Origin of the sequence: Phyllobacterium sophorae, from assembly GCF_003010965.1 — a bacterium.
In the GTDB taxonomy this organism is placed as follows: Bacteria; Pseudomonadota; Alphaproteobacteria; order Rhizobiales; family Rhizobiaceae; genus Phyllobacterium; species Phyllobacterium sophorae.
Window position 1 is genome coordinate 1 of the sequence record NZ_PGGM01000020.1, and the last position, 57,671, is coordinate 57,671.

Consider the following 57,671-nt stretch of genomic DNA (forward strand, 5'->3'; position numbering starts at 1 on the left):
AGCACACCGTCTCCTTCGATGCCCTGGTTGCCGAAATGGTGGAAGCCGATCTTCGAACAATCATGCGCGAGGAGGGCCGAAATGATTTCTATGGCTGAAAGGGACGATCACCACTTCGATCTGCGCGGAAAGCGGATTTGGATCGCCGGTCACTCAGGCATGGTGGGTTCCGCATTGACGCGCCGCCTTCGGCGCGAGGACTGTCAACTGCTTGAAGTTTCCCATGACGAACTCGACCTCACGCGCCAGCAGGAAACCGAGGAGTGGATGGCGAACGCCCGGCCGGACGCCATATTCATCGCTGCGGCCAAGGTCGGGGGTATCGTCGCCAATTCAACTTACCCGGCTGACTTCCTTTATGACAATGCCATGATTGCCATGAACATCATGCACACGGCGAACAGGCTTGGTGTGCAGAAATTGTTGTGGCTGGGTTCGAGCTGCGTCTATCCGAAATATGCTGAGCAGCCGATTCGCGAAGACTCGCTGCTGACAGGAGCGCTGGAACCAACAAATGAAGCTTACGCAGTCGCAAAGATTGCCGGGCTCAAGCTCGCCGAAGCTTATGCACGTCAATATGGAAGGCGGTTCATCACAGCGATGCCGACCAATCTTTACGGTCCCAATGACAATTTCGACCTGCAGAACGCGCATGTCCTTCCCGCCCTGATCAGGAAAATGCATGAAGCGAAGGTCGCGAGAAGTCCCAGCGTTGTGGTCTGGGGTACCGGAACACCAAAACGCGAGTTTTTGCATGTCGATGACCTCGCGGACGCCTGTGTGTTCGTGATGAAGAGGCACTCCGATCCGGAAATCGTCAATATCGGTTCGGGCAAGGAGATCTCTATTCACGATGCGGCGATCCTCATTGCCAGAATAGTCGGCTATCAAGGATCCATTGTGTTCGACACATCCAAACCGGATGGTACACCGCGCAAGCTGGTCGATCCCATGCGCCTGCAGGCAATGGGCTGGAAGCCGAGCATTGGGCTCGAAGCGGGAATAAGCGATCTCTACATGCGCTGGCAGCAATCAAGCACCTTGCCAAACGACGGATCGCTGGCGGTTTCGGCCGCCGGCTGACACCGTAAAAACCGCCGGCGCTCACTGCGCCGGCGGTTTTTTGTTGGCCTGGATTTGAATGTTCTCCGCTCTGGAAAAGCAAAGCCCGCCGGGCCTGTCGACGCCCGGCGGGAGAGCTGATTTCACGCAATCAGTTTACTTTTGCGGTAACCTCTTTCGGCAGCGTCAATTGTGCGCGGAGGATATCGCCGGCCTTGATCTGATCGTGTTCGGAAAGTTCCGTCTCGTGGTATTCCCCATTGACGTCGCGAACGACTGTGAACACCAGTTTGACCGTCTCTTCGCGGGTATTTGCCCGCTGTGCACTAGCGCCGATCTCGGCCATGGTTTGAACGATGAACGTCAATCGCTTGCGCAGCCGCATAATGTCGAGTTCGATGTCTCGCAATTCCTTGGCTGCATCATTCGATCGCTGATCGTACAGGGCCTGCAAGCTCTGCTCGATCGCGTTTTCGTTCTGCTTGGCACGAGCAAGAAATGATCCGAATTCCAGTGCATCGCGCCGCATTGCCGAGAGCTGACGTTGTGTATCACGCAATGTCGATTGAGCGGTGAGACCCTGCGCGACGAGCTTTTCCGAAGCGCCCACGTTCTGCTCCAGGAGCGAAATTTCTTCGTTGCGCAGCTTTGTGCTTTCCTCGAGCGTCTGGATTTCTTCCGAATAGTTCTGCCTCTGCGCCTTGAGTGCTTTCTCCTGGCTGGCCAGCGCAGCAAGCCGCAGTTCAAACAGTTTGCGCTCGGACTCGATCACACCCTGACGGGCAGGAAGATCATCGGTCCCGGTATCCTTGGCCAATACATATTCGAAGGTTTTGTTGTTCAGCTCGGCTTCCAGCCGCGCCCGCTTTACATCCTGCGCGAACAACTGGAGTGACGTATCGGAGTAGTCCTGACGCGCGGCCACCAGCTGGGTGCCGGCGACATCGAGCTTGTCGGTAGCCTGCTTCAAGCCGCCACTCAGGGCAAAGAGCTCTAGCGCGATCATGCCCGGACGGTATTCATATTTACCCGGTTTCTGAACGTCGCCGATGACGAATACAGGTGCATACTCCTTGACCGCAACCGAAACCGACAGACCCGGAATATGTTGAAGCAGCGCCTGGCTGATCGTGCTGCTGATTTCCGATATGCTGTGGTCAGCAACCTGAATATTGCCGAGAATGGGATATCCGATTGTTCCGCCCACACTCACAGGGAACGTGCCCGACAGCCCCGCGTCGCCATAAACCGTGATTTGCAGGACGTCGCCGGATCCGATCTTGTAGGGTTCTTCTGCCCATGCCGGCGAGATAGTTGACGATAACAGGAGCAGTGACGAGAAAGTCCAGGTCGTCACCATTCTGTTGATTCTGAAGCCCGTTCCGGGGCGCTTGTTTTTCTGTTTGATCAACATTGTCGACCTCATGCCTTTGCCGTGAATGAGCGTGATTTGACGTGCCCGGCGATCTTCTTGACCATTTTTTGTGGTGCAAGCTGCATCGGCAGGAAAGGTGTATCGTTTTTGGCCACTTTGCCGCGCCGGCGATCGCCATTGAGGACGATGCCGCCGATTTTGCGGCCGTCGGCCCGTAGCCTGGTGATGGCGGCGACAACCTGATCGGCGCGGGCTGTATCGCGCCGAACGACAACGACTGTCGTATCCACCAATGCTGATACACGGATTGCGTCGGCGCCACTGCTCACAGCAGGAGTATCGATAAGCACGATATCGTACTGGCGTTTGAGCTGGGCGATCATTTTCGAGAATTGTTCGTGGCCCAGAAGATATTCGGCTGGAACCTCACTGCTTTGCGTTGCCACGAAATCGATGGACGACGCAATATCGTGCTGTACGGCCGCTTCCAATGTCTGCCTGCCGCGGATCACTTCCTCGAGATATGGGCCGAACTGATCGCCAAACTCTTTTGCGACCATGGGGTTCTGGAAATTGGCGTCAACGACGACAGTCCGGATTCCGGTAGCAGACAAGGATCGCGCGAGACCTGCAACGATCAGCGTCTTGCCTTCTTGATCTCCGGCCGACGTTATCGCAATCGCCCTCGAGATTTTCGGTGATGCCGACAGCAGCAAGTGGGCCTGAAGGTCGGCGACAGCTCGTCCGAAGCTGGACTGGTTGTCGCTGATCATATGGGCCGCATCCTTTCGCTCACGGTTTGAGAGCATCGGGATCCTTCCGATAATGGGCAGTCTGGTCAACGCTTCGAGCGCTTCAGGCGAACGGATCGACCGGTCGAAAAATTCGAGAAGGAGTGCTGCAATGACGCCGAGGGCAGTGCCGGCGATTATGCCCAGCATCAGCCAGGTTTTCAGGCGCGGGCTGGACTTCGACATTGCCGGCACGGCACGCGATATCATACGTGCATCCGCCGATGCGATGCCGTCCTGTTCGATCGTCTGCTTGTATCTGGTGAGATAGCTTTCGTAGATTGCGCGGTTGGCTGCAGCCTCGCGATCCAGCTGGTCGGCGTGAACGAGCGCCTGGTTCGCCGTTGACATGCTATCTTGAATTTCTTTCAGATTAGCTTCGACAGCGGCTTGTTGCCGATGCGTTACGTTGATCTCGTTCCTTAAACTATCGATGATCTGCTGCACTTCCTCATCGACCTGAATTTTCAATGAATTGAGCTGAGACCTCAATTGTGGAAGCTGTGCGCTCTGAGTGGCTCCGCTCTGCTGTATTTCCAGAATCGAGCGCTCGATACGGGATTGTTCCGTCCGTAACTGCAGGATCGCGGGCGAACTCAGAACTTCGGTCAATGAAACGCCCGACTTGCTCTCGGCCGCCTCTATCGCCGTGGAAAGGCGAGCTTCGGTTCCGGCGAGCTTTGCGCGAAGATTTGCAAGTTCGGCATTCAGGGCAGCAATCTGCTGCGACTGAAGTGTCATACCGTTAGCCTTTACAAGGCCCGACTTTTCGCGAAAATCGGCGGCTGCCCGTTCCGATTGTTCGAGGGTCGTACGCAGACTGACGAGTTTGCCGCCGAGCCAGTCGCTCACGCGCCGGGTAGCCGAGGTCTGGACGTCGATCTGGTAGTCCAGATATGCTTCGCCAAAGGCATTGGCGGCGGCGGCAGAGTATTTCGGGTTATCTGCCTGGTAACTGATGTAGATCGTGTAGGAACGGCCGTCGTTGGCGACGTTCACGTTCGAAAGCAACTTGTCAATACGTGCGCGATTGTTGTCTTCCAAGCTGGCGGCGTCGCCGCTTGCCGGGGCTGCTGTCCCAGCTTTGGTCCGTTCGGTTGGTGCTGAGACCATGTTGCCATTTGCGTCAAACCCTTCGCGATCCAGCCGCAACAGCACTTTCTCGGCCATCATGCGCGAGGTAATGATGTCGAGTTCCGTCCGCAGGACCGGGCTTTCCTGCGGTAGCGGCGAAACCACCGATTCCGTCGGCAGCGCTTGAAGCTTGCGCACGTTGAGCGCAAGGATGGCCTCAGAACTATATTGCGCCGGAGAGAACATATAGCCGATCACCGACAGGCCAACCCCGATGGTGACGGTTGACAGAACGACGAGTTTTCTTCGCCAGAGTAGCGACACCAGTCGCGGAAATACCATTCCACCCTGTGCGGGCACGACTTCAGAAACGATCATGATTTGACCCCTTGCATAATCAGATTTCAGTTAGCTGACCGTTGTCTGGTCAGAATCTGGATTCGTGCGGAATCATGTCGCTAATTTTGTAGGCAACTTCGGTCCGGTTGGTCGCACCCAGTTTTTTCATAATGTTGCGGATGTGGACTTTTACCGTGCTCTCGCAAAGATTGAGCTCGTAGGCGATAATCTTGTTCGCCTTGCCGCGTCGCAGACCTTCCGCTACCGCTGACTGGCGTGCCGTGAACGACGTCGCAATGTGACGAAATTCATCGCTGCGACCGCCGACCAGCTTGCGCAGCGCAAGCACACTGCTCGCTGGAACAAACTTTCCGCCGGCGATGGCCAACTCGATTGCCTGCATGCAGATCTCGATGCCAACCGTTGTCGGAATATATCCCCTGACACCGAGCTCCAAAGCCTTCAGGACAAATGTCAGGTCGTCATTATCAGCGACAACAACAACAGCTGCGGTTTCGAAAGTTGCGACAAGTTCGCTTATTTCTGCGGTCAGCTCGGCGTCGTCCAGGCTCCTGTTGCCGGTGTTGATCAGGACAGCACGCAAGTTCGACAGTTCCTTCTTGGATGCCTGCCATTCCTCAAGGCTTCCGAAAGTAAATACCTTCAGGCCAATGTGATGATTAAGCAGCGCTTGCGCCAGACATTCGCGCTCCAAGGCCCGCTTGTCTACGATTGCTAGATAATCATCTGGACGATACTTTTGAAATTGGCGATCATTGTTGTATTTTTCGTTAAGTTGGTGATTATTATTTACAACGATGTCGCGATTATAAGACGTTACTTCACTTTTCCCCAAGTGAGATGGATGAGTATTCTCCATTTTAGTTCCCCAATTTTTATCATTTGTTGCGAATTGATATATTGAACGCGTCCAACCACGTTCAGCCGCACTTCTTTTCACGGTTTTTAATCTACGCTCTTTATTTGTTAGTGTCTTTAATCCTCTCATAATTCCTTCGATGTGGGAAAAATGCCCGGTGTAGGCAGCAGTAACTCGACACCATAGACTGGATTAATTCGTGCAGCCCCGCCGTTAGTTAGGAATCTGCAGATGTGCCTCGGAACGAGGCACATAAAGACAAGTTTATACTTGAATGTAGTTGTGATTTCGATCGCGAATGGAGCACTCAGAGGGGGCGCGCGAAGCTTGTCTTCCCGGTGATTCGCCTTGCCCGTGTCAGCGTTTGCGGGCAGCTGTCGGATATCAGCCGATTGCCAGCGTGAGCTTCCGGCTAGTGAATGCTTCAGCAAAGCGCTCAGCGGCGCGGCACTCCATGCCGCGCAAACGGGCAAGTCCCTTGAACGTCAGTTCGTCAAACCAGTCCTTCGATCGCTGCGTACCGAAATGTTCGAGCAGAAGCTGGACTTTGCGGTCCATGACGGCAGCTGTGAGCGGCACATAGGTGTTGTGCTGGGTCAAATCTCCATCCCACTTGGGGATCTCATATTCCAGCACAAGGTGGTTGCGGAAGATATTGGTTGTCAGCCGGTTGACTTCCCGATGGTCCTGATGCGCGTCGTCGCGGGCATGTGTGAAGATTACGCCGGGCGAAATGCGATCGCGCAAGGCGGTCAGCCATTGTTTGATTTCGCGGGTCTGGCTGGGAAAGTAACTGTCTTCGAATTCCGCAAGCTCAATCTTGCAGGACGCAGCCCCTTCAAGGAATGCCATAGCTGACTCATTCGCCTCCCGTGCACGCACGCCAGGCGCACTGAGTACGCACCAGTGGACATCAAGCAGGACGCCCTCGGCAATAAGACTGAGGATGGTCCCTCCCGCGCCAATCTCGATATCATCCGAATGAGCGCCGAGGCAAAGGACGGAGAGACGTTCCCCTCGTCTTGCCAAAGGCAACTGTCTCATAGCGCCTTGACCAAGCGGATGTTGGCTGTATCTTTCGCAGCGCCATGGATCGTCCAGGGCATTTCACCCCTTTCGACCATCTCTTGAAGTGCCTGCCAATCGCGCAATGTGTCCATTGAGCGCCAGAATCCTTCGTGCTTGTAAGCCATGAGCATGTCATCTGCGATCAGCCGGCTGAACGGCTCGAGCACGAGCTCTTCGGATTCCCTCATGTAATCGAAGATCTCGCCGCGGAACAGGAAATAGCCGCCATTGATCCAGATGTCGGAGCGGTCAGAAGACCGGAACTCGCGAACGCGGCCGTCTTCCGCAATATCGGCGAGGTGGTAGGTGAGCGGCGGACGGACCGCCAGAAAGCATGCAATCTTGCCGCTCGCTTCGAACTTTTCGATCATGTCGTCAAGGTCGACATTGCTCAGGCCATCACTGTAGTTGGCGAGAAAGATCTTTTCATTCCTTACCTGGTCGCGTACGGCCCAGAGCCGTTCACCGATGTTACGCCATATGCCGGTGTCGATCAGCGAGATGCGCCAATCTTTCTGGGATTCCCCCAGTACTTCTACGTTGCCATCGCCCGTCACCACACAATCCGAGAATGTCTGGGGTCTGCAATTCAAGAAGAAGTCCTTGACGACGTTTGCCTTGTAGCCAAGGCAAAGAATGAAATCATCGTGTCCGTAATCGGCATAATATTGCATGACATGCCGCAGGATCGGCTGTGAGCCGAGCGGGATCATCGGTTTTGGAACGTTCTCCGAATATTCGCGGATGCGCGTGCCCATTCCACCGCAGAACAAAACGACTTTCATGGCTTGAGTTCCTTCGGGTCGATGATGCTGACACCCGGAATGGGAACGACGAATTTTGCGCCCCATTCCTGGACATGCCGCATCTGTGCAACGATCTCGTCCTTGAGATTCCAGGGCAGGATCAGGATGTAGTCGGGTTTCAACAGGTCGATGGCTTCGACGGGTTCGATCGGAATATGCATTCCCGGCGTATAGCGGCCGTGCTTGTAGGGATTTCTGTCCACGGTGAAATCGAGAAAGTCGGTGCCAATGCCGCAATAGTTGAGCAGGGTATTGCCCTTGCCCGGCGCTCCGTAGCCGCAGATTGTCTTGCCGGCTTCCTTTGCTGCGATCAGGAACGAAAGCAGTTCGCGCTTCACCTTGCGGGCACGCTCGACGAACGAGGTGTAGACGGCGATCTTGTCGAGACCCGCCTTGATCTCATTGTTCAGCACGCCCGCAACGCTGGGTTGAGTTGGCCGCGCGCTGGTCTGATGCGCAAGATGAACGCGCAGAGATCCGCCATGCGTGACCAATTCCTCTACGTCAATGACTTTCAAGCCATGTTTCTTGGCCATGTGCTCAATCGTCAGAAGTGAGAAGTAAGAGAAGTGCTCGTGATAGATCGTGTCGAACTGGTTCTCGGCGATCAGCTTCTCGATATGCGGAAACTCGAGTGTGATCACGCCTTCCGGCTTCAACAGGAGCTTCATGCCTGCGACAAAATCATTGAGATCCGGAACCTGCGCAAGGACATTGTTGCCGACGATCAGGTCCGCGCGCAGCCCTTCGTTGATGAGGTCCCGCGCATATTTTTCACCGAAGAATTCAACCCTGGTGGGAACGCCTTTTTCAATCGCGACCTTTGCCACGTTGGCGGCGGGCTCGATCCCGAGCACAGGTACATTGAGCGGAATGAAATGCTGGAGCAAATATCCGTCATTGCTGGCCAGTTCAACAACGAGACTGTTGCGGTTAAGCTCGAGCTGCCGTGCCATTTGATGACAGTATTTTCGCGCATGCGCGACCCAGCTGGTCGAATAGGAGGAGAAGTAGGCATACTCCTCGAAGATGGCCTGCGGGCTCACATACTCCTTCAGTTGGACCAGAAGGCATTCGTCGCAAACGAATACGTGGAGCGGATAGTACGGCTCCATGGAATCGATCTGTTCGCGCGGAACAAAGCTTTCGCAAGGCGGGGACATTCCAAGATCAATGAAAGTGTGTTTCAAACCGGTACCGCACAGGCGACAATGATGAATTTTATCGCTTGGGCGGTTTGCCAATAAGAGAGTACTGGTTTGGATATTCATACCTTGGCTCCTGATCCACTGAACGAGATCACCGCACCCGAAACAAACTCCCTGGGTGCCGGGATCATCATCCTCATGGCAACGAAGGTACGGCCTCCGCGCCTCATGGGCGATATGACTATGCGATCAGGTGGCTCATCCGAACGGTGGAACGTGTCCATCCCGCGTCCGTCAAACGGAGTGCGCAGACGCCGCCGCGCGGGCGTTTCCGCAGACACCACGGGATTGCCGCCGCTGGAATTCACCCGTGCGGCCTACCCCTTATTGTGAGTTTCCCTGCGACAAGGAGTTTGACAAAATCGGACCCTCCACGCACCACTGGCAAGGGTTCGAACACGAGGCGAAACAGGATGAGATTTACTGAAACGGAACTGAACGGCGCCTGGCTGGTCGAGGCACTTCCAATGTCCGACGAGCGCGGCTCCTTTGCCCGGACCTTCTGCGTCAATGAGTTCCAGCAGCACGGACTGGAAACCAAGTTCGTGCAGCACAGCGTCTCGCATTCGGTGACAAAGCACACACTGCGCGGAATGCACCTTCAAACAGCACCGCATGCGGAGGTGAAAGTCGTCTCCTGCATACGGGGCGCCATAATGGATGTCATCATAGACCTGCGGCCACATTCCCCGAACTACCGGCGCTGGGCTGCCTATGAACTATCGGATTGTAACAACCGTCAGCTTTATATCCCCAAGGGATTTGCCCATGGGTTTCAGACGCTCAGAGATGACGCCGTGGTTTCCTACCTCATTTCGGAATTCTATAATCCCCAGGCATCGACGGGTGTCCGGTGGGACGATCCGGCATTCGCCATCGATTGGCCGGCAGAGCCGACTGTTTTGTCGGACAAGGATCGTGCCTGGCCATTGCTGGATACGGCATCGGCCTGATCTTACGATACGGCTTCAGCAAGGAGGCCATTTGCGCGCAGCAATTGGGCGGCGCGGGCAATGTCGCGGAAGGACATGCCGGACCGCTGCGCAATATCGAGCAAAGAGTGACTGCCGTCCGCCAGATTGAGAACCCACAAATAACCCATTGCGGTCTCCCCGGCGGCCTTGTCGCCGCCGAGCGCCGAGTAGAGGCCGCGCCGGCCGAGTTGAGGTTCACCTTTCGGGAAAAGGTTGACGGGTGTCCAGTTCATCTCGAGGATATCGATCACTTCCATGATCATTCCATAAGATGAGGCCAGATTTTCCGGAGAGATGAAATCCAGGTTGTCTGCTGAAGTATGGTATTGCGGAAAGGTACCGAACGCGCTGCGCTGGAAAAGCCCGACAGGAAGGTTGAAGCCGGGCGAACAATATTGCCGTTCGTCGTAGCCATAGGGACTGAAATCCTGGATGATTCCTCGCCGGCCCTCCGAGCTCAGGACATATTGCATTGCCTGATCGATGACGGCATTGCCGCGGCGGCTCCGCTTGTAATTCGGCCCCCCGCCATCGCCGACGCAGGAAACGATCAGCCCATGGTCGATGCGCGAAATATTGTCCTCGTTGGAGGCAAGCCAGGTTAGCGCGCCGATCGTTCCCGGCGCAAAAAGAAACCGGTAATTGTAGCGGGTCTTTCGCGACCGCAAGGCCGCGGCGAGACAGGCGAGCAAGGCCAGACCGGAACAATTGTCATTGGCGAGCGATGGGTGGCAGATATGTGCGGACAGCAGCACGTCCCTGTCGGACTGACCACTGTGGAAATATTCCCCATAAGTGAGGTGTCCGTCGGTCTTGTCCGCATCGATAAAGACTTCGTATTCGCCATCTTCAAGCTGAGCAAGCTCGTTGTGCGCCATGCAGAAACCCCACTGCTCGCTGTAATACGATGTCCGGTAGGGAATGAGATCCGGCTGTTCGGGAAGGGTGTAGACATGGGATTTAAGCTCGCTGAGCGGCATCGTTTCATGCACGGCCTTGCTGTAACCAAGCACATGCAAATTGTGATCGGCAAAATCGACGATTTTTCGCCCCGACGCGTTCTTGATGTAGGCGTCGCGGATGTTCCATTCCTGGGGTACGGTCCAGTCGAGCACCTGGGTGCCGGTGGGCACCTCATGCTGCGTAATATCGATATGCTGGCCGAGAACACGCAGCGTTTCGCGTACGCCGCCTCCTGTTATGCTTCGGCAAATCGGGAAGAGACGGGCGGCCAGTGCGTAGATGCGGATACCCACATCCACCTGCGCGTCGGCCGCCGATCTGATTGTATCGAACGAGACCATAAAGCTGTTCATGGCAAATGCTTCGCCATCATATGACTGCGTCTGCCAGAGCCGGGTGCCGTGTCGATGACGGAACACGACGCAGGCTATTGTTGAGTGTGCCTTCGTCGAGGGATTTTCGGATATGGCTTATGCGCTGGTAGCGCGGCCCTTCGAATTCCTGCAATGTCAGGCCAGCGCTGACATAGGCCGCATGAAGCTGCTCAGCTCCAGCCTTTGCATCCCAGGCCGGCTTGAAGGCCGGGAGTACCCGCGCAATCTTTTCGAAACTGACGCGATACGATCGGGTGTCAGGTCCTGCGTCCTCGGCAAACTCGAGGCGGCAGCCCGGGACGACCTGGGCCACGATCTCGGCGATTTCGCGGATGCGGTAATTATGTGCGGATTGACCGACATTGAACGCCTCGTTGTGCACCTTGTCCTTTGGCGCTTCCATGGCGGCCAGGAATGCGCGCGAGATATCTTCGATATGAACAATCGGACGCCACGGTGAACCATCCGACTTGAGCATGATGACACCTTCGGTGACGGCCCAGGCCACGAGATTATTCAAGACGATATCGAACCGCAGCATTGGCGACAGACCATAGGCTGTAGCGGGCCTCAGGTAAGTTGGCGTGAAACTGTCATCGGCCAGCTCAGCAATATCCCGCTCGGCGAGAACTTTTGAACATCCATAGGCCGTTACCGGATTAAGCTCGCCAGTTTCATCGATCATGCCCTCACCGGACTTGCCATAATTGCTGCAGGACGAGGCGAAGAGGAAGCGAGGAACACCGGCGGCCTTGGCCGTCCTGGCAAAGTTGACGCTGCCCCGATGGTTGATCTCGTAGGTTATGTCCGGGTTGAGGTTGCTCAATGGATCGTTCGACAACGCTGCCAGGTGGATGACGGCATCGAAGCCCTTGAGATCATTGATCTCCACATCGCGCACATCCTTGCAAACGCCAGGGATGTCCTTGATAGAGCCGCCGGGCGCATAGGAGCAGCTGCGATAAAGCTCCGCGTCGTAACCGTGAACGTCATGCCCTGCTTTCATGAGGAAGGGCACCATGACCGATCCAATATAACCACGATGTCCTGTCACGAGTACTTTCATTGCATCCTGTCCTTCTACGGATTTGTAATTGATTTTTCAGAACGGTACTTCCAGGTGCGGTAGACGGCGAGAGAGGAGTTAGGAGGATCGGGACGGCAATATGGACTAAACTTTTGGCAGGTGTGCTACGCCTTTTGCCCGATCTGACCAAACCTTGCTCTAGCTTCCACTCCCCAAAACCAGGACCCAATCGTCGAAACCTCCGGAATTGCGCGGTTCAGGCGTTTCAAACGTAACGATGCCCCGCCTTACGGATCCAGCCTCGGACGCCTCGGTGTACTTGCCGGAAGCGGGATCGTACCATCGCGCACGCCTAACGGATGGAGCCAGCGCGCTTGTATCGATCGCGATGCTGTTTCTTCCGGAGACGTAGAGGACGGCTGCTTTGCCCTCCTTCGTCATTGCTCCCAAAGCAAGGCCCTTGTCGGATTGGTCAGGTTTTGCCAGAAGCCTCCCGCGTTCCGGCTCGAGTTCCCACCAGGGTAATGAATCGAAGAATTGTTTCAGGTAGCTGACGCTTTGCGAGCCACGGCTTCCCAATGCATCCTCCCAGGTGCCCGGCGCATCGTAGAGGCCAGGTCCGGCAAAATGCCAAAGGGGATTGTTACCGAATATCTGACCGCAGGCGCCTGCCAGAATTGTACCGTACGCATTGAGCCGAAGAGATTGTTCGTCCGATCCACGCTCATTCTCGTAGGGACCCTCTATGAAGAAAAACGGGAGTGCCGGCCCAGCACGCTGGCGTTGGAGCGCGCGGTCGATGATCTCGTCATAAGCATAGAGAGTGTCCAGGGTGAACCACGGGGCTCCTGCCCAATCCCCGCTGCCGACGGTGTTCGCCCCGCGATGAACGGTCTGGAGCGCAGCCGGATTGGCATCGGATATGCCGCGCGCAAGTTCGTCTACCAGCCTTTTGTCGGGCGTATCATAGTCGCCGCCCTGGACCCAGATGATATTCGGATAGTCGCGATAACGCTTGCCGAGGTAGCGTCCGTAGCTTCGCATTGCTTTGGCACCCGCTGCCTTGATTTCCCGGAACCACCCTTCGGTGCCTCCATCGGAGCCGAGGTATGACGGAACGAGCAGAACGAGAAATCCGCGTTCCCGTGCGCGATTGAGAATCCAGTCTGCGTCGCCGAAATAGGCTTCGTTGGGTTTGGTGAAATCACCGTCCACCAGAAAGGGTGCGTGCTTGTAGAAATTGCGCGGGCTATTCCGGCTGAACCGGTGCTCGATGAGGGAAACGAGAATCGTATTGAAACCACGGCGCTGGCGATCGGCGAGATATTTGTCCGCATCCTCGCGGGAGAGGTCGCCGATCAGGGACCATGCGCTATCGCCCGTGATCAGAAACGGCCGGCCGGCCGCATCTTCCAGATACCGGTGATTGTCTGCAACCCGTAGCGGAAAGACAGTCTCCTGGGCGGCAGCGGCGAAGGAGCAGACAATCAGCAATCCGGCAAAAAGGCAGCGAAAGCATTGCTGGATAACATCAGCCATGCGCCGCCAGTTCCCGTTCGCGCACGGCCGCGGGTTTTGTGTTGAAACGGCGGAAGACCACTTCCGACGGACGGCCGACAAGATAGTTTTCAACACCGTTTTCGAGGGCTTTCTTGTAGATTGTGAGCGCACCGTCGACGGCTTCGATCGTCTTGGCGACATCCTCGTTGCTGTGGGTGTAGCTGACGACGAGCGATGGCATCAGCACGCCACGCTTGATCGTTTCCTGCAGGAACAGTGTCCGGAACGCCTGCGAAGGCTCGCGGTCCTGGTCGAGTGTCGCATAGGTGAGACAGCATGCCCGGCCGGTCACCTTCACAAAGGCGCCGAGACCGTGGCGGGTGACAGCCTGGGCGATTCCAACCCTCAGGGCCTGACCCTGAGCGTAGAGGTGCTCGATGACCGGTTCGTTCTGGTAAATGCGCATCGTTGCTATTGCCCCGGCCAAGGCGTGCGTTTCCGCCCCATGCGTCGTTGACAAGAGGAACACCCGCGGACTCTCCGTTTGTTCGAGCCCGCCCAGTTCCATGTACTTGCGTTTGCCGGCAAGTGCCGAGATCGAGAAACCATTGCCAAGCGCCTTGCCGAAGCAGGAAAGGTCAGGCTCAATACGATAGAATTGCTGAGCTCCACCACGATGCCAGCGGAAACCGGTGATCATTTCGTCGATGATGAAGAGGGCACCGTTGCGATGGCAAATATTGCGGGCCTCGTGGAGGAAATTATTCTCGGGATCGTCGCCGCGCGACGCCTCGAGGATCAAACAAGCAATCTTGCCCGGATACCGTTCGAACAGGCTGCTGACACTCTCGATATTGTTATACTGAAAACCAAGCGTCAGTTCCTGCACAGCGCGCGGGATGCCGGCGTTCATTTCCGTCGTCCCGATGAACCAATCATCGGTTGAGAAGAATGGATGGTCGCTGCAGCGGGCGATGTAATCACGGCCCGTCGCTGCGCGTGCAAGGCGGACGGCACCGGATGTCGCGTCGGAGCCATCCTTGCAGAACTTGACCATATCAGCGCTGGCGACCGTCTCCAGAAACGTCTCCGCGCATTCCACTTCCACGTCGGCAGGTCGCGTGAAGTTGCAGCCGAGTTGCAGCTGGCGGGTCACGGCCTCGAGAACCGGCGGATAGGCATGTCCGAGGCCCACCGCCCGGTTTCCCATACCGTATTCGATGTATTCATTGCCATCAGCGTCCCAGACATGGCTGCCCAGGCCCCTCGCAATGAACCCAGGCGACAAGACCGGATATTGATCATCTCCCTTGGCATAGGTATGGGACCCGCCAGGGATAAGGTCATGAGCCAGCCCACGCAGCTGGTTCGACTTTTCAAAATTGCTGATCAATGCGGACATGTGCCAATACCCCAATTATCGAACCTCTTGACCGCAATGCCTCCCGGGCACGTTGGACCTCATCACAGTATATGCCGGTCCCGGAGCAGAATTTCACTTCGGCAATTCAGCCATCCGCACGCGCCAAAAGACGTAGTGTGGGAGGATTGTCCGGCTTCAGATCCTTTCCCGCATCACCCGCAACCAATTCTTGATCGGAGTCGGAATAAACGTCCGCAAACCCGAACGAAGTCCCTTTGGCATTGACCACTCCTCGATATCGAGCGGGGCAGCTATGCTGGGCCGTCGTTCTTGGAGCTGCCTGATCACCTCGAAATAGCGGCGAGCCATGGCGTCGATGGTGAAAACATTCTCTGCCTTGTCACGCGCGGCCGTGGAGAGCGACCTTGAGGTGTCAGGGTTTGCTGCGATCTGCGAGATTATTTGTGCAGCTTCGGCCGTATTGCCGATCGAGAAGAGATAGCCGTTGACGCTGTTGTCGACGATCGTGTCGGTCACGCCCCGGATGCGCGACACGACCGGAATGCACCCGACCGCCATCGCCTCGGTCAGAGTCAGGCCAAAGCCTTCAAACCGCGAGGGCATGATCATGACATCCTGTTGAATGAGCAGACCGTGAACATCTTTGGGGTGCACCGCGCCCAGGATCGTCACGCGTCGGGCGTGGCGCGCGAGCTTCGATCGCAATGCCGGCAAATCTGGCCCGTCGCCTGCGACAGTCAGGTGAATCGATGGGGCCAGTTTGTCGAGGATGTCCGGCAACCAGAACACCCCCTTTGAGGCATCTTCAACACGTCCAAGAAAGATAACGCGCAATGGCTCCTTGGTCCGCGGGGTGCGCGCGAGCGTTCGTGACGAACGGGTGTCGGCAGCGTGAGGGATTGCAAAGGTTCTTTCCGCCTGGAAACCCATAGCCTGGACCAGATCGCTCCTGATACGCTCCGATACGCCGATGGCAGCATGAACGTGGTCCTTGACGGACGATGCAGCTGCATAAGTACCGGCGGTGATATTGTGCACCATCATGATGCGCATGATCGACTCGGGCAGATATCGCGCGATGTTGGTTTGTATCCGGTCACTCAGGACGTTAATGAATACGCCGTCGAACCCGCCGGCTTCAATGGCCTTTGCAAGCGCCTTCGCCTGATCCCGTTCCGTCGCCAGGCCGTCAATGTGTACCGCGTTGCCAAGTGCAAATTCGGGGAACCACTCGGGTTGTCGCAGCGTCTCGCTTTCGCCCATGGCGAGCCAGCAGACCTCGATACCGAACGCGGCCAATCCTTCGCGCAATTGCTTGAACACCGTATAGGTGCCGCCGATGTGCGGGCGTACGAAATAAGCGAGCTTCATTGAACATTATCCCCGGTGAAAACCATGCCAAACGTGAAAACTGATCACCGGCATGATAGCCGTGTCAGCCCTGTCCGCTGAATGTGTCGCAAAGGACGTATCGGACAGCACTTTGGCCGAAGCCATCAACCAATAGGCCTATCGGAATGAGGGGTGCCGTCAGCCGGAAGCGGACACAGGGGCAGTGCCACTGCAGAATTTCGATCGAACAAAAACTCAAGGAGGCAATCCTCTTGGGTCGAAAGCCGCCTCGCAAATTCCTCATCCCACCCCAAAATCTGGTTGCGCAGATTCAATCGTTGATCGAGAACTCTATTGAACTGCTGCTTGAGCAGGTCCAGATCGAATGTTTCTATGGACTGGCAGTAATCATCAAGATTCATGTCCACCATGAGTGAGCGATTTTTTACAGAATATTCCAGTGAGATCGCCGGGCGGCCGAGTTTCAAGGCACTTACAAGGTTGTGGTAGCGGCTGACGACGACAAGATCGGTCTTTACGATTTCAGTCATGAGTTCCCGCAAAGTGTGCGTCCTCACAGCTGCTACTTGATCGTAGACGTTCCGATTCGTTGACTTTATCCGTTCAATGAAATCCTGGATCGCTGACCAGTCGCCCTCATCTCCCGTAAGGAGCCGAACGCGAAATCCATTGTCCAGCAGCCAAGCAACAAAGGCATTCAACTTGTCCAAATAATGCCGGTAGATATTCTCGCGGTTTGTATTGCCTCTCGACCAGCCAAAGTAGGACATGACGCCTACACCAACGCTGATGGCCGCATCGCCGTCTGGCGGAGGCGATGCCGGACTTGCCAAGTTGAAGACAATGTCAGGATAGATGTTGTCTCGGTCGACGTTGACACCAATACTCTGCATGAACTGCTTCGACGCGAGATCCCTATAGGACCTGTAGGTTGCAAACTGTGCCGCCTTTTTCATGAAGAACCGGCTGAGCCTGTTTCGTATGGGCCCAGCACCGATGCAAACAAAGACGATCTTCTTGCGCAAGAGCCAGGCGATGAGGCACCACTTGAAAACCGTGAACGGCCACCCGAATGGGCTGTCCTGAAAATCATCCAGGAAACCGGTTCCCGGTACGATGATGACGTCAAGCTTACGGGTCTCCTGAATTGCGTACCAGATACCAAAAAGGCGCGAGGGTACGCGAAACAGCATACGGTTGATGGTGTTACCGATTGATTGTTCATCGAGCTCGGGAGACATTCGCTTCGCGGCAATGCCATACATCTGTTCAACGCGAGCTGGATTTGCGCAGATACATACAAGATGCGTATCGGAGCCGCGACGGCGCAGGAAAGCGATCATCGATTCAAGCGATGCGTCGTTTCCGCTATTGCCGCCACCAAAGAGCCCGAAGAGCCCAATTCTCATGCTGTGCCCTCCGGATTCTTAACGAAGAATCGATGGTTCTCTCAAAGCAACATGCTTTTCTGCTCCCATAATGTGCTTTTAAACTGCTGAGGGACATATATTCTTTCGGATGATTTATGATGTAGCGCGCACTCGCCACCCGATACGTGTCGCCGTCTATGGGAGCCCGATTGTGCTTGGAGCGGAGCCTTATGTATGTCGGCGCGTATTGGAACGCTTCGCGCATTACGCCGCTTGACTGTGCTCCTACGCCCAATAGCTGCATTTCCTTGCAGTACAGATGTTATAGCTTTGTAGTTACGTTGCCGAAGGAGGGCACGGAACTATGAAACACGTTCGTCGTGCCGTTCTGATGGCCACTATCGGGCAATACATCAGCATCATCGTCAGCCTTGTCCTCATTGCAGTAATGTCCCGGTTGATGACGCCGGCCGAGATCGGTCTGTCGGTTATCGGGTTGAGTGTAACGACCATGGTTTTCTCACTGCGAGAGTTCGTTACCTCGGATTTCCTCATCCAGCTCGAAACAGTCGAACGCCAGGACGTTTGTACCGCACGAACAGTAATGCTTTGTTTCACGTCGTTTCTGGGATTGGTGCTTTTGCTGGCGTCGCCAACGCTAGCCAGGTTCTACGACAACGAAACACTTAAACTGTTCCTTTCGTTGACGATTGCGGCAGCCGTTATTGAGAGTCTGGCGGCGCCAAACCTGTCACTTATTCGTCGCGACATGGAATTCGGTACGGTTACGCTGATCGATACGGTGCGCATTCTTGTGAATGCACTGGCGACCGTAGGCTTTGCCGTATTCGATCGGGGCGTCATGAGCTTTGCGATAGGTGCGCTCGTCTCGAGCATTGCGGCAACCGGGCTCGCATTAATGTCGCGCCGGTTGTGGTGGAGTTTTATTCCGTCTTTCAAGTCGATTCAGGCATTAACACAATTCGGGCGGTACAGGGGTGCGACAAGCGTTGTCGATCGCTTCTATGATGCCTTGCCAATGGTTATGCTCGGCAGCCTCATGTCTTCAGCTGCCGTGGGTCAATATAATCGCGGGGTCACGATTTCCAATCTTCCCGACAGATTGGTTCTTTCGTCGGTTTTTTCCGTGGCGTTTCCGGCATTGGCGGCGGGCGTGCGAGACAAGGTGGACATAAAGAAATCCTATTTGCGCGCGCTTAGCTTCATTACAGTGGTCTATTGGCCAGCTCTTCTGATGGTTTCGATTATCGCTGACCCCATCGTCCATGTCGTCCTTGGAAACGGGTGGAATGACGTTATTCCAATTGCGCGGTTGCTGACGCTTTCTTCCATCTTCTTTTTCCCGGTTGTCCTGACTTACCCATTGCTGATTGCGCTGAATGCCAATCGATCGGCATTTGCTTTTAACATGCTGTCCCGGGTCGCTTCGGCGGTAATTCTCTTCATTGCTGCCTTTTTTGGCGTCTTTGCCATTGTTGCAAGCCAGTTCATCAGTCTGCCGCTGCAGATGGTATTGTGCTTCATCTTTGTTCGCCGGTACGTCAAGTTCGCATGGTGGGATTTATGCAAAGCGATCTTACCCAGTGCATATGTCAGCCTTGCAACCATTGCAGGCCCGTTGACAGTAGCAGTTTGTCTAGGTTTTCGCTTCGACTTCACCCTCGCGCAAACCGCGCTGGTTTGCTTCCTCGCCATCGTGGGCTGGCTGATAGGTTTAAAGGGAACACAGCATCCATTTCTTGAAGAGATTAGCAGCGTCTTCATGGAAAGCGCCGGAGATATTCGAGCTTGGCGTCCATATTTCCTGAGAAGCGTTCAGCGGTGAGCCGGTTGCGATCGAGGAAAGGATAGTTCAATGGCGCGCGTGGACATCGCGATACCAAACTACAACTACGGCCGGTTTCTGCGCCATTGCGTCGCAAGCGTGCAGAACCAGGACATCGACGGCATGCGGATTCTCATCATCGACAATGCCTCAACCGATGACAGTGTCGAAATTGCCCGTGAGATCGCAGCCGCGGACTCTCGAGTTGAACTTCTTCTCCGCCCGAAAAATCTCGGCCCTCACGCATCGTTCAATGCAGCAATCGACTGGGCGCAATCTGATTATTTTACGATACTGTGCTCAGACGACTATCTGCCGGCCGGTTCGCTGCGCGCTGCCCTCTCATCGCTCGACCGGCATCCCGACGCGAACCTGGTGTTTGGCCACACGGTCTTCGTCCAGGGCGAAGAAGCGCCAACTCTCCCGAGCGGGTTGACAGGGGCTGAACAATATATGGCCGGCGACGCGTTTCTGCGCTGTTTCTGCAGTACCGGGCGCAGCCCAATCGATGGTCCGATGGCGGTGGTGAGAACGGAAGCGCAAAAGCGGCTTGGTTACTACAGACCGGATCTGCCACACACGGACGACATGGAGATGTGGATGAGGTTTGGAGCGATTGGAGCTGTCGTCAGGCTTGACGGTGTCCAATCGATCGTCCGCATTCATGGAGCCAATCAATCGGCCGTGCTGAAGAATGTGCACCATTGGAACATTGAATCGCAGGCGGCATTTGAAGCATTCTTCGAAGCTTACGGGGCGTCCTTGCGTGACGCGGATGAATTGCTCCGCAAAGCCAGGCGAAGTTTGAGTGACCGCGCCTATTGGTGCGCTGTTTCGCATCTGTTGCGTGGTGACCCGGGCGTGCGTGATTTGATCGGCTACGCAGTCCGGCTTCATCCGATGAGCGCTATACTTCCACCGTTAGGCTACCTTTGGCGCCGGCCTGACGCCATTAGCCGCCTCAGGTCGCTTGTCGGCATGGCCCGGGTTGATCCGGCACAATCTGCCTGAGGCCCGCCGCGCGACCTGTTCCAGCCAGCGATGCAAACTGGCTGTTCATTCTGGAAGCAAGTTTTTGATTCTGCGCACGATTGTTGGACGATACATCAGCCTCCCTCTTCTGGGGCAGTAGTACCCAACTGATGTTATCGGATATGGGAGACGCGCCGGTCTCATTAGTTTGGCGGCTAGGTTTCCCGCTTTGGTAGTAGTCCAGTATACATGAAGCTAATTATCATTCGAACGAATATCAGTGCTTAATATAGCCAAGGATGGCGATACTATGTGGACCGGAACGCCGATGATCGACGACGAACAAATACGGATTGAACTTATGGCCACACAATTCTGGCTGCGCGCGCTCTTCATGCATGTGGCGACCGGCACGCCGCCCAGTTCGTTTTCCGTCCAGGAGTATCTCACTGAACTCAAGAACTCGGCACCGCAGGACAGCGGGAGCGGCCTGTCCCCGGCAGATTGGGACACGGAGCATTTGCTTCACTATCCATGTTATGAGCGAGTAGGGTTGCAGATCATGGAAACGCTTCAAAGCCTGGAGCGGAAGCTGGCACCTTTCGCTACGCATGGAAGGCACTGAAAAATTGGAGCGTGTGGACTGTCTTATTGCAGGTGGTGGCGTCATCGGCTTGGCGATCGCCCGTGAGTTCTCACTGAGGGGCATCGAAACGCTCATCGTCGAAGCGGCCGAAACCTTCGGCACCGGCATAAGTTCCCGCAACTCCGAAGTGATCCACGCTGGGATATACTATCCGAAAGGGAGCCTGAAAGCACGGCTGTGCGTTGAGGGCAGGGATGCGCTCTACGCCTTTGCCGAGAGCCATGGCATCGCGCATTCGAGATGCGGCAAGTTGATCGTTGCAACCAATGATAGCCAGATCGGAACCCTAGGCACCATCGCCGCCCGCGCGAGTGCCAATGGTATCGATAATCTTCAACTTCTGTCGGAACTTGAGGCGAAGAGACGGGAGCCTGAGCTTACTTGCACTGCAGCTCTTTTTTCCCCGGCTACCGGCATCATTGACAGTCACGGGCTCATGCTTGCGCTCCTCGGCGATGCAGAAAGTCATGGGGCTGCAATAGCCTATCGTACGAGAGTCGCCGGTGGTGAAGTCAACGAAGATGGTTTTCGGGTTGAAACAATTGAAGGCGATAGCGCGCAACTGTTCGAGATACAGGCATCAATTTTCATCAATGCCTGCGGTCTTGAAGCGCCTGCCCTGGGGTCCGCCATCGCGGGGCTGCCGGATAGGTTTATCCCGCGCAGGCGTTACGCCAAGGGCAATTATTTTGCCGCTGCGGGAAAGTCCCCATTTACGCACCTTGTTTACCCGGTCCCGGAAGAGGGAGGGCTGGGGGTCCACCTCACACTTGATCTTGCCGGCCGGATGCGTTTTGGCCCTGACGTCGAATGGGTGGAGGATATCGAATACTCTGTCGATCCGCTGCGCGCATTGCGGTTCTATGACGAAATACGAAAATATTGGCCCGACCTGCCGGATGGTGCGTTGCAGCCCGCATATTGCGGCATTCGTCCCAAACTCATGATCGGCGGCGAGCCCGCCGCAGATTTCGTCATCGAGGGTCCGTCAGCCCATGGGATCGGAGGCCTGGTCAACCTTTTCGGTATCGAAAGCCCCGGCCTGACATCCTGCCTCGCCATCGCAAAGCATGTGGCGGATCTCGTGCGACCCAAGTGACGCGGGTGCGTTACGCCTTTTAGCCAGATTGCTTTTATCCCTGCCCTCCTGTTGACTTGGTATATAGAGTTTAGAGTGGCACTCATCATGGTCTGGTTATTAATCTGGTTACTGACGATACTTAGTTTCACGATGTTAATTCACGGGTTACTTGTACCCGGCCGATTCTATCACTACCCCTTCTTTGCCGCTGGTATTTTCATCAGCTTTATCCTGCCGCAATTGCCAGGATTGGCCAACAGCCGCTTCGTCCAGGACGAGGCGCTGGTCAAGACGCTGGTGTTCTCCTGTCTCTGTCTTGCAATGTGTGGCGTGGGGTGGAGCGTAGGAACGCGGCCGAAGATCGTCAAAGACATCATGTTCAGTGAGGATCGCCTCTTGAAGGCGGCCGCGGTCCTCTCTTTGGTCGGTGCATACTTTTTCTACAAGTTTGGACACCTTCCTGATGAATTGCGCTTGCGCGGCCAATTGTCCGGCCTGCCGGTGGCCTATCTCTTCTTTGCCAAGTTACTTACATACGGCCTCGCATTGGCGCTGATTTGCTATGCGCGGCGCGGTTCGAGAATAGCGCTCCTCATCATAATATTCGACGCAACGTTCTATCTCGAGAGAATTGTAATCGCCGGCCGTCGCGCGGAAACCGCTGAATTCTGTTTGCTGATCGCACTCGCCTTCTGGTTTCAAAGACGCTGGGCCGTCCCCCGTATTGCTGTTGTAGGGGGGCTCGTACTCAGTGTCGTCGGGATGTTGGGGGCCGGAGAGTACCGGGCGGCGACCTATTATGGCGAAACGCGCGACTGGAGCGCAGTGGTGAACATCGATCTTGAGAAAAACTGGAATCGGATGCTGAAGGAAGGCGGTGACGAGGTACACAACGCAGTGAGCTCGATTCAGTTCCTCGATGAAAGCCACCAATTCAATTACGGAATAGAGCACTGGAACGATCTGGTCTTCACCTTTGTGCCCGCACAACTCGTGGGCCAAGATATCAAGAGTGCCCTGATTATTCCGCCGTTAAACTCAATTCACAGCAAGTATTACACTCCTGGCGTCGGAGAAACGTCCACCGGCATGGCCGATGCTTTTTCCTCATTCTGGTATTTTGGCTGCGTAAAGTTCTTCTTGGTGGCGTTCGCCATGGGCCGGTTCTATTCAAACGCCATAAAAGGGAACACGCTATTCCAGATCGTTTATATGTTATCGGCGGTGCCCTCCATCCTCGTTATCACTCATTTTACCAACGAGATCGTCATTGCCTGGGTGCATATGGCTGCGTTCCTCGTCCCCGCGCTCTATTATGCAAGAGCGCGAAACTATCCCGTGGGCAATGCAGCTTTCAGCACGGCATGACCGCCAGACGCAGTGCCGTTCGAGCGATAGAATCGCTAACGTCTTGTTGAGGCAGGCGCGCCGGCAATCAAAATTGCCGGCCTAGTCCGATCGTTGTGTATCTACATCCCTTGAGTGACCAACTAGCCCAGATAGGTGGCTCGCGCTCAATGCGGCTACTCTCTACTATCTCCACCGGAAAGATTTTTTGAAATCGATGCAGCTAAAGGGGGTAGCGACGCGATGGGCGAGACCGCAGGTGAATTTCCGGAAGCCAGGAATGCCCACTATAATGAGCATTACTTTTCTTTTATCAATGACTCCTCAATATACTCCTCGGTGATAGACCGATTCAAATTTGAAAATGAAGTCAGGCCGACCGACAAGCTGATCGACTTTGGCTGTGGCGGTGGTTACATGCTCTCAGCCTTGCAGGCGGCGGAGAAAATTGGCGTTGAGGTCAATGAGGTCGCAGCCGACGCTGCACGTAAAAGCGGGCTCACGATCGTCCCCGCTCTTGAAGAAGTCGAGGATGATTGGGCCGACGTCATCATTTCCCATCACGCGCTCGAGCATGTGGACGATCCACTTGCAGTGATCCGGCTCATGCGGGCCAAGGTAAAGCCCGGTGGCAAGATCGTCATCGTTACTCCCGATGAGTCCTTCAAAATGCGCTACCGCGAAAATGATCCCAATTTCCATCTCTTTACGTGGTCGCCGAGTAACCTCGGCAATTTACTTAAGAGAGCCGGATTTGTCGGTATTCGCTCTGATGCCGTTCACCATCGTTGGCCACCCTACTGGTGGATCATCGGTGGTGTTCTGGGTCCGAAGCTCATGCACTACGCGTGCGTTGTTCATGGGCGTCTGCGTACAGGGATCAGCCAAGTCAAGGCGGTCGGCTACAGGCCTAACGCGATGTAACAAAGGAACCATCGATCCAGGATCGGGCGGGTTGGGAAGAGTGGTGCTGATGTTCGTCGACAACGTCAATGACATTTTTGACAAAATACACCACATCTGTGTTGTCGGATCGGGGCCGGTTGGCCTCGTTACCGCGCTTGAACTTGCAAGTCTTGGCCAAGCCGTGACATTGCTTGAATCGGGCCTGCTGGGACCCGATGCCAATATTCAAGCTCTTTCCGAGGCTTTCCTCGTGGATCCTCAACGCAACAGGGACATGGCCCTGGCAGTTCAAAGAAGTTTTGGCGGCACGTCGAACCTCTGGGGCGCCGGTTGTGTCCCCCTTGATCCGGTCGATTTCGCTCGCCGGCCGATCACCGCGGACGCGGCATGGCCACTCTCCTACGAGGAATTCGCGGCACATCTCAAGACGGCCTGCCAATATGCCAATTGCGGGACGAGCTTCGAAGAGCCGGTTACAGGGATTGGCACGGCCGATGACAGGTTTAGCGCCCATACGCTAATCCGCTATGCCCAGCCGCCAAGCTTCGGCAAGGCCTATCGAAGCACAATCGCCAAATCACCGTTAATTACCGCTTGTCTCGGTGCGAGCGTCACGGGCCTGTGTTTTGCGGAGGGTGGGGGGCTTGCGGGTGTCGAGGTGCGCTCTGCGGGTGGTGGAAGTGGTGTGTTGCGAGCTCGTATTTTCGTGCTTGCGTGCGGCGGTGTGGAAACCACGCGCCTCCTCCTCGCCGCGCAGGCCGAATCGCCTGCCCGTTTTGGGGGAGAAGGCGGACCGCTTGGACGATACTATATGGGACATCTTTCAGGTGATATCGCCGACATTCGTCTCAACCACGCCGGTCTCGACAAGGGTTTCGACTTTTTTCGCGCGCCTGACGGCGCCTATGGCCGCAGGCGCCTGACAGCGAGCGGTGCGTTTCAGACAAAAGAGAATCTCACAAATATCTCGTTCTGGCCCAAACTTCCGGCCATGTCCGACCCCAGCCATCGCGATCCCATACTGTCACTTGCATATCTCGCACTTTCCTTCCCGCCGCTGGGGCGCGCGCTGATGAGTGAATCGTTGAGGCGCATCAATGTGGGGGAAGGGACGGATAGACTTGCTCATATGCTCAATGTATTGCGCGGCATCCCAGCTATCACGCGGTTCCTCCCGGCGTTTGTTCATCGAAGGATGTTGTCCAAGCGGCGTTTGCCCGGACTGCATATGTGCAACGGTGCACGTCGGTATCCCTTGCATTACCACGCGGAGCACCTGCCCAACGCCAATTCGCGCGTCTACCTCTCCAAGGATCGCGATGCGCTGGGTCTGCGAAAAGTAGCTCTTGACCTGCGTTTCAGCAGCGCGGATGCGCAGGCGGTCGTCAGGACGCATCAGCACCTCGGCGACTGGCTAAAAGGTACTGGTCTGGGCGAATTGATCTGGCACGATACTCCCGCCCAGACCGAGGCAAAGGTTTTGGAGTTCGCCGGTGACGGAGTGCACCAAATCGGAACGGCGCGAATGGCGGCAAGTGCGAGGGAAGGCGTGGTTGACAGAAACTGCCGTGTATTCGGTTGCGATAACCTTTTTCTTGCCGGCAGCGCAGTCTTTCCTACCTCGGGTCAGGCAAATCCAACATTGAGTGCAATTGCACTCGCGGTCCGTCTCGCCCGGCAAATTGCGGTTGAGGCAGCCACGCACACAGCCTAGACGTTCAAATAAAGATCCCTTCGGCGGCGCGGCCGAGCCGAGCTATCTCCGAACTACGGTTGCTCGCAAGAATCGGCATGGTTTCAGGGTAACTTTGGGAAAACCACCGCAGAACGTTCCCGTAATCAAGACGATCACGCGCTTCGCCATGTCTGGAAAGATATCTGATCAAGCCAAAAGATGAAGTAGGAACGCCTGCCGGTATCGCTTGCACAAGTGATGCTGATTGGTCCGAAAGCTCGAACTGGACAATATCTCCGAGGAATCCCTGTTGGCTATTGCTCAAGAGCTGCTCCGTGCGAGCGGAGACGCCATAGAATCTAACTTTGCCGTCCTGTTTTAATCGGTCGAGCGTTTCGATCACCAGAGGCAGTTTATCGAAGTCTGCCCTATCTCGAGGTTCATGAAAAAACAGGAAATCGATGTAGTCTGTTCGCAACCTCCTAAGCGAATTTTCAACACCGGTAACTGCGGCAGCGGGTGAAAAATCCCGCTGTGCGTATTCACAGCCGTAGGTTCGTGAAAATGATTTCCGCAACGCCTTCGTGATAAAATAAAGCGACGTGTTGCGCGCGCCGAGGTCTGACGTGTTGATACCGAATTTGGTCGCAAGCGTTACCGAGTGTCGCTTCCCTTCCAGAATGCGACCCGCTTCTGCTTCGCATAGGCCATCGCCATAGGCGGCCGCGAGGTCAAAGTGAGCGAAACCCGCATCAAGCGCCCCAAGGACAATCTCCGTCCGTGTCGAGCGGGAAATGACGTGGTGCAGCTTGCCTAATCCAAAACCAATCCGGCGCCTGCAAAGGTTCGCTTGGTCCATTGCCATTTTTACCTGAGTTGGCAGGGACTTCCGATCTTGTCACCATTGATGATCCACGCAAAGCTATCCGATCGGATGAGCCAGAGTCGACCTCGGGCGGCATGTCCCACGCGATCTGGCTATCGAAAAATTTGGAGCAGAAAGTTTGGCTGGGGAACCTGGATTCGAACCAGGACTAACGGAGTCAGAGTCCGTGGGTCTACCGTTAACCTATTCCCCAACAGCCGCCCGCGAGGGACGGCGGTAATGGCCGGTGCGGGTCGTCATATAGTTGAATTCTTCCAGGAAGCAAACCCCTGATCGCATGTTTTTGGCAATTGTTTCGTATTTCGCCGGGGGAGTGGAGTGCGTGCCCGCGGCCCAAATCTGGACGCCTGCTCGAACAGTCCAAGAACGCCTTCGTAAACGAGTGGTCTTCCTCGTGACGCTTCCAGCTTGCGTTCATTCGGTGGCTTTGGCCAGCGGGGTCACTTTTGAGCTATTTATGACTAAAAAAAACTGTATTCCGGTAGGATAGCCCACGCGCTAAATGATTCCTCAGTAAGGATTTTGACCCAATTGCCTCAAGACCAATCACGCGCAGTGGTATCAGTCCTCCTTGCTACCTATAATGGTGCAGCATTCCTCAGCGAACAACTGGCTTCGATCGAGAGCCAAACCTACCCTGCCATTGATATCTGGGTGTCGGACGATGGTTCAACCGACGCAACGCTCGAACTGCTTGATTCCTGGCGGCAGAAATGGGCGAAGGGCAGGTTCACGGTCCTTCCAGGTCCACAGAAGGGCTATGCCGAGAATTTCCGTTCCCTGATCGTCAACCCTGACATTATTTCAGCCTATTATGCGTTCTCGGACCAGGACGATCTCTGGGAGCCGGAAAAAATAGCAACATCCGTGGGGTGGATAGAGCATAATTCACCGGCAGGACCGGCCCTGTTCTGCTCGCGCACGCTTGCAGTGACCGACGAAGGAAGTGTAATCGGTCCATCGCCTCTCTTCACACGTACGCCCAGCTTTAAGAATGCGCTTGCCCAGAGTCTCGCGGGCGGCAACACCATGCTTTATAATCGCGCAGCGCACGAAATTCTGGCGGAGGCTTCACGTCGATCGGACTTTGTCAGCCATGATTGGTGGATATATCTGATCGTTTCGGGGGCAGGCGGGACAGTACACTACTCGCCAGAAATGCTGGTTCATTATCGCCAGCACGTGAACAACCAGATCGGCTCCAATCTTGGAATGCTGGCACGCATAAGAAGACTGCGCCTGCTTTTTAAAGGCCGCTTCGTGGAATGGACCGACCTCAACATGAAAGGACTGTCCAGGAATCGAGACCTTTTAACGCGCGAGGCCCGTGAAGCCTGTGACCTGTTTAACGGAGTTAGAAAGGCCAGTCTTTTCCGTCGTCTCTATTATTTGTTCCGGTCAGGGGTTTACCGGCAAACAATGTTCGGTCAGCTGGGATTGTATATGGCAGCTCTTCTGCGCAAGATTTAAAGTGCGGCAGAGGGAATTTCTCGCACGGCATGGCTGCGATTGTCAGTTGGAGTATCAAAATCGCCGAAGACTGCATATAATGCGGTTACGATCCTCACGCGCGCGTGCCGCGGTATTTCCAGAATGTTGAGCCATGAGTAGTCTGAAATTTGGAACGAGCGGCCTGCGTGGGCTGGTTGTCGAGCTCTCCGATACAGTTTGCGGAGCGTATACCCGGGCTTTTCTGACGCATATGCACAGGCAGCACGCAATGCCCGGCGATGGAACAATCCTTGTCGGTTATGACCTTCGATCGAGTAGTCCGCAGATGGCCGCGGCCTGCATTGCAGCGGCGCAGGGTTTCGGTATGACGGTCGAAAATTGCGGACCCCTACCGACGCCTGCACTCGCGTTTCGGGCACTTGCCCTGAAGGTTCCGGCGATCATGGTAACCGGAAGTCATATTCCCGCCGATCGCAACGGTCTCAAGTTTTACCGGCCCGACGGCGAAATCGACAAAGCTGATGAAGCAGGCATTCTGTCGGGTCTCGAATTTGATGCGGCAACGCCGCTTTCCGGCAATGAGTCGCCGATCTCGCACAGTGCTTTGCAAGATTATGCCCAACGCTGCCGCTCGGTTCTCGGGCCCAACACCTTGGCCGGCAAGCGGATCGGTGTCTATCAGCACAGCTCCGTTGCACGCGATCTGCTCGTCGACATTCTGCAGACAGCCGGAGCTGATGTTGTCGCGCTCGGGCGCTCGGATATTTTCGTGCCGGTCGATACCGAAGCATTGCGTCCGGAAGACATAGCGTTTGCGGAGTCAGAAACCCGCGAACACGGCCTCGACGCGCTTGTCTCCACGGATGGGGATGCGGACCGGCCTCTTGTCGCGGACGACAGGGGTACTTTTCTGCGTGGAGACAGTGTTGGGCTGTTGACGGCTCAATTCCTTGGCGCGGACGCAGTGGTCACACCAGTCACCTCCAACACGGCAATCGAGCTGTCGGGATTGTTCAAGAGGGTTTATCGAACCCGCGTCGGTTCGCCCTATGTCATTGAAGGGATGGAACAGGCCGCGAAAGACGGTTATCAGCGCATCGTTGGTTTCGAAGCCAATGGCGGTGTCCTGCTTGGCTCCGGCGTCATCCTCGACGGCCGCCGGCTGGACGCTCTCCCGACACGGGACGCGATGCTGCCGATTTTGAGCATTCTTGGCATGGCGGCGATGAAGAGTTTCAACGTGGCTGAGCTTCTCAATGGATTGCCTTCACGCTTCACGCGCAGCGGCCGCATAGAACATGTGCCGTCGAGCGCGAGCGGCCCGTTTCTACAAGGTCTTCTCGACGCAGTCCGGCGACAAGGCTATTTTGCCGAGATCGGGATCATCAAGCAAAGTGATGCTATCGACGGCATACGGGTTGTTCTTTCGAGCGGAGAAGTGATCCATTACAGGGCATCCGGCAATGCGCCAGAACTGCGCTGCTACGCCGAGGCGTCGTCAGCTTCCCGCGCCGACGAGCTCCTTGAATGGGCACTGGAACGCGCATCGAATGCACTGAACTAGGGAACAGCCTTATTGTGGAGGTGGCGCCGGACGAGATGAAACTGCGAACTCGCATGTGATAGTTATGTCTGTCGATCTCCAGTCTGCTTTGCACCATCTCCGGACTGCCGAACGGCGATGCAAGATCGCAAGGCCCGACATAGCTCCGTAGAAATCTTGCAACTTTGCGAGGTTAGGAACATGGTTGTGGCCCAAGTCGCACGGCATTTCCTGCGATCCATGTGCATTCCGCAGTTCTAACGTAGCTCTTCAAATCACAAAGGACCTCCGTCATGCCGGATAACCTTAAGGAAGGCCTCGATCGCCGCGATTTCATAATCGCATCCATAGCTACGGTCGGCGCGTCGGCGGCCCTCGCCGTCAACGCTGATCCGGCGAATGCCCAGGACGCAGCGGCGCCCTCTGCCCATCCAACATCAGGAACGGTCTACACCGGCGATGTTATCCAGGGGAAAAAGGTCGTCAGCGCGCTTGATGTCAACGATCTGGAGCCGGGCCAGAAGCACTTCCTGTATTTTCAGGGTGTGCAGATGCCCACGGGGAAGCACTGGTATGTGTCTGTGATTGTCGCCAAGGGGGCAAGGCCGGGCAAGCGCGTCATTCTGGTCAGTGGCGTGCATGGCGACGAGATGAGTTCAGTGCATACGGTGCAGACCGTGATGAATCAGCTCGATCCGGCGGAGATGTCCGGCACTGTGATGGCGGTCACGGACGTGTCCGGCCCGGCCATCGAGGCCATGCAGCGCAGATGGCCCAATTCGGGCAGGGGCCCCGATCTCGTCGACATGAACCGGGTGTGGCCCGGAAACGAGAACGGTGCCACCCCAACCAGCCGGCACGCCGGGCTGCTGTTCAACCGGCTCCTCCGGCCCAACGCCGACATCGCGATAGACTTCCACACCGGGACAACCGGTTTCGAGGTCTCCGCATTCAATATTGCCAGCATGGATGTGCCCGAGATCAAGGCGATCGTGGATCTTTATCCCGTCAGGCAGATTTTCGACAATCACACCTATCCCAGCGTCCTGCATAATGCGTTCATCGAGGCGGGCATCCCGTCCTTTTGCCCGGAGGTCGGTGCTGCGCGCGTCCTCGACCTCGAAATGATCGCCCAGTTCGTGGAAGGCACAATGAACGTTCTCAAGCATCACGGCATCCTTGCCGGCCCCATGGGACGCACTGGCAAGGACGCGGGTGTCTTTGTCGGCAACAGCGCATTTCCGATTCTGGCAACGGAGGGCGGGTTCGTCGAACATCTGGTCAAGCTCAACGACAAGGTCGAAGCCGGACAGAAGGTAGCCCTCCAGCGCAACAGCTTCGGCGAAGTGGTTGCGGAGTACACCAGTGGCGTGGCCGGAGAGGTGGCGGGCCTGCGCAGCGACGTAATGTCCGAGCCCGGCAACCCCTTGGCATTTATCCTTTTCAACAAGGCGGCACCCGAGGGCGTTGAGTCTTATCCCGAGTAGTCCGCCGCCATATCGGCGAACTTCCAGAAGCCTTCTTTCGATCGGCACAACAGCCTAACGTCTGCGACCGGGTCTTGCAGGCACGCGGAAAGCCCGGTCTCACCACAGCTGCCATGGCTGGACCCGAACGTTCTCTTGGGCAAAACAGCAGACGCCGGTCCCCGGCATTGTTCTTCAACGTGAAGGTTTGGCGCACCCGACAGGATTCGAACCTGTGACCTCTGCCTTCGGAGGGCAGCACTCTATCCAGCTGAGCTACGGGTGCATAAATACGATGCGGTGGTTTGCATGCGTGCAGCGTTTCTAACCGATGCGGGGCAAGGCTTCAATGGCGAATTTCACTCTGCGGCAAGGAAGCTGTGGGTCAAGCTCTCAGCTTCGAAGGCGATGGCCGGCAGATCCACGCTTGAAGGGAACGACCTCGCCTCCGATCTGGCCCCGATCGTGTATGAGATGACGGAAGCTTTCCATGGGGGCTGGCTCCCCGAGATAGAATCCTTGTCCGGCGGTGCATAATTCGCCTGCCAGGAATTTGAGTTCGTCCGGCGTTTCGATGCCCTCGGCAAGAACGGGCAAGCCCAGGCCGCGCCCAAGTCCGAGGACAGCTTTCACGATGGCTGCCGCCTGTTCGTTCTTGTCGACCGACTTGATGAAGGATCGATCGATCTTGATCATGTCGAACGGAAACGCCCGGACATTAGACAGCGATGAATAGCCCGTACCGAAATCGTCCATGGCAATGCGCACGCCGAGCGATTTTAACTGACGCAATGTAACAAGCGCCCTGTTGGTATCCTTGATCAGGGAGGTCTCGGTGATTTCAAGTTCCAGCCGATGCGGCTGGAGGCCCGTCTGCAACAGGGCGTTGTGCACCCTCTGTGGAAAATCATGACTGTAAAGCTGCACCGCAGAAACATTTACCGCCACCGTCAGCGGTCTCTCCCAGCTCGCTGCCTCCTGGCAGGCCACGAAGAGCGCCCACTCACCCAATTGAAGGATAACGCCGCTCTCTTCGGCAATCGGAATGAATGTTGTTGGCGGAACATCGCCCAGCCGCGGATTTTGCCAACGCATCAGCGCTTCGAACCCCGTGATGATGCCCGTATCGATTTGCATTTGCGGCTGATAGACCATTCGAATTTCTGTGCGCGCAAGGGCGAGGCGAAGCTCTTGCTCGATCAGCCTGCGCTCCTTGGCTTCGAGGCCCATATTTGCTTCGAAGAAACGGTAGGTATTCCGTCCTTCGGCCTTGGCGCGGTAAAGCGCCTGGTCCGCATGGTTGAGCAAAGTTTCGCGGTCATTGCCGTCGAGGGGAAAGATTGCGATGCCAATGCTGGTCGATATCATCAGGCCGGTTTGTGTGTTCTCGCTTTCCGCCTGTAGTGCATCGAGAATGCTGTCCGCGAGCCGGCTCGCCGCCGTTGGGGTGACGACACCAGGAACGATGATGGCAAACTCGTCACCGCCCAGCCGCGCAAGCATGTCGGTCTGCCCGAGGAGCTGGCTGATGGTCTTGGCAACGCGCTGCAGGATTTCGTCACCTGCCGCATGACCGAAAAGGTCGTTGGTTTCCTTGAAACGATCAAGGTCAAGGCAAAGCAGGGCGACGAAATTTTCGCAGTTGATATCGGTCGCTGCGATCTGCTGGTCAAGCCGCGCGTTGAAGCTTCGGCGGTTGGGCAGAGCGGTCAGGGCGTCATGATGGGCAAGATAACTGATATGCGCCTCAGCCTCCTTGCGGGAGCGCAGATCGCGCACGGCGATGGCCCGATGCCGCTTTTCACCGAAATCGATGGTCCGCGCAATCAGTTCGACCGGGACCGGTGCGTGCGACGTAACCAGGTTCGCCTCGATTGACTCGTGTTGATCGCCCATCAGCCGGGACAGAAGGTTCGGATCCGCCAGGAATGTTTCGATCGACTTTCCAACCAGCGAGCGATGGGCGATGCCTACAAGTGCAGCAAAACTGTCATTCGCAGTAACGATGGTTTCGCCGTCGCAGATCACAAGACCTTCGACTGCTGCATTGACGAGCTTGCGCATACGCTCGATTTCACGAGCGTGGCGACGGCCGCGCATGTCGATACCGATACCCAGAAGACTGGCGACGAGGATCACAATAGTGCCGACAGCAACCGCCACGGCCAGAAGCTGAGAAGGAATGGCCCCTGCCGAAACCGTTATCGATGCATCGGGTGTTATCGAGACCGCGCCCATGGCGATGAAGTGATGGCTGCAAATCGCGAGGGCAAGCAGGACGGTTGCCGCAATTCTGTTTGCCATGCCGCCTTTCGACAGCGCCACGCTAGCCGCGGCGGCACCAAAGACAATACCGAGGGCAATCGCCACAACAACGAATGCCGGATTCCACGCAATGTGCCCCTCGATCTCGAAGGCTGCCATGCCGGTGAAATGCATAAACACGATCCCTGCACCGATAATCGCTCCCCCCGCGAGATCCGCATTGGGACGTTCGCTGGTCACGGCATGGAGGGCGCCCAGGCCGGTCATGGCTATCGCGATCAGGAGGGAGGCCGCGGTCAGCGTGGCATTGTAGCCATTGGGCAGATTGGGAGAAAAAGCGAGCATCGCAATGAAATGCGTCGCCCATATGCCGCAGCCGAAGGCGACAGCCACAACCCCCACCCAGAATTGCTTATGGATGGAACGGCGCGCGTGACGAAGCAGATTGGCGGCTGCATAGGATGCAAAGATGCAGACTGTTGCTGCAAGAAGAACAAGTCGGAGATCGTGCTCGTTGACGATACAATTGTATACAGTCAGCATTCGAGTCCCCCATAGCCCGCCTCTAACGTCAAGAATGCTATTTCTTTGCGTATTAAGGCGAGATTAAGGGAGTTTTTATTAGTGCAGCTGGATGGAAACGAAGTAAATAAAGAGAATATGACTCATTATTGAAGGTTTGTACGAAATCAATAGAGAAGGATACAAAAGTTCACGCGAGCCAATATTAATAAGCAGGTGCCGTTCCCGCTGGACTTGACGGGAACGGCATTGGAATATTCCGACGGTCACTCGATGTCGAAAGAAACACCCTGCGCGAGCGGAAGTGCCGAGGAGTAATTCACCGTATTGGTGGCGCGACGCATATAGGCCTTCCACGCATCGGAGCCGGATTCGCGTCCGCCACCGGTTTCCTTCTCGCCGCCAAAGGCGCCGCCGATTTCCGCGCCGGACGTGCCGATATTGACATTGGCTATGCCGCAATCCGAACCGTCCGGGCTGAGGAAGCGCTCCGCCTCCTGCAGGTTAAGTGTGAAGATCGAAGACGAGAGACCCGCGCCGACGGCATTGTGATCGGCAATCGCCTTGTCGAAATCGCTGTACTTCATGACATAGAGGATAGGCGCGAAGGTTTCTTCCGTCACCGGACCGTCCTGCTTCGGCATTTCAACGAGGGCAGGGCGGACATAATAGGCGTTGTCATGACCGGTATCGACGCGGGCGCCGCCGGTCACCTTGCCGCCGTGGTCACGGGCCGCAGCCAAGGCGTTCTGCATATTATCAAAGGCAGCCCTGTCGATGAGCGGACCGACCAGCGCCGGCGTCTCCAGCGGACTACCGACCGTGACGCTCTCATAGGCCTTCTTCAGGCGTGGAACCAGCGTGTCATAGACGCTCTCGTGCACGAAGAGACGGCGGAGCGTCGTGCAGCGCTGGCCAGCGGTACCCATGGCACCGAAGGCAATGGCACGCAGTGCCATATCTAGGTCGGCAGAAGGGCAGACGATGCCTGCATTGTTGCCGCCGAGCTCAAGGATCGAACGGGCGAAACGCTTGGCGAGACGCGGCCCGACCTCACGGCCCATGCGGGTCGAGCCGGTTGCCGAAACGAGCGCAACCTCAGGATGATCGACGAGAGCTTCACCCACTGTGCGATCACCCATCAGAACTTGAGCGAGACCGGCGGGAACTTCACCGAAACGGGCTGCGGCGCGGTCAAAGATGGCCTGGCAGGCAAGGGCGGTCAGCGGGGTCTTTTCCGATGGTTTCCAGACAACGGCATTGCCGCAGACGAGGGCCAGCGCCGTGTTCCACGACCAGACGGCAACCGGGAAATTGAAGGCGGAAATAACGCCAACGACACCGAGCGGATGCCAGGTCTCCATCATGCGATGGCCGGGGCGTTCGGTTGCAATGGTGAGGCCGTAGAGCTGGCGTGACAGGCCGACGGCGAAATCGCAGATATCGATCATCTCTTGCACTTCGCCAAGACCTTCGGACGCAATCTTCCCGGCTTCGATCGAGACGAGGCGGCCGAGTTCGCTCTTCAGCCCCCGCAGTTCCTCGCCGAACAGACGCACCAGCTCGCCGCGCTTCGGCGCGGGAACCAGGCGCCACTCGCGGAACGCGCCGGCCGCTTTTTCGATGGCTTTTGCCGTATCATCAGCGGAATGCACGGCTATGTCGGCGATTTTCTCGCCGCTCACGGGGCTGAATGAAGGCATTGTTCCGCCCGTATGGGCTGCTTCGTTCACACCCAGCTTGGAAAGGAGTGCTTTAACTTCTTGAGCAATGGTCATCTTGCTTCCCTTTGTGCTTGCCTGTTTGGCCAAATGGCCCAAGGCCTGATCGTTGACCGGTTTTTATCAGCCGGTACGGATTTTTGATACAGCCGCGCTTCAGCTTGCGAGCGCGACGGGTTTGAAATGCTGCCGGCAGCGTTCGATCGAGGCTTTTTGCAGGCCTTCATAATGCGCGAATTCATCGAGCACCGGCGTGCCGAGATCGGCTTCGAATTCCCGCTGGCTGGGGCTGGCGGTGAACTTCTGACTGTCATTGTCGCCAAGATTGGATTGAAAAATACCAGCGGCGCTGACAGGAAGAAAGTCCTCATAGACGATCGGGTCAAAGCGGACAGCCCCGAGGGCTATAAGGGCCTCGATATCGTAAGCGTCGCGGGCTGAGAGACCCGCCTGCGGGAAATGTTCAACTGCCGTGTAACGGAAATAGCCGAGACCTTGCCGGCGGATGCTGTCCCAGTCATCCGGAAAGGTTTTGAAGGCGTCAGTGAGCGCTGCGATGTAGGCATCGGCATTGGACCCGTCCGGGGCAGGGCGGACCACATTGCGCGATTCGGCCAGGAGCCGGTCATAGAGCGCCCGGCCCTTGGGTGTGAGGGCAACGCCGCGCTGCTCGATCTCGCCGAAGCGGGCCGTGTGCGAGCCGGTTTCCCACTCGCCTTGAGCATTGCGGAACGACACGGTTTCTTCCAGGGCCTTGAACGATGTCTGGCGCAGGAGGATAGGGCATGCGCGCGTGGGCGGACCCTCGATCACGGCCTTCGGTGAAATCCCGTAGGCAGGCATCTGATGCTGCACGGCATCGATGTCGAGCGTGCGCGGTGTCAGGTGGTTGATATGCGGTCCCTTGAACGATACGACGTCGGCGATCAGCCGGTGTGCGTCGTGCAGCCGGCGATATAGATCGCCGCTGACGCTTGCCTGATCATGCCAGCGGAATGTCGCGAGAATTTCCTTCACGAAAAGTGCGGCGTCATCCAGTTCCAGCCCGCCCTGGGTCTCCGCCTTTTCGACCAGGGAAATTGCCTTGGGCGAAAATATCTGCCGCGCCTGGAGCGTCTTGCGCGCTTCTTCGCGCAATTGGGTGTCGGCAATCAGATCAAGCCGCAACAGCGAGGTGAAGACGCGGAATGGATTGATCTTCAGCGCTGCGTCACCCACAGGACGGAAAGCGGTGGAGTGTACCGGAACGCCGGCCTCACTCAGATCGTAATAACCGACCGGATACATGCCCATGACCGCAAAGACCCGGCGCAGCATGGCGAGTTCGGCGGGAGTGCCGACACGGATAGCGCCGTGGCGCTCTTCCGAAATGCGGTCCAAGGTATCGGTCTGCTCAAGCCGGTGCCGTAGTTCCGGCTGGGCGGCGAGGGTCTGCGCATTCACCTTGGCGACCAGCGACAGAAGCGTTCCGTAAGCGGGGACCTCGGTCCGGTACATGGACGACATGGCTGCCGAAAATGACGCCCGGATCACGTCTGTCGAGATAAACGTAGCTGCGTTCATTGAGTAATATTCCGATTTGTTATTGCGACAGAAAATTTTTATCCTGTCATGCTCAATCTGGATTATAGATGGGGAACCAGCCTGCGGATTGCGATGATTCATACTGGGTTGATGCGAGACAAGAATGAAGTTGAGCCGGCGTTTGATACCCGACATCGATATCCTGCAGACGTTCGAGTGTGCTGCACGCCATGGCAGTTTCACCCAGGCGGCGAAGGAGCTCAATCTGACCCAGAGCGCTGTAAGCCGTCAGATGAGCGAACTCGAAAGCCAGATTGGGGTGCTGCTGTTTGAGCGCGTTCGGCAACGAGTAGTATTGTCCGGCGCGGGACAGAAATTCCTTCCCGAAGTGCGCCGGTTGCTCGGTCTTACCGAAGAGACCATGCTGCGCGCCATGGCGGCATCGCAATCCGCATCCTCGCTGAGCATCGCCACCTTGCCAACCTTTGGCAGCCGCTGGCTGATGCCAAGGCTCCCTGATTTTCTGCGCCGCCACCCGGAAATGGCACTGAGCGTCGCGTCGCGGTCGCGACCTTTCGATTTCGAGGAGGAGCCCTTCGATCTGGCCATTCATTACGGCCAGCCGGTATGGGCGCACGCGACATGCACTTATCTCTGCAGCGAATTGATCGTGCCGGTCGGGAGCCCGGATCTTTGCGCGGCAAATCCGGTCGGGACACCCGGTGAACTGGCAAACTCTGCGCCTCTTCTCCATCTTTCAACGCGGCCCAAGGCGTGGGCCACCTGGTTCGAGACAGTACAGGCGGATATCGTCAGTCCCTACAAGGGGCATCGCTTCGAACATTTTTCGATGGTGATCGAGGCAGCACTGGCCGGGCTCGGCTTTGCCTTGCTGCCGCGCTATCTGATCGAGCAGGAGCTCGCATCGGGGCGGTTGCTGGTGCTCTTTGACCAGCCGCTGCAGACCGAGAACAGCTATTATCTCGTTGTGCCAGACCATAAGAAGGAAAATCCCTTGGCACAGAGTTTCTTTAGCTGGATTGCCGATCAGGTCACTGACCGGCAGGCGGTCCCGCCAGTCATTCGCTAACGGCATCATGTCTTCGAGGAATTTCATTTCCGTTGGCAAAATCGCGCCCTATAACGACAATTGACTTGATGCGCCGGTTGCTGCCGGTCCGACCCACGACGGTGATCCCATGCTGAATGATGAACGTTCCCACGGCCTATGGGAAAAGACGGCGCCGCCCGCTCCGAAGACGGGGCGATTGCAGGGCGATATCTCCGTCGATGTTGCGGTCATTGGCGCTGGCTACACCGGATTGTCGGCGGCTCTGCATTTGGCTGAGGCTGGAACAAAGGTCGCAGTCGTCGATGCGGTCGAGATCGGATTTGGCGGTTCTGGCCGCAATGTCGGTCTTGTCAACGCCGGTATGTGGGTCATGCCCGATGATCTGCCGGGTGTCCTGGGACAGGTTCACGGGGAACGTCTTCTGGAACTGCTCGGCAATGCACCCCAGTCGGTGTTCAGCCTTGTCGACAGGCACAAGATCGATTGCGAACTTGAACGCAACGGCACCTTGCATTGCGCGGTTGGCATAGACGGAGTCAAACAACTCGAACAAAGGGCCGAGCAATGGCTTGCGCGCGGGGCAGCAGTGCGTCTCCTCGACGCGAAAGAAACGGCGGCCAAGGTCGGTTCCACTGCTTTTGCCGCGTCGCTGCTCGACAGCCGGGCAGGGACGATCCAGCCGCTGGGTTATGTCCGCGGGCTGGCAAAGGCGGCCCTTGGCGCCGGTGCTGCCATCCATACCGGAACGCCAGTGACCACGACGGAACGCTCAGGCACTCGCTGGATCGTTCGCACGCCGGCGGGTTCGGTATCAGCTGACTGGGTGGTGGTTGCCACCAATGCCTACACGACGTCGCCCTGGCCGGAACTGCGATCGGAACTCTTGCATCTGCCCTATTTCAATTTCGCCACGGCCCCGCTGCCTGAAGACGTCAGAAACACGATCCTGCCGGAACGTCAGGGTGGCTGGGATACGAAAGAAATCCTGAGTTCCTTCCGCATGGACAAGGCGGGGCGGCTGGTTTTCGGCAGCGTAGGCGCTTTGCGCGGTACCGGCATGGCCGTTCACAAGGCCTGGGCGGCACGATCCATTCGCAAGCTGTTCCCGCAGATCAAGGATGTGTCATTCGAAGCAGGCTGGTATGGCCAGATCGGCATGACCAGCGACAGCCTTCCACGCTTCCACACACTGGCACAGAAGATCATCAGCTTCAGTGGGTACAATGGCCGCGGTATCGCACCGGGTACGGTGTTCGGCCGTATCCTTGCGGAGCAAATCGTTGGCAAGATCACCGACGCCGATTTGCCGCTTCCGGTGACCCAACCAAAGGAACAAGGCTTGCGGGCTCTCCGCGAAGGCTATTACGAAGTTGGCGCGCAACTGGCGCATCTGGTCGGGAACAGGTTTTGAGATGTAGCGTTAACCCGACATTCGCAATCGCTTGCCATTCTATCGGTCCCGGCATATCTCTAGGCAATGGACAGCAGGAAGCCAATGCGGCACACCAGACCAAGCGTCTCCGCCAGCATTCTCGCCGCGGTCAGGAACCGCAACAAGCGCCCGACAGGCGTGACCCGAGTTGTGCGCGATGATTTGCTGATCGCATCCTATAATGTGCACAAATGCGTGGGCATCGATAAGAAGTTCGACCCCGACCGCATCGCCCACGTCATTGGCGAGATCGGCGCGGATGTCATTGCCATCCAGGAAGCTGACAAACGTTTTGGCGAAAGATCGGGACTTCTGGATTTGGCCCGGCTGCATCGCGAGAACAGCCTGGTTCCGGTTCCTGTGACGTCGCTTTATCCCAAGGGCCATGGCTGGCACGGCAATCTCCTGCTGTTTCGCGAAGGCGTTGTTCGCCGCGTTCAGCAGCTCGGGCTGCCGGGTCTTGAGCCGCGCGGCGCCTTGGTGGTTGACATCGACCTTGAGGCCGGACCCCTTCGCATCATCGCGGCCCATCTCGGATTGCTCAGGCATTCCCGGCAGCAGCAGTCTGAAGCTATCGTGCGAGCTGTTCACGCCGAGCCCTCGCGTCCAACGCTATTACTTGGTGATTTGAACGAATGGCGCGTGGGCAAGGGCTCCTCGCTTCACTTCCTGCACCCGATTTTCGATCCGGCGAAGAATGCAGTACCAAGCTTCCCGTCGCGGTTTCCTGTGCTGGCGCTCGATCGTGTTCTCGGCCATCCGCACAGTCTCGTCACAGCCATTGAGGTGCACGACACGCCATTGGCTCGTGTTGCTTCCGATCATTTACCAATCAAGGCTCATGTTAACCTGAAGTCGGCCTTGGCCGCGACGGAAGTCAGAGATAGGGCGATCCTAGCCAGATAATACGGTCGAGCAGACGTACCCAGAAGGAACGTGCGCGCAGACTTTGCAAGAGAACTGGCTTGGCCGAAGCCATCGCCATCTCGATGAGGCCCTCCACTTCGGAAGCGAACTGCGCATCCATGACCTCAAGATCCACTTCGAAGTTCAATCGCAAGGAACGCGGATCAAGATTGGACGAACCCACATAGGCCCACAGGCCGTCAATCGCCAGCAACTTGGAGTGGTTGAAATTGCCGCTGGCACGCCAGATACGGCAATGACCCTTTAGTATCTGATCAAACTGCGCGGTCATGGCGCGGTCGACCAGCTTAAGATTGTTGATCGCTGGGACGACGATGTCGACTTCCACTCCGCGACGCGCTGCAGTGACGAGCGCGCTGATCAATTCCCTGTCCGGCAGAAAATAGGGCGACATGATGCGTATACGCGTCTGGGCGATAGAAAATGCACCCATCAGCATGCGGTGATTGGCTTCAACGCTTCTGTCAGGACCGGAAGGTACGGCGCGGATGAAAACCGGTTCGCCAGCATGCTTCTCCGGCGTGGCGATGAGCCAGGGTTCACCCGACAGGACTTCCTTGGTGGTAAACCGCCAATCTTCCGAGGCGATATGGAAGAGATCCGTGACAATTGGGCCCGTGAGGCGGAAATGTGTATCACGCGCATTGTCTTCCCCGACAATCTCTGCGGAAAAACCCGCGCGAATGTTCATGCCGCCAGTAAAGGCGACCTTGCCGTCGACGATCATGATCTTTCTGTGGGTGCGAAGATTTGCGTAGGGTAGACGCAGTCCTATAATGATGTTGCCATTGAAGACGTCGACCTTGACACCATGCTTGGCAAGGTAGCCTACGATACTTGGGATGGAGTAGCGGGCACCAACAGAATCGATCAGTACACGGACCTTTACACCGCGCTTGACGGCCGCGATCAGTGCATTGGCCAGTCGCAGCCCAATCTTGTCACGGTCGAAAATATAGGTCTCGACGAGGATGCTGCGCTTGGCTCCCCCGATCGCGTCGAGCATGGCTTGATAGGCTTCATCGCCACTTTGCAGCATGTCAATGTCATTGCCCGTTGTCAGCCTGCATCGGCTGACCCGGTCACCCAAGGTTTTCATTGCGACAAATCGCTTCTCGAAATGCGCAAGGATATTTTCCGCGCTCGCATCGAAGCGCATGAAATGGTCCTGACCGATCTCATGCAGGAAGGCGCGTTGCGATGAGATCGAGGAGCGCCTGATGCGATTGATACCGGCGACCGCATAAATAACTGCGCCAATGACCGGTGAGAGGATGATCACGCCGACCCAGCCAATGGCAGCGCGAACCTCTTCCTTGGTCATCGTTGCGTGGATAGCCGCTGGTACGCCAAGGACGATAGACAACACAAAGAGGATTTGCGGCCAATAGGTAGGGAGGTAATCAGCCATTGCTGGAGGATTTCATGTCAAGACATCGAATCCCGGCGCGAGCGCCATTCGGCCAGCGAGACCGGCTGGTCGGGTATGCGGATCTCAAAACTCGTTCCTGCGACTTCACCCTCACGCAATTCAATCGTTCCCCCATGAGCCCGCACCAGTTCATGTACAATAGCAAGTCCAAGGCCAGTACCGCCAGAGCGGGCCGAGCCTTTAAAAGCCGTGAACAGATTTTCGCGCGCCTTGAGCGGCAGGCCAGGCCCTGTGTCTTCGACACCGATAATCGATGTTGTGCCGATCTGTCCGGCAGTAATTGTCAACCGCTTGACCACAGACGCGTCACCGCGGGTGTCGCCGCCCATCGCCTGGACCGAGTTGCGGCAAAGATTGGAGATAATGCGGAAGAATTGATCGGGATCGACGTCAATTTCGAACGACTCCGGCACCAGGTTTCTGAACTCAATCCCGGACTTCGCGTCAAGATTGAGCATTTCCTCGACGTCGCTAACGACCGTGCGCAACTTCACCCGCCTGCGCTGCGGTGGCGCTTCCTGCGTGCCGCCATAGGCAAGAACCGTCTGCGAATAGTTGATTGCGCGGTCGATGGTGCGCACCAATTTTGGCACGAAACGCTGGATCGCCGGATCGCTGGTGTTGGCAAGATGGTCGGACATGAGTTGGGCGGATGCCAGTATATTGCGCATGTCGTGATTGATCTTGGAAACGGCGAGGCCGAGATCGGCGAGGTGCTTCTGTTCCGAAAGCGTGCGCTGCAATTGGCGCTGCATGTCGGCCAGTTCGCGCTGGGCGATGCCCAGTTCGTCCTCGCGTTGCTCTGGCTTGATGATCTTTTGCGGGTCATCGGGCGCTTGCGCAAAGGCCAGCATATTGGCACTCATCCGCTGGATAGGGCGGATCAGCAGGCGGCTGATGGTAAGAAAGACTAGGCTTGCGGTAATTAGCGAGATGAAAAGTGAGATCAACGCAACGTTACGGGCATAGCGCAGCATCGCGTTGCGCAAGGGCGCGTCGGAAGTCAACAGTTCAATTATTTTTCCGGTGTCCCCGACCGGACCATAGACCCGGATGACGCGATGCCCGCCATTGACAAGCGTATCGAAGGCATCACGGATCATCGTGACGGGATCAGTCACCGTAATATCGATGTGTTTGTCGACTTTTGAGGGCATTTCGGAAACCGCCAGGAGACGCGATGCACCCTTTTCGCGCAGTACGATTGCTTTCGTGCCGGTTGCCAGCAGTACGTCATCCTGCACCGACTGTGGAATGTCTTTGTCATCACTCGCTGCAAGAACAACACTGGCCGCCGCGACCGTATTGAGGCGGTCGGACAGCCAGCGAATTCGCATGTCGGCCATGGTAGGTACAAAAATCATCACTTCGGCCAACAGACCGAAGAGGAGCGTGAGACGCAGCAGCTTACCCGACAGTCGCTTCAAGACGGGCAAACGCTGGCCGGCATGAAGCTCCATGTCCATTTTTTCTGGCTTTTGCTGGCTTGCGGTCATTTGTGCTCCGTCGCCGTTTGATGTAGGTCAAACGCCTTGCCGGCACAATAGAGCCTTTCTTACCTGGATAAAAGCGTTCTGCCGGAGCGAATTCGCAACAAGGTCAAGGGGTTTGGCCCGAAATTATCCGGCCCGCTGGTGGAGTACGACCAGGGGGTTTGACGGTTTGTTAATTGTCTCGGCTGCCAACGGCGGCGTCCGATGCAAAACATTGGCCTACCCAGCTTCCGGATCGACTGTCTCGCCATCCGGGAACAGGACCGGCTCTGGCCAGACAAGAAAGGCCAGATCCAGTTGCTCGATTTTGCCTGTTTTTGAATCACGTCAATCAATTGACTTATCAGCATCTGCCCTCTATAAGCCGCGCACGTCCGGGTTGACCGCCCCGGCGGCGTATTCTTATGCGCCAATGGCGGTCCTGATATGCTCCTGTCAAAGAACAGACCACAAGAAGGGCCGCACACCGCGGTATTTAACAAATGAAGCGTACTTATCAGCCATCCAAACTTGTCCGCGCACGTCGTCACGGGTTCCGCGCCCGCATGGCAACGGCAGGCGGCCGCAAGGTAATTGCAGCGCGTCGCGCTCGTGGTCGCAAGCGGTTGTCGGCATAAGGCGATCCGCGCGGATTCGTGCGGTTGGCCAAAGTTGGCACTACAGAATGAATGAGCAAAAACCACTCCGCCTTCGCAAGAGAGCGGAGTTTTTGGCTGTTCGGAACGGAGAGAAGCGCCGCGGCGTTTATTTTCTGCTGGAGGTCAAGGAGCGCGAGGATCGGGGTGGTCCGCCGCGCGTTGGTTTTACGGTCACCAAGAAGAACGGCAATGCCGTTATCCGCAATCGCATCAGGCGCCGCCTTCGAGAGGCCGTGCGCGTCAATGTTGCAGATGACATGCAACCCGGAACCGACTATGTGATCGTTGCTCGCCGTGACGCGCTTGATGCGCCGTTTACGGATCTGACCCGGGAACTCTCGAAACGGGTTTCCAAGAAAACACAGACTCGGCGTTCCACGAAGCCTTAACCGGCGCGGCAGGACCCGACCCCAAGGACTGACAATGGAAACGAACCGTAATTTCTTTATCACCATTGCCTTGTCCATTGTGATCCTGACGCTTTGGCAGGTGTTCTACATGAACCCCAAGATCGAAGCGCAGCGCGAACAGGCCCAGATCGAGGCCACGCGGCAAGGACAGACGCGCGTTGACGGGCAGGCAAGCACGCCTGCGGGAACGACTGCTGAGGGAACGACGAACCTGCCAGCATCGACGCCTGCAACTCCCGGCGCGAATATCCCCGGCCAGTCACAGGATGCTGTCCAGGCAGGCAGCCTGACCCGTGCCGCTGCCCTTGGTCAGTCCAGCCGTGTCAAGATCGACACACCGAGCCTTCGCGGCTCCATCAGCCTGACGGGCGCGCGTCTCGATGATTTGCAGCTGAAGGAATATCACGAGACCGTCGACGACAGTTCGCCGAATATCGAACTCTTGAGCCCAGCAGCGCTGGCTGATGGCTATTTCGCCGAGATCGGCTTCACCGGCAATGATCTGACAGGCACCGTTCCCGGTCCGGCGACGGTCTGGACCGTCGAGGGCAACAATACATTGACGCCGTCTACGCCTGTTACGCTGGCTTTCACCAATGAGAAGGGCCTCACCTTCAAGCGTACCTTCAGCGTCGATGACCACTACATGTTCACCGTCAAGGACGTGGTGGCCAATGGAGCCACTGCACCGGTCTCGCTTGCCTCGTATGGCCGCGTCACACGTTTCTCGAAGCCCCTGCATGCGAGCACCTATGTTCTGCACGAAGGTCCGATCGGTGTGATTGGCGATGACGGCCTGCAGGAATACACCTTCGCCAAGATCGAGAAAGAGAAGGAAGTCTCGCTGCCAAAGGCGACGACCGGTGGCTGGATTGGCATCACCGACAAATACTGGGCGGCGACGCTCATCCCCTCGGCAGCCAAGCCATTCCAGGCGCGCATGTCCTATTTTGAAGACGGACGCCCGCGGTTTCAGAGCGACTATCTATCCGATCCGACGACGATCGAGCCAGGCCAGTCGGCAACCATTGAGAATCTCATCTTTGCCGGTGCCAAGGAAGTCGGCAAGATCAATGCCTATGAAAAGGAACGCAACATCCGCCAGTTCGAACTGCTGATCGACTGGGGCTGGTTCTATTTCATCACCAAGCCAATGTTCTACCTGATCGACTGGCTCTACAAGGCTATCGGCAACTTCGGTGTCGCCATCCTCGTAGTAACGGTTCTGCTGAAGGCGGTGTTCTTCCCGCTTGCCAACAAGTCCTATGCATCCATGGCGCGCATGAAGCTCGTGCAGCCAAAAATGACCGAAATCCGCGAGAAATATGCGGACGACAAGGTCAAGCAGCAGCAGGCGATGATGGAACTGTACAAGACGGAGAAGATCAATCCGATCGCCGGTTGCTGGCCGATCCTGATCCAGATCCCGGTTTTCTTCGCGCTCTACAAAGTGCTCTACGTCACCATCGAAATGCGCCATGCGCCGTTCTTTGGCTGGATCCAGGACCTGGCAGCGCCGGATCCGACATCGCTGTTCAACCTCTTCGGGCTGTTGCCATGGGCTGTTCCGGCCTACCTGATGATCGGTGTCTGGCCGCTGATCATGGGCGTGACGATGTTCCTGCAGATGCGCATGAACCCCACTCCGCCCGATCCGACACAGCAGATGATCTTCAACTGGATGCCGCTGATTTTCACGTTCATGCTGTCGAGCTTCCCGGCCGGCCTGGTCATCTATTGGGCTTGGAACAACACATTGTCGATCATCCAGCAGGGCATCATCATGAAGCGCCAGGGTGTGAAGGTCGAGTTGTGGGACAACCTTGCAGGGATGTTCAAGAAAAAGCCCAAGCCGGCTGAATAAACGGGTTTCCCGGTTGCCTATGGAGTATAAAGCCCCCGGCCTGACCGGGGGCTTTTGTTTTGCTGCAGTTGACAAGGTGCCTATAAACATTGATTGCAGGTCGTATGCGACATGCCGAGATACGGACGGAAGAAAAATTGAGCGAAGCGCAGGAAACGACAAACAGGCTGATCGAGACGGGCAGATTGCTCTTCGCGCAGGGCTGGGTATTCATCCGCGGCGTTCCCGCCATGAAATTTCTGCCGCCAGAAGGCCCGCTTGAGATAGCCTTCGCCGGCCGGTCCAACGTGGGCAAATCCTCGCTGATCAATGCGATCATCGGCCAGAAAGGCCTGGCTCGCACATCGAACACGCCTGGGCGAACTCAGGAACTCAACTATTTCGTTCCAGAAGGTCATTCGGGCGAAAATGGCGATCTTCCGCCACTCGCCATCGTCGATATGCCTGGCTATGGCTTTGCCGAAGCGCCGAAAGAACAGGTCGATGCCTGGACCCGACTCGTCTTCGATTATCTGCGGGGCAGGACGACGCTCAAGCGCGTCTATGTTCTTATCGATGCCCGGCACGGCGTGAAGAAGAACGATGCCGAGGTGCTGGATCTTCTCGATCGTGCCGCCGTCTCCTACCAGATCGTTCTAACCAAGATCGACAAGATCAAGGCTGCAGGTGTACCGCGCCTCATGGAGGAAACAGCCCAGGTCATCAAGAAGCGTGCTGCGGCCTATCCGGTGATTTTGGCGACATCATCTGAGAAAGGCGCAGGGCTGGACGAGTTGCGCGCTGCCATCGCCTTGCTGCTCGAAGAATAGCTGCTGGCATAAAAAGGCCCCGCATCAATCCAGGACAATGCGGGGCATTTGTGCAGGTGCCCGTCTGCACAATCAGGTAAGTTTTCCAAATTACATTTTCGGCAAGAGAACCTTGTCAATCACGTGGATGACACCGTTCGACTGCTTGACGTCAGCAATTGTCACATTGGCGACGGTTCCGTTTTCATCGGTGAGAGTGAGCCTCTTGCCCTTGTACTTGGCGGTCCATACGCAGCCGCCAACAGTCTTGACCGGATGGGCGCCTTCGTCATCATCAACCATTTTCATGATGGTCTTGGCGGAGGCATCAGCCGCGACCACATGACAGGTCAGAATCTTGGCCAATCTGTCCTTGTTTTCCGGCTTGAGCAGCGTTTCCACCGTTCCCTTGGGAAGTTGCGCGAATGCAGCGTTGGTCGGCGCGAACACGGTGAAAGGACCTTTGCCCTGAAGGGTTCCGACGAGACCGGCTGCCTTGACCGCGGCAACCAGCGTCGTGTGATCCTTTGAGTTCACCGCATTCTCGATGATGTTCTTGTTCGCGTACATCGGGGCACCGCCCACGGTCGGGTTCTTGGCGAAGGCAGCGCCGGCAATCAGGACCGTTGAAAGTGCGATCAGGCGAAGTGATTTGGTTAACATCTCTATCTCCACTGTTTGTTTCCCCTCGGATGAGGTCAGCGAAGATACGGAAGGCTGCAGATATAAGTTTCAGCCGGGTGTGTTTATTATTGTGAGGGAAGGTTGTTTAGATGCCGCGAACCGTGCCAGCTGCAACGATTGCACCCGTGGGAGCTCCGCCGGGCGCGCCACCGGCAGGTTCAACGGTGATCGCCAATGTCGTACCATCGCGCAACTTTGCAGAAACGGGCTGAGGCAGATCGAATTCCGTCACTTGCGGCGATTTTATCAGGCCGAGTGAAACCGGAGCCTCGTTTCCGGCGATCAACCATAGTTCGAGTGACTTGTCCTGCGGGATGTCACCGGAAACCAATGTCATTTTCAGTTTTTTCGTCTGTTCGTCGAAGATCGCCAGGGTACGGACGGGGCTTCCTGCGGACTCCAGGGACGCCACCAGCTGAGGGCTGGTTGCGCGAGGCTCGATCAGATCGCGGCCAAAACCAATGACAGCAAGGGCGAGGGCGGCGAAAGCGAGTCCGCGCCAGAAAATGACGCTGGTCCACAACGGCATGCTGGCCAGGGTCGGTTCCGTTCCGAACAGGCGATGGTCAATCTGGCTTTTCAGGTGGTGCGGAGCGGCAACCGGTGCAAACTGATCGTTCAACGGGTCGAAATGCTGCTGCCAACGCGCCACGAGCTGCGCAAAAGGCTTGTCCGTTTCGATACGGCGCGCAACCTCGCGCCGCTCCTCGGCAGGGAGCACGCCCAGCACATACTCGGCGGCAATGAGATCATCGCCTTCCGGGATTGTGTCTTCGGGTGGGGTCGGGCTCATTTCTCCAGGCATTCCTTCAGTTTCAACAGGCTGCGGCGCAGCCAGGTTCTCATCGTATTCAAAGGCACATTGTAGCGTCTTGCCAATGCCTCGTAACTGTCGCCGTTCAGATAGGCGCCACGGACCGCGTCGGCTCGCATAGTATCGAGCTGGCCAAGGCAATCGTAGATGCGTCGCGCTTCGCCGGTGGCCATCGCGGATTGTTCGGGATTGGGTGACGGCTCGGCCACGTCCACTGCCTGATCCAGCTCTGCTGCGGCAGGCTTACGCGCGCGCAGCACATCGATGCAGTGATTGCGGGCTATCGCGACCAGCCATGAAATCGGGCTCGTGCCGGCGACGGCAAATCGATCTGCTTTGTTCCATATCTTGACGTAAATATCCTGCAGCGCGTCTTCTGCTTCCGTCCGGTTACCCAAGATACGCAGACAGACGCCAAAAAGTTTCGCGCTCGTTGACGTGTAAAGCGCATCGAAAGCCGCCCGGTCTCGAAGTGAGACCCGCGAGATCAGCTCCGATATGCCTTCAGGCGTCATGGGAATGGCGTTTCCAGCGTCTTGTTCGCGTAATTTAAATCTGGCGACGGGTTGCACTGTCAATGGCACGTCTACAAAAACGTTGGCGAGCAGCCTAAATCATGTTTGCTCGAACCCGTCTTTAGCGTTAAGAACCCCCGTCCTTCCCAAGCCGGAGCCTGCGCATCCATGTCCTCCACGTCCGACGCCGATCAAACCGCCGAAATCCAGGCAAATCTTCTCTCTGCCGCTCTGCCCTATATGCAGCGCTATGAAAACAAGACCGTGGTCGTGAAGTATGGCGGCCATGCCATGGGTGACGCCACACTTGGCAAGGCTTTTGCCCGCGATATTGCGCTTCTGAAACAATCAGGCATCAATCCCATTGTCGTTCATGGCGGCGGCCCGCAGATCGCATCCATGCTGGCGCGAATGGGCATTGAATCTAAATTCGAGGGCGGCCTGCGGGTCACCGACGCGAAGACGCTGGAAATCGTTGAAATGGTTCTGGCCGGCTCGATCAACAAGGAAATCGTTGCACTCATCAATGCCGAAGGGGAGTGGGCGATTGGTCTGTGCGGTAAGGACGGCAACATGGTCTTTGCCGAAAAGGCCAAGAAAACCGTGATAGATCCTGACTCCAACATTGAAAAGATCGTCGACCTCGGTTTCGTTGGGGAACCCGTGGAGATCGATCGTACGCTGTTGGACCTGCTCGCCCGTTCCGAAATGATCCCGGTCATCGCCCCCGTCGCGCCGGGCCGTGACGGACATACTTACAATATCAATGCCGATACTTTCGCGGGTGCCATTGCGGGTGCGCTTGCAGCTTCTCGGCTTCTTTTCCTGACTGACGTGCCAGGTGTACTCGACGGGAACAAGGAACTGATCAAGGAGCTTTCCGTTGGCCAGGCGCGCGCCCTTATCAAGGATGGTACGATCTCTGGCGGCATGATTCCAAAGGTGGAAACATGCATCGATGCGATCAATCGCGGCGTCGAGGGCGTCGTCATCCTCAATGGCAAGACGCCGCATTCGGTTCTGCTCGAACTCTTCACCGAGCGCGGCGCGGGAACTCTAATCGTTCCCTGATCACCTCTTGAGGTGATCCAGCGGGATCTTTCCCGGTCCCTTGATATTCTGCAGGACGAGCTGGGTGTGCACGTCGCGCACACCCTTCAGCCGCATCAACCTGTGCATGACGAAATCATTGAGATCGTCCACAGTTGGCACCATGACGTGCAACAGGAAATCGTGCTCACCCGTCATGGTCCAGCAGGAGGAAACCTCGTCCATGCGCTGGATCTCGGCGATGAAGCGCTCGGGTGAGTCGTCACTGTGTGTATTGAGGCGGACCTGCACAAAGACCTCGACCATGAGCCCTATCGCCCGCCTGTCAATGTTGGCGGCGAAGCCCTTGATGACGCCACTCTCCTGAAGGTGTTCGAAGCGCCGTGCGCAGGGCGTCGCCGACAGGCCGATCATTTGTGCAAGATCCGTTACTGCAATGCGCCCATTGCCCTGCAGGATTTGCAGCATCTTTATTTCAAAGTCGCTCAATTGAGGGGATGTCACTCAGTTTTCTCCATAATAAGAGATAGTTCACCCAAAATAATGCGCTATTGAGCTGTTTAGGTCAAATTCTCTCGTTTTCCCGTTTTATCCTGTTGGAAAGAACGAGGATTGGAGGAGCATCCTATGACTATCAGTATTGAAGCCTATGCCCGCGAATGTGCGGAGCAGGGGTTGCGTGGCAATTACGCAGTGTGCCAACCGGATTTCACCGTTGAGCAGCAATACGGCTACTCGGATGAGGATCAGGAAGTGTGGCGCACCCTATGCGATCGTCAGACGAAATTGACGTCGAAGCTCGCCCATCACAGTTATCTCGACGGCGTGGACGCGCTCGGCCTGCTGGACCGCATTCCGGATTTCCATGAGGTCAGCGAGCGGCTGCGCAAATTGACCGGATGGGAAATTGTCGCCGTCCCGGGATTGATCCCGAACGAGCCGTTTTTCGATCATCTCGCCAATCGGCGCTTTCCGGTGACGAACTGGCTGCGAAGCAAGAAGGAACTCGACTATATCGTCGAACCGGACATGTTCCACGACTTCTTTGGCCATGTGCCGATCCTGAGTCAGCCAATCTTTGCCGATTTCATGCAGCTATACGGCGAAAAGGGTGGTGCCGCATCACGCATGGGCGGCGAACAGCTTGCGGCTCGGCTTTACTGGTATACGGCTGAGTTTGGGCTGATGAGAGAGGAGGGTGCACCGCTCAAGGCGTTTGGCGCTGGCCTCATGTCTTCATTCAGCGAGTTACAGTTTGCTGTCACAAGCCCGGATGCGCATCATGTGCCGTTCGACCTGGAGACAGTGATGCACACCAGCTATGAAATCGACAAATTCCAACGGGCCTATTTCGTCCTGCCATCGTTTGCAGCGCTGAAAGATGCCTTCGAAAAGGCTGATATGGCGAAGTTGATTGCGCGCTGGAAAGACGTGGAGCCGCTGGACCCGGCGACCGTCTGACGCTATCCGGCAACCGGTCCGCCGGTTGCCGCCCCTCAAGCTGCGTTTTTGATATTGGACTGAACACACACGCAGTTGCGGCCGTTGCGCTTGGCTTCATAAAGCCTGCGGTCCGCAATCTGGAAAAAGTCGGCTATGGAGCCTTTCGACATGCCGACGACGCCGCCAATGCTGACGCTGAGCGGTACGCGTTGATTCTCGGGAGTCCGGAATTCAATCCTGGTTACTTCTTCGCGAATGGTTTCGGCAATTGATTTCACCTGGCTCTCATCGTCCGTCGCAAGATAAACTGCGAATTCTTCGCCGCCGATGCGCGCGATACTGTCCTGCAGGCCAACACAGGTAGTGATACATTGCGCGATGGCCATCAGGGCACCGTCACCATTGTAGTGGCCGTGCAAATCATTGATTTTCTTGAAATGATCAGCGTCGATGATCAGCAGGGAACCGGCCAGCTGTGCTCGCGCCCCGTCCACGTAGTTGAAGAAGGCCTCGCGATTGAGCAGGCCCGTCATGCTGTCGCGTGACGATTTTTCAAAGAGTTTGGCATTGGTGATCTCCAGCTCTTGCATGACCCGGTTGAGCGTTTCAAGCGTCAGCCGCAATTTCTCGGCCTGCCGGAAAACAAGGAAGGAGATGGCCGGAGAGATCAGCAGCGGACAGACAGTTGCGATCATGTATCCCCGCGGGTCGTGCATGTCATTGGCGGCCATGAGGGCGCCCGTGATCAGCAGAGAGCACGTTACCGAAATGACCATGACCATTGCACATTTGAAGAGAATTCTGGACATCGGACCTCTTGAACCAATTTCAGGTACTACGACGAATTGATGAAGCGCCTGTTAGCAGAAAATTTAAAAACGGTCGTAGTTCAGACTTTTTTCGTCTATTGATTCGGGAGCGAAACAGATTTTCTTGCATCTGATTTTGCGTCTTGAGAAACGGCGGAACCTGAATCGCATATGACAAACCAACCTGATCCACTGAATTTTGCCCATGTGACCGACTGGGTCTTCGATCTCGACAATACCCTTTACCCGCATCATTCCAATCTGTTTTCCCAGATCGATGTGAAGATGACGGGATATGTCGCAGATCTCCTGAAGCTATCCCACACGGATGCGCGCGAGCTCCAGAAGCGGTTTTACAAGGATTATGGTACCACGCTCAAAGGGCTGATGGACCGTTACGATATCGATCCGGATGATTTTCTGCAGAAGGTCCACGACATCGACTATTCCTGGCTGGTGCCCGATCCGTCCTTGGCAACTGCCATCAAGCAATTGCCGGGCCGCAAATTCATCTTCACCAATGGTGATCGCGGTCATGCAGAACGTGCAGCGCGCCAGCTTGGCGTTCTCGAACAGTTCGACGATATTTTCGATATCGTGGCTGCAGAATTAACCCCGAAGCCCGCCCGTGAAACCTATGACCGGTTTCTCGATATGCACAAGATCGAGGCGGCAAGCAGCGTGATGTTCGAAGACCTTGCACGCAATCTCGTTGAACCGAAAGCCTTGGGGATGACCACGGTCTTGATCGTTCCCCACAATTTCGAACCGACATTTTCGGAGATATGGGAACGTGATCCGGGCAATACGGACCACGTCGACTATGTCACGGACAACCTTTCCTCGTTTCTCAATTCAATCCTGCCACGGCCGGTGAATGTGAGCGAGACTGTCTGATACCGTCAATCCAATTCGTAAAAGGTTCGGATCACTTCCCAGGCTTGCTCTGCCTTGTCGACAAAGGTTATCAACTCGCGGTCTGATGGTGAAATAACCCCTTGGTCGACCAGAAAATCGAAGTTGATCGCTTTTTCCCAGAATGATTTGCCGAACAGCAGGAAGGGAATGCGCTCCATACGGCCCGTCTGAATAAGCGTAAGCGCTTCAAACGTCTCGTCCATGGTGCCGAAGCCTCCCGGGAAGATGGCCATGGCTTTGGCGCGCATCAAAAAGTGCATTTTGCGGATGGCGAAATAGTGAAAATTGAAGCAGAGTTCGGGTGTGACATAGGCATTTGGCGTCTGTTCATGTGGCAGAACGATGTTGAGACCGATCGTCGGCGCACCGACATCGGCTGCGCCGCGATTGCCGGCTTCCATCACCCCTGGACCTCCGCCGGTGACTACAACGAACTCGCGATTGTATGTGGTCGAAGAGTAGATCGAGCATAGTTGCGCGAACTTGCGCGCCTCGGCGTAATAATGGGAATTGGCTTCGAGGTTTTTCTTCTGTGTTTCGTTCTTGGCGGCCCAGGCAGCCCCGCCCGGCTCAGGAATGCGGGCTCCGCCGAACATGACAACTGTCGAGCGGATACCGCGCTCGGCGAGAGCCATTTCCGGCTTCAGCAATTCCAGTTGAAGCCGGACCGCGCGCAGGTCGCGGCGTGTCATGAACTCGGGGTCGGCGAAGGCCAGACGGTAAGTGTCCGATTGGGTTTGCGGCGTTTCCGGTGCGGTTTCGACGCGGCGGACCGCCTCGGAGGAGTGCGAGAATGGCGTCCAGCTATTTTTTTCATCGGTATTCAATTGTTCTACTCCTTCTGCGGAAACGCATGGCGCTTACAGAAAATCCGTTCGTGATCCAACATGGTAACGCTGAGATTGACCCTCTCCCAGACTTAACTTACTAGCCCTTATCGTTAGTCTATCCGCCCGTGTAATGGAGTGATGTGAAAATGTCCAAGCCCGATCTGACCAGTCTCGAAATGACGATCGACAAGGCCTTCGATGAACGCGATGCCGTCAGCACCGAAACGCGCGGCGAAATTCGCGAAGCCGTCGAAACGTCTTTGCTTTTGCTCGATAGCGGTACGGTACGCGTTGCCGAGAAGCAGTCAGATGGGGTCTGGAAGACCAATCAATGGCTCAAAAAGGCAGTTCTTCTGTCGTTCCGCCTCAATCCGATGGGCATCATCGAGGGCGGTCCAGGCGGCGCAGCCTGGTGGGACAAGGTGCCCTCGAAATTCGACGGCTGGGGCGCGACTGAGTTCACCAAGGCGGGTATCCGCACAGTCCCGAGCGCGATCGTCCGCCGCTCGGCCTATATCGCACCGGGGGTGATTCTGATGCCGTCCTTCGTCAATCTCGGCGCCTATGTCGACGAGGGTACAATGGTCGATACCTGGGCGGGCGTGGGTTCGTGTGCGCAGATCGGCAAGCATGTGCATCTTTCCGGCGGCGTTGGCATCGGCGGCGTTCTGGAGCCGATGCAGGCAGGACCAACGATCATCGAAGACAATTGCTTCATCGGGGCACGTTCCGAAGTGGTTGAGGGGTGCATTGTCCGCGAAGGTGCTGTCCTCGGCATGGGCGTGTTCATCGGCAAGTCGACAAAGATTGTTGACCGCGCGACCGGCGAGATTTTCTACGGGGAAGTTCCGCCTTATTCGGTGGTGGTCGCTGGTACATTGCCGGGCAAGCCATTCCCGAATGGCCAGCCGGGGCCGGGCCTCTACTGCGCGGTTATCGTCAAGCGCGTCGATGAAAAGACCCGTTCAAAGACATCGATCAACGAACTGCTGCGCGAATGATATTGATATGCGGAGGGGCCCTGGCCCCTCTCCGGCGGACCTTCAGCCGGGTGCTGCCCTAATCTCCTCAACCGAATGGCTCCGCAGGGGCTTGCCCTCTGCTTGCTTCACACGGGCGACCACTTTGCGGGTGAGCGGGACTGCAATATTCTTTCCAGCCGCCAATCGAACGATCTCACCCTGCAGGTAATCAATTTCAGTGGGGCGTCCGCGTGAAAAATCCTCCCACATGGACGAACGCGCTCTCGGGTCGATGGCGAGCATTTTTCGTGCGATAGCACGGAAAAGAAAATTTGGCAGCCGTAGTATCCAGAGAAGCAGCGCCGGCGATACGCCCTGGATCTTGGAGGGAGTGATACCATGCGCCTTCATAACCTCCAGACCTTCGCTCATCTGATCGGCCAGAAGCAGTCGCCACTTTCGATCGGCAAGCTGTGCCGCAAGTGGTAAATTCGACAAGGCATTGAGCGCGTTGTTGAGGTTCATCAATAGCTTGCCCCAGAGGACGCCCTGCATATCCGGGTCCTCGTTGACTGCAAGGCCGGGAACGGAGAGAAATTCCGCCAAATCGTCCAGCATGTCGTCGATCAGGATCGTTCCCCCCGTCGTTCGCCTGACCGTCAACGGGACGTCGTCCGGGTCGGATTGTACGACGTTGAACGGCACCATCCCCGAAATCACACGCGTCTTGGCAGGCAGATACTGACGCAACACCCCGGCGTTATTCACGCCATTCTGCAGGCTGGCCACGATTGCCGCTGCGGGCGCATTTTTGGCGATCAACTTGGCCATTTCCTCGGTCGCGCCGCTCTTGACAGCCACGAGGATGATGTCGGCTCTTCCGAAGGCCACTGCAGGGTCGCTCGCCAGGGAAAAGTGCTCTGGCCCGACCTGCCGCGCCGTACCATCCAGATCGATGATCTTGAGTCCTTGCCGCTTGAGTGTGGCCTCGATCCGCGGTCGCGTCAGGAAGGTTACCCTCTTTCCCGCTGCGGCAAGACAACCGCCGGCATAGCAGCCAATCGAACCGGCGCCGGCAATGACAACCCGGCTGTCACTTGCGATCATCGTCTTTGCCCCTGATTGACTGCTCATAAGGCATTAAAACAGATGCAGAAACTATGATCCAGTGCGTGACACGATCCTGCTTTTCCATTATCGCTTTGGACATGAAATCCTCCGCTGATCCCGTACAGAACCTCACCAAACTCATTGCTTGCCCGTCAGTGACGCCCAACGAAGGCGGCGCGCTGTCCGCTCTGGAAGCCATGCTTTTGCCGCTCGGCTTTTCCGTGGAAAGGCCGGTCTTCAGCGAGGACGGCACGCCCGATGTCGAGAATCTCTATGCGCGGCTGTCCGGCAACGGGCCGCATCTGATGTTTGCCGGGCACACCGATGTCGTGCCGGTCGGCGACGAAACAGCATGGACTTATCCCCCGTTCTCTGCCGCCATCCACCAAGGGGAGATGTATGGGCGCGGTGCGGTCGACATGAAGGGTGGCATTGCCTGTTTTGCCGCCGCGGTGGCGCGCTATCTTGACAAGAATGGCGAACTTAACGGCTCCATTTCATTCCTGATCACCGGTGATGAAGAAGGCCCTTCTATCAACGGGACGGGCAAACTGCTGGAATGGGCCAAGGCGAAAGGCGAAAGCTGGGATGCCTCCATCGTTGGCGAGCCGACAAATCCGGACAAACTTGGCGACATGATCAAGATCGGGCGGAGGGGCTCGCTGTCCGGTACGGTTGTCGTCAACGGTGTGCAGGGTCATGCCGCCTATCCGCATCTTGCCGACAATCCGGTACGCGGTCTGGTAACACTGGTTGACAGCTTGCTTTATCCCGCCTTTGACAAGGGCACGAAGGACTTTCAGGCCAGCAATCTGGAAATCACCACCATCGATGTCGGCAATACGGCGGTAAATGTCATTCCGGCCAAGGCAACGGCGGTATTCAACATTCGCTACAACGACACGTGGACGGATGAAACCCTTATGGCGGAAATTCACAACCGCCTCGACAAGGCGTCCGGACGCCGCAAATTGCGCCCGGGCAAGAAGGAGCCGGTGAACTACGACCTGATCTGGCGTCACCGGCCAAGTCACGTTTTTCTCACCCATGACGAGAAACTGATTGGAACGCTGACATCGT

50 protein-coding genes and 2 tRNA genes (1 of these 52 running past the window's edge) are annotated in these 57,671 nt (G+C 56.5%); 25 read left to right on the top strand and 27 right to left on the bottom strand.

Going from position 1 to position 57,671, the window contains the following annotated elements; translation table 11 throughout:
- Nucleotides 1–81 precede the first annotated feature (81 nt).
- Complete coding sequence (locus tag CU103_RS28515; RefSeq protein WP_106667419.1) at nucleotides 82–1,083, top strand: GDP-L-fucose synthase family protein; 1,002 nt, start codon at nucleotides 82–84, stop codon at nucleotides 1,081–1,083.
- Nucleotides 1,084–1,213: 130 nt separating this feature from the next.
- Here the strand turns inward: CU103_RS28515 and CU103_RS28520 are convergent, their stop codons facing one another.
- The 6 genes from CU103_RS28520 to CU103_RS28545 form a co-directional block, all read right to left on the bottom strand.
- Complete coding sequence (locus CU103_RS28520) at nucleotides 1,214–2,476, bottom strand: polysaccharide biosynthesis/export family protein (RefSeq protein ID WP_245449054.1); 1,263 nt, start codon at nucleotides 2,474–2,476, stop codon at nucleotides 1,214–1,216.
- Nucleotides 2,477–2,484: 8 nt separating this feature from the next.
- Complete coding sequence (locus CU103_RS28525) at nucleotides 2,485–4,680, bottom strand: GumC family protein (RefSeq protein WP_106667420.1); 2,196 nt, start codon at nucleotides 4,678–4,680, stop codon at nucleotides 2,485–2,487.
- Between the two features lie 49 nt (nucleotides 4,681–4,729).
- Entirely contained in the window at nucleotides 4,730–5,521 is a 792-nt protein-coding gene (locus tag CU103_RS28530) for a response regulator transcription factor (RefSeq protein WP_106667421.1), read from the bottom strand.
- A gap of 384 nt (nucleotides 5,522–5,905) precedes the next feature.
- Nucleotides 5,906–6,565: a PIG-L deacetylase family protein gene (locus CU103_RS28535; protein ID WP_106667422.1), complete on the bottom strand. Its 660-nt coding sequence runs from the start codon at nucleotides 6,563–6,565 to the stop codon at nucleotides 5,906–5,908.
- Nucleotides 6,562–7,374 (bottom strand): sugar phosphate nucleotidyltransferase, encoded by an 813-nt coding sequence (locus tag CU103_RS28540; RefSeq protein WP_106667423.1) that lies wholly within the window; start codon nucleotides 7,372–7,374, stop codon nucleotides 6,562–6,564. The genes CU103_RS28535 and CU103_RS28540 overlap by 4 nt, the downstream gene beginning before the upstream one ends.
- Nucleotides 7,371–8,666, bottom strand: a complete 1,296-nt coding sequence (locus CU103_RS28545) for a class I SAM-dependent methyltransferase (protein ID WP_106667424.1) — start codon at nucleotides 8,664–8,666, stop codon at nucleotides 7,371–7,373. The genes CU103_RS28540 and CU103_RS28545 overlap by 4 nt, the downstream gene beginning before the upstream one ends.
- A 3-nt stretch (nucleotides 8,667–8,669) precedes the next feature.
- On the opposite strand from CU103_RS28545, the gene CU103_RS28550 reads away from it, so the two are divergent.
- Complete coding sequence (locus tag CU103_RS28550) at nucleotides 8,670–8,936, top strand: hypothetical protein (RefSeq protein WP_106667425.1); 267 nt, start codon at nucleotides 8,670–8,672, stop codon at nucleotides 8,934–8,936.
- Nucleotides 8,937–9,016: 80 nt separating this feature from the next.
- On the top strand, nucleotides 9,017–9,556 hold the full coding sequence (rfbC, locus tag CU103_RS28555; protein ID WP_106667426.1) for a dTDP-4-dehydrorhamnose 3,5-epimerase: 540 nt from the start codon (nucleotides 9,017–9,019) through the stop codon (nucleotides 9,554–9,556).
- A 2-nt stretch (nucleotides 9,557–9,558) separates the two neighbouring features.
- Here rfbC and CU103_RS28560 read toward each other — a convergent pair whose 3' ends face one another.
- The 6 genes from CU103_RS28560 to CU103_RS28585 all read right to left on the bottom strand — a co-directional run bounded on the left by CU103_RS28560 (nucleotide 9,559) and on the right by CU103_RS28585 (nucleotide 17,587).
- Entirely contained in the window at nucleotides 9,559–10,881 is a 1,323-nt protein-coding gene (locus CU103_RS28560; protein ID WP_106667427.1) for a DUF4910 domain-containing protein, read from the bottom strand.
- Nucleotides 10,882–10,909: 28 nt separating this feature from the next.
- Nucleotides 10,910–11,980: an NAD-dependent epimerase/dehydratase family protein gene (locus tag CU103_RS28565; protein WP_106667428.1), complete on the bottom strand. Its 1,071-nt coding sequence runs from the start codon at nucleotides 11,978–11,980 to the stop codon at nucleotides 10,910–10,912.
- 159 nt (nucleotides 11,981–12,139) lie between these two features.
- Complete coding sequence (locus CU103_RS28570; protein ID WP_106667429.1) at nucleotides 12,140–13,480, bottom strand: glycoside hydrolase family 140 protein; 1,341 nt, start codon at nucleotides 13,478–13,480, stop codon at nucleotides 12,140–12,142.
- Complete coding sequence (locus CU103_RS28575) at nucleotides 13,473–14,843, bottom strand: glutamate-1-semialdehyde 2,1-aminomutase (protein WP_106667430.1); 1,371 nt, start codon at nucleotides 14,841–14,843, stop codon at nucleotides 13,473–13,475. Before CU103_RS28575 ends, CU103_RS28570 begins: the two co-directional genes overlap by 8 nt.
- 156 nt (nucleotides 14,844–14,999) lie before the next feature.
- Nucleotides 15,000–16,196 (bottom strand): glycosyltransferase family 4 protein, encoded by a 1,197-nt coding sequence (locus tag CU103_RS28580; protein ID WP_106667431.1) that lies wholly within the window; start codon nucleotides 16,194–16,196, stop codon nucleotides 15,000–15,002.
- A 125-nt stretch (nucleotides 16,197–16,321) separates the two neighbouring features.
- The gene (locus CU103_RS28585; RefSeq protein WP_106667432.1) at nucleotides 16,322–17,587 is read right to left on the bottom strand and encodes a polysaccharide pyruvyl transferase family protein; all 1,266 of its coding nucleotides are present in this window, start codon (nucleotides 17,585–17,587) and stop codon (nucleotides 16,322–16,324) included.
- A gap of 325 nt (nucleotides 17,588–17,912) precedes the next feature.
- Between CU103_RS28585 and CU103_RS28590 the strand changes: the two genes are divergently transcribed.
- From CU103_RS28590 to CU103_RS28620, 7 genes are all read left to right on the top strand, one after another.
- Nucleotides 17,913–19,394: an oligosaccharide flippase family protein gene (locus tag CU103_RS28590; RefSeq protein ID WP_106667433.1), complete on the top strand. Its 1,482-nt coding sequence runs from the start codon at nucleotides 17,913–17,915 to the stop codon at nucleotides 19,392–19,394.
- Nucleotides 19,395–19,424: 30 nt separating this feature from the next.
- Nucleotides 19,425–20,405 (top strand): glycosyltransferase family 2 protein, encoded by a 981-nt coding sequence (locus CU103_RS28595; protein WP_106667434.1) that lies wholly within the window; start codon nucleotides 19,425–19,427, stop codon nucleotides 20,403–20,405.
- Nucleotides 20,406–20,646: 241 nt separating this feature from the next.
- Entirely contained in the window at nucleotides 20,647–20,991 is a 345-nt protein-coding gene (locus CU103_RS28600; protein WP_146147888.1) for a hypothetical protein, read from the top strand.
- Between the two features lie 4 nt (nucleotides 20,992–20,995).
- Nucleotides 20,996–22,111: an NAD(P)/FAD-dependent oxidoreductase gene (locus tag CU103_RS28605; protein WP_106667501.1), complete on the top strand. Its 1,116-nt coding sequence runs from the start codon at nucleotides 20,996–20,998 to the stop codon at nucleotides 22,109–22,111.
- Nucleotides 22,112–22,186: 75 nt separating this feature from the next.
- Nucleotides 22,187–23,461 (top strand): hypothetical protein, encoded by a 1,275-nt coding sequence (locus CU103_RS28610; protein WP_146147889.1) that lies wholly within the window; start codon nucleotides 22,187–22,189, stop codon nucleotides 23,459–23,461.
- A gap of 222 nt (nucleotides 23,462–23,683) precedes the next feature.
- On the top strand, nucleotides 23,684–24,364 hold the full coding sequence (locus CU103_RS28615; RefSeq protein WP_106667437.1) for a class I SAM-dependent methyltransferase: 681 nt from the start codon (nucleotides 23,684–23,686) through the stop codon (nucleotides 24,362–24,364).
- A 49-nt stretch (nucleotides 24,365–24,413) separates the two neighbouring features.
- Nucleotides 24,414–26,060, top strand: coding sequence for a GMC oxidoreductase (locus tag CU103_RS28620; protein WP_162707229.1), 1,647 nt, complete (start codon nucleotides 24,414–24,416; stop codon nucleotides 26,058–26,060).
- 4 nt (nucleotides 26,061–26,064) lie between these two features.
- On the opposite strand, the gene CU103_RS28625 is transcribed toward CU103_RS28620, so the two are convergent.
- Entirely contained in the window at nucleotides 26,065–26,880 is an 816-nt protein-coding gene (locus CU103_RS28625) for an aldo/keto reductase (RefSeq protein ID WP_162707228.1), read from the bottom strand.
- Between the two features lie 146 nt (nucleotides 26,881–27,026).
- Nucleotides 27,027–27,100, bottom strand: a tRNA-Gln gene (locus CU103_RS28630).
- Between the two features lie 362 nt (nucleotides 27,101–27,462).
- Here CU103_RS28630 and CU103_RS28635 point away from each other — a divergent pair.
- From CU103_RS28635 to CU103_RS28645, 3 genes are all read left to right on the top strand, one after another.
- Complete coding sequence (locus CU103_RS28635; RefSeq protein WP_245449055.1) at nucleotides 27,463–28,377, top strand: glycosyltransferase family 2 protein; 915 nt, start codon at nucleotides 27,463–27,465, stop codon at nucleotides 28,375–28,377.
- A 133-nt stretch (nucleotides 28,378–28,510) separates the two neighbouring features.
- Nucleotides 28,511–29,923, top strand: coding sequence for a phosphomannomutase (locus CU103_RS28640; RefSeq protein ID WP_106667440.1), 1,413 nt, complete (start codon nucleotides 28,511–28,513; stop codon nucleotides 29,921–29,923).
- Between the two features lie 272 nt (nucleotides 29,924–30,195).
- The gene (locus CU103_RS28645) at nucleotides 30,196–31,389 is read left to right on the top strand and encodes a succinylglutamate desuccinylase/aspartoacylase family protein (protein ID WP_106667441.1); all 1,194 of its coding nucleotides are present in this window, start codon (nucleotides 30,196–30,198) and stop codon (nucleotides 31,387–31,389) included.
- A 188-nt stretch (nucleotides 31,390–31,577) separates the two neighbouring features.
- Here the strand turns inward: CU103_RS28645 and CU103_RS28650 are convergent.
- From CU103_RS28650 to hglS, 4 genes are all read right to left on the bottom strand, one after another.
- A tRNA-Arg gene (locus tag CU103_RS28650) sits at nucleotides 31,578–31,654 on the bottom strand.
- A 107-nt stretch (nucleotides 31,655–31,761) separates the two neighbouring features.
- Nucleotides 31,762–34,176 (bottom strand): bifunctional diguanylate cyclase/phosphodiesterase, encoded by a 2,415-nt coding sequence (locus CU103_RS28655; RefSeq protein ID WP_106667442.1) that lies wholly within the window; start codon nucleotides 34,174–34,176, stop codon nucleotides 31,762–31,764.
- Between the two features lie 245 nt (nucleotides 34,177–34,421).
- Nucleotides 34,422–35,933 (bottom strand): L-piperidine-6-carboxylate dehydrogenase, encoded by a 1,512-nt coding sequence (amaB, locus tag CU103_RS28660; protein ID WP_106667443.1) that lies wholly within the window; start codon nucleotides 35,931–35,933, stop codon nucleotides 34,422–34,424.
- A gap of 99 nt (nucleotides 35,934–36,032) precedes the next feature.
- Nucleotides 36,033–37,439 carry a 2-oxoadipate dioxygenase/decarboxylase HglS gene (gene hglS / locus CU103_RS28665; protein ID WP_106667444.1) on the bottom strand — a complete coding sequence of 469 codons (1,407 nt, stop codon included), beginning with the start codon at nucleotides 37,437–37,439 and terminating at the stop codon, nucleotides 36,033–36,035.
- A 124-nt stretch (nucleotides 37,440–37,563) separates the two neighbouring features.
- Between hglS and CU103_RS28670 the strand changes: the two genes are divergently transcribed.
- The 3 genes from CU103_RS28670 to CU103_RS28680 all read left to right on the top strand — a co-directional run bounded on the left by CU103_RS28670 (nucleotide 37,564) and on the right by CU103_RS28680 (nucleotide 40,810).
- A complete protein-coding gene (locus CU103_RS28670) occupies nucleotides 37,564–38,490 on the top strand; it encodes a LysR family transcriptional regulator (RefSeq protein WP_106667445.1) in 927 nt (308 codons plus the stop codon).
- Between the two features lie 109 nt (nucleotides 38,491–38,599).
- Entirely contained in the window at nucleotides 38,600–39,883 is a 1,284-nt protein-coding gene (locus CU103_RS28675; RefSeq protein ID WP_106667446.1) for an NAD(P)/FAD-dependent oxidoreductase, read from the top strand.
- Between the two features lie 84 nt (nucleotides 39,884–39,967).
- The gene (locus tag CU103_RS28680) at nucleotides 39,968–40,810 is read left to right on the top strand and encodes an endonuclease/exonuclease/phosphatase family protein (protein ID WP_106667447.1); all 843 of its coding nucleotides are present in this window, start codon (nucleotides 39,968–39,970) and stop codon (nucleotides 40,808–40,810) included.
- Here CU103_RS28680 and CU103_RS28685 read toward each other — a convergent pair.
- Complete coding sequence (locus CU103_RS28685; RefSeq protein ID WP_106667448.1) at nucleotides 40,782–42,242, bottom strand: phospholipase D-like domain-containing protein; 1,461 nt, start codon at nucleotides 42,240–42,242, stop codon at nucleotides 40,782–40,784. The two genes, CU103_RS28680 and CU103_RS28685, sit on opposite strands and share 29 nt — an antisense overlap.
- A 17-nt stretch (nucleotides 42,243–42,259) precedes the next feature.
- Nucleotides 42,260–43,759: a sensor histidine kinase gene (locus CU103_RS28690; protein WP_106667449.1), complete on the bottom strand. Its 1,500-nt coding sequence runs from the start codon at nucleotides 43,757–43,759 to the stop codon at nucleotides 42,260–42,262.
- A gap of 479 nt (nucleotides 43,760–44,238) precedes the next feature.
- Here CU103_RS28690 and rpmH point away from each other — a divergent pair, with 479 nt between their 5' ends.
- The 4 genes from rpmH to yihA all read left to right on the top strand — a co-directional run bounded on the left by rpmH (nucleotide 44,239) and on the right by yihA (nucleotide 47,477).
- Nucleotides 44,239–44,373 carry a 50S ribosomal protein L34 gene (rpmH, locus tag CU103_RS28695; RefSeq protein WP_040853797.1) on the top strand — a complete coding sequence of 45 codons (135 nt, stop codon included), beginning with the start codon at nucleotides 44,239–44,241 and terminating at the stop codon, nucleotides 44,371–44,373.
- Nucleotides 44,374–44,420: 47 nt separating this feature from the next.
- The gene (gene rnpA / locus CU103_RS28700) at nucleotides 44,421–44,783 is read left to right on the top strand and encodes a ribonuclease P protein component (protein WP_106667450.1); all 363 of its coding nucleotides are present in this window, start codon (nucleotides 44,421–44,423) and stop codon (nucleotides 44,781–44,783) included.
- Nucleotides 44,784–44,817: 34 nt separating this feature from the next.
- Nucleotides 44,818–46,668: a membrane protein insertase YidC gene (gene yidC / locus CU103_RS28705; RefSeq protein ID WP_106667451.1), complete on the top strand. Its 1,851-nt coding sequence runs from the start codon at nucleotides 44,818–44,820 to the stop codon at nucleotides 46,666–46,668.
- A 137-nt stretch (nucleotides 46,669–46,805) separates the two neighbouring features.
- Nucleotides 46,806–47,477 (top strand): ribosome biogenesis GTP-binding protein YihA/YsxC, encoded by a 672-nt coding sequence (gene yihA, locus CU103_RS28710; RefSeq protein ID WP_106667503.1) that lies wholly within the window; start codon nucleotides 46,806–46,808, stop codon nucleotides 47,475–47,477.
- A 90-nt stretch (nucleotides 47,478–47,567) separates the two neighbouring features.
- Here the strand turns inward: yihA and CU103_RS28715 are convergent, their stop codons facing one another.
- The 3 genes from CU103_RS28715 to CU103_RS28725 form a co-directional block, all read right to left on the bottom strand.
- Nucleotides 47,568–48,119: a fasciclin domain-containing protein gene (locus tag CU103_RS28715; protein ID WP_106667452.1), complete on the bottom strand. Its 552-nt coding sequence runs from the start codon at nucleotides 48,117–48,119 to the stop codon at nucleotides 47,568–47,570.
- Between the two features lie 106 nt (nucleotides 48,120–48,225).
- The gene (locus tag CU103_RS28720) at nucleotides 48,226–48,933 is read right to left on the bottom strand and encodes an anti-sigma factor (RefSeq protein ID WP_170117143.1); all 708 of its coding nucleotides are present in this window, start codon (nucleotides 48,931–48,933) and stop codon (nucleotides 48,226–48,228) included.
- Complete coding sequence (locus CU103_RS28725) at nucleotides 48,930–49,469, bottom strand: sigma-70 family RNA polymerase sigma factor (protein WP_106667454.1); 540 nt, start codon at nucleotides 49,467–49,469, stop codon at nucleotides 48,930–48,932. The genes CU103_RS28720 and CU103_RS28725 overlap by 4 nt, the downstream gene beginning before the upstream one ends.
- A gap of 168 nt (nucleotides 49,470–49,637) precedes the next feature.
- Here CU103_RS28725 and argB point away from each other — a divergent pair, with 168 nt between their 5' ends.
- The gene (gene argB / locus CU103_RS28730; RefSeq protein ID WP_106667455.1) at nucleotides 49,638–50,540 is read left to right on the top strand and encodes an acetylglutamate kinase; all 903 of its coding nucleotides are present in this window, start codon (nucleotides 49,638–49,640) and stop codon (nucleotides 50,538–50,540) included.
- On the opposite strand, the gene CU103_RS28735 is transcribed toward argB, so the two are convergent.
- Entirely contained in the window at nucleotides 50,541–51,023 is a 483-nt protein-coding gene (locus tag CU103_RS28735; RefSeq protein ID WP_106667456.1) for an Lrp/AsnC family transcriptional regulator, read from the bottom strand.
- Between the two features lie 123 nt (nucleotides 51,024–51,146).
- On the opposite strand from CU103_RS28735, the gene phhA reads away from it, so the two are divergent.
- On the top strand, nucleotides 51,147–51,980 hold the full coding sequence (gene phhA / locus CU103_RS28740; protein WP_106667457.1) for a phenylalanine 4-monooxygenase: 834 nt from the start codon (nucleotides 51,147–51,149) through the stop codon (nucleotides 51,978–51,980).
- 35 nt (nucleotides 51,981–52,015) lie between these two features.
- On the opposite strand, the gene CU103_RS28745 is transcribed toward phhA, so the two are convergent.
- Entirely contained in the window at nucleotides 52,016–52,771 is a 756-nt protein-coding gene (locus tag CU103_RS28745) for a GGDEF domain-containing protein (protein ID WP_106667458.1), read from the bottom strand.
- Between the two features lie 171 nt (nucleotides 52,772–52,942).
- Here CU103_RS28745 and CU103_RS28750 point away from each other — a divergent pair, with 171 nt between their 5' ends.
- On the top strand, nucleotides 52,943–53,668 hold the full coding sequence (locus tag CU103_RS28750) for a pyrimidine 5'-nucleotidase (protein WP_106667459.1): 726 nt from the start codon (nucleotides 52,943–52,945) through the stop codon (nucleotides 53,666–53,668).
- A 5-nt stretch (nucleotides 53,669–53,673) separates the two neighbouring features.
- Here the strand turns inward: CU103_RS28750 and CU103_RS28755 are convergent, their stop codons facing one another.
- A complete protein-coding gene (locus CU103_RS28755) occupies nucleotides 53,674–54,516 on the bottom strand; it encodes an LOG family protein (RefSeq protein WP_106667460.1) in 843 nt (280 codons plus the stop codon).
- Between the two features lie 149 nt (nucleotides 54,517–54,665).
- Between CU103_RS28755 and dapD the strand changes: the two genes are divergently transcribed.
- Nucleotides 54,666–55,520: a 2,3,4,5-tetrahydropyridine-2,6-dicarboxylate N-succinyltransferase gene (gene dapD, locus CU103_RS28760; RefSeq protein ID WP_106667461.1), complete on the top strand. Its 855-nt coding sequence runs from the start codon at nucleotides 54,666–54,668 to the stop codon at nucleotides 55,518–55,520.
- A gap of 42 nt (nucleotides 55,521–55,562) precedes the next feature.
- On the opposite strand, the gene CU103_RS28765 is transcribed toward dapD, so the two are convergent.
- The gene (locus CU103_RS28765) at nucleotides 55,563–56,588 is read right to left on the bottom strand and encodes a 2-dehydropantoate 2-reductase (protein WP_106667462.1); all 1,026 of its coding nucleotides are present in this window, start codon (nucleotides 56,586–56,588) and stop codon (nucleotides 55,563–55,565) included.
- Between the two features lie 101 nt (nucleotides 56,589–56,689).
- Between CU103_RS28765 and dapE the strand changes: the two genes are divergently transcribed.
- Nucleotides 56,690–57,671, top strand: partial view of a succinyl-diaminopimelate desuccinylase gene (gene dapE / locus CU103_RS28770; RefSeq protein WP_106667504.1) — the 5' portion only. It continues 206 nt past the right edge of the window; the window shows 982 of its 1,188 coding nt (coding positions 1–982); the start codon lies at nucleotides 56,690–56,692; its stop codon lies beyond the right edge, outside the window.

Excerpts from the sequence above, each read along its gene's own strand:
- CU103_RS28575 (WP_106667430.1), bottom strand. The coding sequence starts at position 14,843 with ATGTCCGCATTGATCAGCAATTTTGAAAAGTCGAACCAGCTGCGTGGG.
- CU103_RS28595 (WP_106667434.1), top strand. The coding sequence starts at position 19,425 with ATGGCGCGCGTGGACATCGCGATACCAAACTACAACTACGGCCGGTTT.
- CU103_RS28615 (WP_106667437.1), top strand. The coding sequence starts at position 23,684 with ATGGGCGAGACCGCAGGTGAATTTCCGGAAGCCAGGAATGCCCACTAT.
- CU103_RS28745 (WP_106667458.1), bottom strand. The coding sequence starts at position 52,771 with ATGTCCAGAATTCTCTTCAAATGTGCAATGGTCATGGTCATTTCGGTA.
- CU103_RS28525 (WP_106667420.1), bottom strand. The coding sequence starts at position 4,680 with ATGATCGTTTCTGAAGTCGTGCCCGCACAGGGTGGAATGGTATTTCCG.
- dapD (WP_106667461.1), top strand. The coding sequence starts at position 54,666 with ATGTCCAAGCCCGATCTGACCAGTCTCGAAATGACGATCGACAAGGCC.
- CU103_RS28580 (WP_106667431.1), bottom strand. The coding sequence starts at position 16,196 with ATGAAGCTCGCTTATTTCGTACGCCCGCACATCGGCGGCACCTATACG.
- CU103_RS28545 (WP_106667424.1), bottom strand. The coding sequence starts at position 8,666 with ATGAATATCCAAACCAGTACTCTCTTATTGGCAAACCGCCCAAGCGAT.
- rnpA (WP_106667450.1), top strand. The coding sequence starts at position 44,421 with ATGAATGAGCAAAAACCACTCCGCCTTCGCAAGAGAGCGGAGTTTTTG.
- rfbC (WP_106667426.1), top strand. The coding sequence starts at position 9,017 with ATGAGATTTACTGAAACGGAACTGAACGGCGCCTGGCTGGTCGAGGCA.
- hglS (WP_106667444.1), bottom strand. The coding sequence starts at position 37,439 with ATGAACGCAGCTACGTTTATCTCGACAGACGTGATCCGGGCGTCATTT.
- CU103_RS28645 (WP_106667441.1), top strand. The coding sequence starts at position 30,196 with ATGCCGGATAACCTTAAGGAAGGCCTCGATCGCCGCGATTTCATAATC.
- CU103_RS28675 (WP_106667446.1), top strand. The coding sequence starts at position 38,600 with ATGCTGAATGATGAACGTTCCCACGGCCTATGGGAAAAGACGGCGCCG.
- CU103_RS28515 (WP_106667419.1), top strand. The coding sequence starts at position 82 with ATGATTTCTATGGCTGAAAGGGACGATCACCACTTCGATCTGCGCGGA.
- CU103_RS28655 (WP_106667442.1), bottom strand. The coding sequence starts at position 34,176 with ATGCTGACTGTATACAATTGTATCGTCAACGAGCACGATCTCCGACTT.
- CU103_RS28625 (WP_162707228.1), bottom strand. The coding sequence starts at position 26,880 with ATGGACCAAGCGAACCTTTGCAGGCGCCGGATTGGTTTTGGATTAGGC.
- CU103_RS28670 (WP_106667445.1), top strand. The coding sequence starts at position 37,564 with ATGAAGTTGAGCCGGCGTTTGATACCCGACATCGATATCCTGCAGACG.
- CU103_RS28750 (WP_106667459.1), top strand. The coding sequence starts at position 52,943 with ATGACAAACCAACCTGATCCACTGAATTTTGCCCATGTGACCGACTGG.
- CU103_RS28560 (WP_106667427.1), bottom strand. The coding sequence starts at position 10,881 with ATGGTCTCGTTCGATACAATCAGATCGGCGGCCGACGCGCAGGTGGAT.
- amaB (WP_106667443.1), bottom strand. The coding sequence starts at position 35,933 with ATGACCATTGCTCAAGAAGTTAAAGCACTCCTTTCCAAGCTGGGTGTG.
- CU103_RS28690 (WP_106667449.1), bottom strand. The coding sequence starts at position 43,759 with ATGACCGCAAGCCAGCAAAAGCCAGAAAAAATGGACATGGAGCTTCAT.
- CU103_RS28530 (WP_106667421.1), bottom strand. The coding sequence starts at position 5,521 with ATGGAGAATACTCATCCATCTCACTTGGGGAAAAGTGAAGTAACGTCT.
- CU103_RS28685 (WP_106667448.1), bottom strand. The coding sequence starts at position 42,242 with ATGGCTGATTACCTCCCTACCTATTGGCCGCAAATCCTCTTTGTGTTG.
- CU103_RS28680 (WP_106667447.1), top strand. The coding sequence starts at position 39,968 with ATGCGGCACACCAGACCAAGCGTCTCCGCCAGCATTCTCGCCGCGGTC.
- CU103_RS28585 (WP_106667432.1), bottom strand. The coding sequence starts at position 17,587 with ATGAGAATTGGGCTCTTCGGGCTCTTTGGTGGCGGCAATAGCGGAAAC.
- CU103_RS28620 (WP_162707229.1), top strand. The coding sequence starts at position 24,414 with ATGTTCGTCGACAACGTCAATGACATTTTTGACAAAATACACCACATC.
- rpmH (WP_040853797.1), top strand. The coding sequence starts at position 44,239 with ATGAAGCGTACTTATCAGCCATCCAAACTTGTCCGCGCACGTCGTCAC.
- CU103_RS28535 (WP_106667422.1), bottom strand. The coding sequence starts at position 6,565 with ATGAGACAGTTGCCTTTGGCAAGACGAGGGGAACGTCTCTCCGTCCTT.
- CU103_RS28520 (WP_245449054.1), bottom strand. The coding sequence starts at position 2,476 with ATGTTGATCAAACAGAAAAACAAGCGCCCCGGAACGGGCTTCAGAATC.
- argB (WP_106667455.1), top strand. The coding sequence starts at position 49,638 with ATGTCCTCCACGTCCGACGCCGATCAAACCGCCGAAATCCAGGCAAAT.
- CU103_RS28540 (WP_106667423.1), bottom strand. The coding sequence starts at position 7,374 with ATGAAAGTCGTTTTGTTCTGCGGTGGAATGGGCACGCGCATCCGCGAA.
- CU103_RS28765 (WP_106667462.1), bottom strand. The coding sequence starts at position 56,588 with ATGATCGCAAGTGACAGCCGGGTTGTCATTGCCGGCGCCGGTTCGATT.
- CU103_RS28720 (WP_170117143.1), bottom strand. The coding sequence starts at position 48,933 with ATGAGCCCGACCCCACCCGAAGACACAATCCCGGAAGGCGATGATCTC.
- CU103_RS28590 (WP_106667433.1), top strand. The coding sequence starts at position 17,913 with ATGAAACACGTTCGTCGTGCCGTTCTGATGGCCACTATCGGGCAATAC.
- CU103_RS28725 (WP_106667454.1), bottom strand. The coding sequence starts at position 49,469 with ATGACGCCTGAAGGCATATCGGAGCTGATCTCGCGGGTCTCACTTCGA.
- CU103_RS28715 (WP_106667452.1), bottom strand. The coding sequence starts at position 48,119 with ATGTTAACCAAATCACTTCGCCTGATCGCACTTTCAACGGTCCTGATT.
- CU103_RS28565 (WP_106667428.1), bottom strand. The coding sequence starts at position 11,980 with ATGAAAGTACTCGTGACAGGACATCGTGGTTATATTGGATCGGTCATG.
- CU103_RS28640 (WP_106667440.1), top strand. The coding sequence starts at position 28,511 with ATGAGTAGTCTGAAATTTGGAACGAGCGGCCTGCGTGGGCTGGTTGTC.
- phhA (WP_106667457.1), top strand. The coding sequence starts at position 51,147 with ATGACTATCAGTATTGAAGCCTATGCCCGCGAATGTGCGGAGCAGGGG.
- CU103_RS28570 (WP_106667429.1), bottom strand. The coding sequence starts at position 13,480 with ATGGCTGATGTTATCCAGCAATGCTTTCGCTGCCTTTTTGCCGGATTG.
- yidC (WP_106667451.1), top strand. The coding sequence starts at position 44,818 with ATGGAAACGAACCGTAATTTCTTTATCACCATTGCCTTGTCCATTGTG.